The 51,589-nt window shown below is 64.9% G+C and carries 47 protein-coding genes, 1 pseudogene and 1 riboswitch (1 of these 49 running past the window's edge); of the genes and pseudogenes, 26 read left to right on the top strand and 22 right to left on the bottom strand.

Annotated features, from left to right (window positions below):
* Positions 1-512: the beginning of a class A beta-lactamase-related serine hydrolase gene (locus tag EXQ71_04435; GenBank protein ID MSO86754.1), read on the bottom strand. It extends 673 nt beyond the left edge of the window; only the first 512 of its 1,185 coding nucleotides appear in the window; its start codon is at positions 510-512; the stop codon falls past the left edge of the window.
* A gap of 11 nt (positions 513-523) precedes the next feature.
* On the opposite strand from EXQ71_04435, the gene EXQ71_04440 reads away from it, so the two are divergent.
* The 9 genes from EXQ71_04440 (at position 524) to EXQ71_04480 (ending at position 10,340) form a co-directional block, all read left to right on the top strand.
* Positions 524-1,420 (top strand): alpha/beta fold hydrolase, encoded by an 897-nt coding sequence (locus tag EXQ71_04440; protein ID MSO86755.1) that lies wholly within the window; start codon positions 524-526, stop codon positions 1,418-1,420.
* Complete coding sequence (locus EXQ71_04445; protein MSO86756.1) at positions 1,311-2,570, top strand: CoA transferase; 1,260 nt, start codon at positions 1,311-1,313, stop codon at positions 2,568-2,570. The genes EXQ71_04440 and EXQ71_04445 overlap by 110 nt, the downstream gene beginning before the upstream one ends.
* Before the next feature lie 75 nt (positions 2,571-2,645).
* Positions 2,646-3,815: an acyl-CoA dehydrogenase gene (locus tag EXQ71_04450; protein MSO86757.1), complete on the top strand. Its 1,170-nt coding sequence runs from the start codon at positions 2,646-2,648 to the stop codon at positions 3,813-3,815.
* Between the two features lie 10 nt (positions 3,816-3,825).
* A complete protein-coding gene (locus EXQ71_04455; protein MSO86758.1) occupies positions 3,826-4,962 on the top strand; it encodes an acyl-CoA dehydrogenase in 1,137 nt (378 codons plus the stop codon).
* A gap of 40 nt (positions 4,963-5,002) precedes the next feature.
* Positions 5,003-6,385, top strand: a complete 1,383-nt coding sequence (locus tag EXQ71_04460; protein MSO86759.1) for a hypothetical protein — start codon at positions 5,003-5,005, stop codon at positions 6,383-6,385.
* Positions 6,386-8,521, top strand: coding sequence for an ABC transporter permease (locus tag EXQ71_04465; protein ID MSO86760.1), 2,136 nt, complete (start codon positions 6,386-6,388; stop codon positions 8,519-8,521).
* Positions 8,518-9,234 (top strand): ABC transporter ATP-binding protein, encoded by a 717-nt coding sequence (locus EXQ71_04470; GenBank protein MSO86761.1) that lies wholly within the window; start codon positions 8,518-8,520, stop codon positions 9,232-9,234. The genes EXQ71_04465 and EXQ71_04470 overlap by 4 nt, the downstream gene beginning before the upstream one ends.
* A complete protein-coding gene (locus EXQ71_04475) occupies positions 9,227-9,940 on the top strand; it encodes an ABC transporter ATP-binding protein (protein ID MSO86762.1) in 714 nt (237 codons plus the stop codon). Before EXQ71_04470 ends, EXQ71_04475 begins: the two co-directional genes overlap by 8 nt.
* Before the next feature lie 34 nt (positions 9,941-9,974).
* A complete protein-coding gene (locus EXQ71_04480) occupies positions 9,975-10,340 on the top strand; it encodes a hypothetical protein (protein MSO86763.1) in 366 nt (121 codons plus the stop codon).
* Positions 10,341-10,388: 48 nt separating this feature from the next.
* On the opposite strand, the gene EXQ71_04485 is transcribed toward EXQ71_04480, so the two are convergent.
* The 3 genes from EXQ71_04485 to EXQ71_04495 form a co-directional block, all read right to left on the bottom strand.
* Entirely contained in the window at positions 10,389-11,834 is a 1,446-nt protein-coding gene (locus EXQ71_04485) for an aldehyde dehydrogenase (protein MSO86764.1), read from the bottom strand.
* Positions 11,835-11,866: 32 nt separating this feature from the next.
* Complete coding sequence (locus tag EXQ71_04490; GenBank protein ID MSO86765.1) at positions 11,867-13,504, bottom strand: acyl-CoA synthetase; 1,638 nt, start codon at positions 13,502-13,504, stop codon at positions 11,867-11,869.
* Between the two features lie 144 nt (positions 13,505-13,648).
* A complete protein-coding gene (locus EXQ71_04495) occupies positions 13,649-15,085 on the bottom strand; it encodes a wax ester/triacylglycerol synthase family O-acyltransferase (protein MSO86766.1) in 1,437 nt (478 codons plus the stop codon).
* Here EXQ71_04495 and EXQ71_04500 point away from each other — a divergent pair.
* The 3 genes from EXQ71_04500 to EXQ71_04510 are packed head-to-tail and all read left to right on the top strand — an operon-like array spanning position 15,003 to position 18,302.
* Positions 15,003-16,415 carry an alpha/beta hydrolase gene (locus tag EXQ71_04500; protein ID MSO86767.1) on the top strand — a complete coding sequence of 471 codons (1,413 nt, stop codon included), beginning with the start codon at positions 15,003-15,005 and terminating at the stop codon, positions 16,413-16,415. The genes EXQ71_04495 and EXQ71_04500 overlap by 83 nt on opposite strands.
* A 57-nt stretch (positions 16,416-16,472) precedes the next feature.
* Positions 16,473-17,705 carry an acyl-CoA dehydrogenase gene (locus EXQ71_04505; GenBank protein MSO86768.1) on the top strand — a complete coding sequence of 411 codons (1,233 nt, stop codon included), beginning with the start codon at positions 16,473-16,475 and terminating at the stop codon, positions 17,703-17,705.
* A gap of 3 nt (positions 17,706-17,708) precedes the next feature.
* Positions 17,709-18,302 carry a TetR/AcrR family transcriptional regulator gene (locus EXQ71_04510; GenBank protein MSO86769.1) on the top strand — a complete coding sequence of 198 codons (594 nt, stop codon included), beginning with the start codon at positions 17,709-17,711 and terminating at the stop codon, positions 18,300-18,302.
* A gap of 6 nt (positions 18,303-18,308) precedes the next feature.
* Here EXQ71_04510 and EXQ71_04515 read toward each other — a convergent pair whose 3' ends face one another.
* On the bottom strand, positions 18,309-19,856 hold the full coding sequence (locus EXQ71_04515) for an acyl-CoA synthetase (protein ID MSO86770.1): 1,548 nt from the start codon (positions 19,854-19,856) through the stop codon (positions 18,309-18,311).
* Positions 19,857-19,977: 121 nt separating this feature from the next.
* Here EXQ71_04515 and EXQ71_04520 point away from each other — a divergent pair, with 121 nt between their 5' ends.
* The 5 genes and pseudogenes from EXQ71_04520 to EXQ71_04540 all read left to right on the top strand — a co-directional run bounded on the left by EXQ71_04520 (position 19,978) and on the right by EXQ71_04540 (position 25,011).
* Positions 19,978-21,060, top strand: a complete 1,083-nt coding sequence (locus tag EXQ71_04520) for a Zn-dependent alcohol dehydrogenase (protein MSO86771.1) — start codon at positions 19,978-19,980, stop codon at positions 21,058-21,060.
* Positions 21,005-22,032: pseudogene (locus EXQ71_04525) on the top strand (DNA-binding protein). The gene EXQ71_04520 and the pseudogene EXQ71_04525 overlap by 56 nt, the downstream one beginning before the upstream one ends.
* Entirely contained in the window at positions 21,876-23,087 is a 1,212-nt protein-coding gene (locus EXQ71_04530) for a lipid-transfer protein (GenBank protein MSO86772.1), read from the top strand. The pseudogene EXQ71_04525 and the gene EXQ71_04530 overlap by 157 nt, the downstream one beginning before the upstream one ends.
* Positions 23,088-23,092: 5 nt before the next feature.
* Complete coding sequence (locus EXQ71_04535) at positions 23,093-24,253, top strand: thiolase domain-containing protein (GenBank protein ID MSO86773.1); 1,161 nt, start codon at positions 23,093-23,095, stop codon at positions 24,251-24,253.
* Positions 24,250-25,011 carry a glucose 1-dehydrogenase gene (locus tag EXQ71_04540; protein MSO86774.1) on the top strand — a complete coding sequence of 254 codons (762 nt, stop codon included), beginning with the start codon at positions 24,250-24,252 and terminating at the stop codon, positions 25,009-25,011. The genes EXQ71_04535 and EXQ71_04540 overlap by 4 nt, the downstream gene beginning before the upstream one ends.
* A 45-nt stretch (positions 25,012-25,056) precedes the next feature.
* Here the strand turns inward: EXQ71_04540 and EXQ71_04545 are convergent, their stop codons facing one another.
* Both EXQ71_04545 and EXQ71_04550 read right to left on the bottom strand, forming a co-directional pair.
* Positions 25,057-26,121 (bottom strand): (2Fe-2S)-binding protein, encoded by a 1,065-nt coding sequence (locus EXQ71_04545; GenBank protein MSO86775.1) that lies wholly within the window; start codon positions 26,119-26,121, stop codon positions 25,057-25,059.
* Positions 26,118-26,993 (bottom strand): amidohydrolase, encoded by an 876-nt coding sequence (locus EXQ71_04550; protein ID MSO86776.1) that lies wholly within the window; start codon positions 26,991-26,993, stop codon positions 26,118-26,120. Before EXQ71_04550 ends, EXQ71_04545 begins: the two co-directional genes overlap by 4 nt.
* 58 nt (positions 26,994-27,051) lie before the next feature.
* Here EXQ71_04550 and EXQ71_04555 point away from each other — a divergent pair, with 58 nt between their 5' ends.
* Positions 27,052-28,080: an LLM class F420-dependent oxidoreductase gene (locus EXQ71_04555; protein MSO86777.1), complete on the top strand. Its 1,029-nt coding sequence runs from the start codon at positions 27,052-27,054 to the stop codon at positions 28,078-28,080.
* Here EXQ71_04555 and EXQ71_04560 read toward each other — a convergent pair.
* Both EXQ71_04560 and gcvP read right to left on the bottom strand, forming a co-directional pair.
* The gene (locus EXQ71_04560; protein MSO86778.1) at positions 28,077-28,460 is read right to left on the bottom strand and encodes a hypothetical protein; all 384 of its coding nucleotides are present in this window, start codon (positions 28,458-28,460) and stop codon (positions 28,077-28,079) included. The two genes, EXQ71_04555 and EXQ71_04560, sit on opposite strands and share 4 nt — an antisense overlap.
* Before the next feature lie 57 nt (positions 28,461-28,517).
* Positions 28,518-31,355 (bottom strand): glycine dehydrogenase (aminomethyl-transferring), encoded by a 2,838-nt coding sequence (gcvP, locus tag EXQ71_04565; GenBank protein MSO86779.1) that lies wholly within the window; start codon positions 31,353-31,355, stop codon positions 28,518-28,520.
* Positions 31,356-31,422: 67 nt separating this feature from the next.
* A riboswitch (glycine riboswitch) is annotated at positions 31,423-31,529 on the bottom strand.
* 67 nt (positions 31,530-31,596) lie between these two features.
* On the opposite strand from gcvP, the gene EXQ71_04570 reads away from it, so the two are divergent.
* The 4 genes from EXQ71_04570 to EXQ71_04585 all read left to right on the top strand — a co-directional run bounded on the left by EXQ71_04570 (position 31,597) and on the right by EXQ71_04585 (position 34,485).
* Entirely contained in the window at positions 31,597-31,938 is a 342-nt protein-coding gene (locus EXQ71_04570; GenBank protein MSO86780.1) for a hypothetical protein, read from the top strand.
* Between the two features lie 140 nt (positions 31,939-32,078).
* A complete protein-coding gene (locus EXQ71_04575; protein MSO86781.1) occupies positions 32,079-32,843 on the top strand; it encodes a class II aldolase/adducin family protein in 765 nt (254 codons plus the stop codon).
* Positions 32,780-33,286, top strand: coding sequence for an ester cyclase (locus EXQ71_04580; GenBank protein MSO86782.1), 507 nt, complete (start codon positions 32,780-32,782; stop codon positions 33,284-33,286). The genes EXQ71_04575 and EXQ71_04580 overlap by 64 nt, the downstream gene beginning before the upstream one ends.
* Before the next feature lie 44 nt (positions 33,287-33,330).
* Complete coding sequence (locus tag EXQ71_04585; protein ID MSO86783.1) at positions 33,331-34,485, top strand: LLM class flavin-dependent oxidoreductase; 1,155 nt, start codon at positions 33,331-33,333, stop codon at positions 34,483-34,485.
* An 18-nt stretch (positions 34,486-34,503) separates the two neighbouring features.
* Here the strand turns inward: EXQ71_04585 and gcvT are convergent, their stop codons facing one another.
* The 9 genes from gcvT to EXQ71_04630 form a co-directional block, all read right to left on the bottom strand.
* A complete protein-coding gene (gene gcvT / locus EXQ71_04590) occupies positions 34,504-35,595 on the bottom strand; it encodes a glycine cleavage system aminomethyltransferase GcvT (GenBank protein MSO86784.1) in 1,092 nt (363 codons plus the stop codon).
* Entirely contained in the window at positions 35,570-36,040 is a 471-nt protein-coding gene (locus EXQ71_04595; GenBank protein ID MSO86785.1) for a MerR family transcriptional regulator, read from the bottom strand. Before EXQ71_04595 ends, gcvT begins: the two co-directional genes overlap by 26 nt.
* Before the next feature lie 169 nt (positions 36,041-36,209).
* A complete protein-coding gene (locus EXQ71_04600) occupies positions 36,210-37,109 on the bottom strand; it encodes a hypothetical protein (GenBank protein MSO86786.1) in 900 nt (299 codons plus the stop codon).
* Between the two features lie 76 nt (positions 37,110-37,185).
* Positions 37,186-37,656, bottom strand: coding sequence for a bifunctional nuclease family protein (locus tag EXQ71_04605; GenBank protein MSO86787.1), 471 nt, complete (start codon positions 37,654-37,656; stop codon positions 37,186-37,188).
* A 61-nt stretch (positions 37,657-37,717) separates the two neighbouring features.
* The gene (locus tag EXQ71_04610) at positions 37,718-38,605 is read right to left on the bottom strand and encodes a MerR family transcriptional regulator (GenBank protein MSO86788.1); all 888 of its coding nucleotides are present in this window, start codon (positions 38,603-38,605) and stop codon (positions 37,718-37,720) included.
* Positions 38,602-39,171, bottom strand: a complete 570-nt coding sequence (locus tag EXQ71_04615; protein ID MSO86789.1) for an FHA domain-containing protein — start codon at positions 39,169-39,171, stop codon at positions 38,602-38,604. Before EXQ71_04615 ends, EXQ71_04610 begins: the two co-directional genes overlap by 4 nt.
* Positions 39,084-39,464 (bottom strand): glycine cleavage system protein GcvH, encoded by a 381-nt coding sequence (gcvH, locus tag EXQ71_04620; GenBank protein MSO86790.1) that lies wholly within the window; start codon positions 39,462-39,464, stop codon positions 39,084-39,086. The genes EXQ71_04615 and gcvH overlap by 88 nt, the downstream gene beginning before the upstream one ends.
* A 43-nt stretch (positions 39,465-39,507) precedes the next feature.
* The gene (locus tag EXQ71_04625; protein MSO86791.1) at positions 39,508-42,147 is read right to left on the bottom strand and encodes a mannose-1-phosphate guanyltransferase; all 2,640 of its coding nucleotides are present in this window, start codon (positions 42,145-42,147) and stop codon (positions 39,508-39,510) included.
* Positions 41,991-42,623 carry a CDP-alcohol phosphatidyltransferase family protein gene (locus tag EXQ71_04630; protein MSO86792.1) on the bottom strand — a complete coding sequence of 211 codons (633 nt, stop codon included), beginning with the start codon at positions 42,621-42,623 and terminating at the stop codon, positions 41,991-41,993. The genes EXQ71_04625 and EXQ71_04630 overlap by 157 nt, the downstream gene beginning before the upstream one ends.
* A 14-nt stretch (positions 42,624-42,637) precedes the next feature.
* Here EXQ71_04630 and EXQ71_04635 point away from each other — a divergent pair, with 14 nt between their 5' ends.
* Entirely contained in the window at positions 42,638-43,450 is an 813-nt protein-coding gene (locus tag EXQ71_04635) for an SDR family oxidoreductase (protein ID MSO86793.1), read from the top strand.
* Entirely contained in the window at positions 43,447-43,875 is a 429-nt protein-coding gene (locus EXQ71_04640) for an HIT family protein (protein ID MSO86794.1), read from the top strand. The genes EXQ71_04635 and EXQ71_04640 overlap by 4 nt, the downstream gene beginning before the upstream one ends.
* A gap of 2 nt (positions 43,876-43,877) precedes the next feature.
* On the opposite strand, the gene EXQ71_04645 is transcribed toward EXQ71_04640, so the two are convergent.
* From EXQ71_04645 to EXQ71_04655, 3 genes are read right to left on the bottom strand one after another with little or no spacing between them, the layout of a single operon-like run.
* The gene (locus EXQ71_04645; protein MSO86795.1) at positions 43,878-44,609 is read right to left on the bottom strand and encodes an SOS response-associated peptidase; all 732 of its coding nucleotides are present in this window, start codon (positions 44,607-44,609) and stop codon (positions 43,878-43,880) included.
* A 24-nt stretch (positions 44,610-44,633) separates the two neighbouring features.
* Positions 44,634-45,434 (bottom strand): hypothetical protein, encoded by an 801-nt coding sequence (locus EXQ71_04650; GenBank protein MSO86796.1) that lies wholly within the window; start codon positions 45,432-45,434, stop codon positions 44,634-44,636.
* A 10-nt stretch (positions 45,435-45,444) separates the two neighbouring features.
* Positions 45,445-45,870, bottom strand: a complete 426-nt coding sequence (locus EXQ71_04655; GenBank protein ID MSO86797.1) for a PilZ domain-containing protein — start codon at positions 45,868-45,870, stop codon at positions 45,445-45,447.
* A 141-nt stretch (positions 45,871-46,011) separates the two neighbouring features.
* Between EXQ71_04655 and EXQ71_04660 the strand changes: the two genes are divergently transcribed.
* Complete coding sequence (locus tag EXQ71_04660) at positions 46,012-47,733, top strand: MBL fold metallo-hydrolase (protein MSO86798.1); 1,722 nt, start codon at positions 46,012-46,014, stop codon at positions 47,731-47,733.
* A gap of 8 nt (positions 47,734-47,741) precedes the next feature.
* Entirely contained in the window at positions 47,742-50,093 is a 2,352-nt protein-coding gene (locus tag EXQ71_04665) for an arylsulfatase (GenBank protein MSO86799.1), read from the top strand.
* 1,204 nt (positions 50,094-51,297) lie between these two features.
* Here EXQ71_04665 and EXQ71_04670 read toward each other — a convergent pair.
* Positions 51,298-51,589, bottom strand: a 292-nt coding sequence (locus EXQ71_04670) for an RCC1 repeat-containing protein (GenBank protein MSO86800.1), incomplete at its 5' end; no start/stop codon positions are given.

The following is a 51,589-nucleotide window of genomic DNA, read 5'->3' on the forward strand; positions in this document are numbered from 1 at the left end:
GCGCTAGTGGGGTGGTATTCGAACTGGGAGCCAACCGGCCAGTTGAGGCGCCACGTGGCAAAGGCCGATAGTCGGCCCTCGTGGCTCGCCCAGAGCGGGGGGCCGAGGGGGGCTTGGGGAAAGCCCGAGGTGTGTTGCAACACATGATCGACGGTGATCTCGTCTTTGCCGTGGGTCCCGAAGTCTGGAAGGACATCGGCGATTCGGGTGGCGGGGTCGAGCAGGCCCTCGCCCATGAGTTGCCATACCACCGACGCCACAAACGGCTTGGTGGCCGAGAACATCGTGAAGCGGGTATCGGCGGTGGCATCGCCAAAGGTTTCGTTCACCACCACCTCACCATGAAGGGCCAGCGCCAACTGGCAGGACGGCAGTAGCCCCTCATCTACCTCCTGGCGCGCTCGCGTGAGGAGGGCAGCTGCGGCAACAGGCTCAATGGTCGTCATGAGAATCAGGTTAGTGCGAAGCATCGTCCGGGGTTGAGTGTCACGATAGTGGGGCGGGGTTGCCATACATTGGGTAGGTGGCCGCCCCGCACCTTCTGCCTGAACCCCCTCTACCGCGCGGCGAACGCATCGAACTCCCCGGTCGTGGCTCCAGTTTTGTGCGGGTGGTCTCGGGCCCGCCCGGGGCACCCACGGTCGTGTTATTGCACGGCTGGATGGCCAGCGGTGGGCTCAACTGGTTCAACGCCTTCGAGGCACTATCGCAGCGTTACAACGTGGTTGCTCCTGATGCTCGTGGTCACGGGCGAGGGATTCGTTCCCGTCGGCGCTTCCGGCTGGCCGACTGCGCCGACGACGTGGCCGTGCTCATCGAGGAGTTGGATACCGGGCCCGTGATTGCGGTGGGCTATTCCATGGGGGGACCGATCGCCCAGTTGTTATGGCACCGGCATCCCGAGCATGTGCAGGGCATGGTGCTGTGCGCCACCGCCTATCGCTTCGTGGCGGGAGCCCGGGAGCGCTTCGTGTTCGCGTCATTGATGGGCACGGCGGCTGGGACTACCCGGGCCGGTGCGGTGTTGGCTCGATTGCCGGTGGCCTCGCTCCGCCGATGGGGTCCGCACGGCTCCGCAAGCCCGCCCAGCACGATGTCGTCGTGGGCGGCGGGCGAGATGGGCCGTCACGACATCGTCAAGATCATGGAAGCGGGTGCAGCCATTGGGAATTACAACGCCCATCGGTGGATCAGCGATATCGACGTGCCGACCACGGTGGTGGTCACCGAACGGGACCATGCCATCGACGCCCGTGAGCAGCGCAAGATGGCGGCGCTGATTCCCGGCGCGGTGGTCCAGGGTGTGGAGGATGGCCACGTGGTGTGCGCCAAGCGCGAGTTCGGACCGATCATGGTGCGGGCGGTGGATTCAGTCCACGATCGGATCGTGGCGGCGCGCTCCCGCGGCGCGGCTGGCTGAATACGTCACGGTGGGTCCGCTCCAAGGCATACGGGTGGTCGAGATTGCCGGGCTCGGTCCGGCCCCGTTCGCCTCGATGGTGCTCGCCGATCTCGGCGCCGAGGTGGTGCGCGTGGATCGAACCAACGCGGTGGGCGGAGATCCGAGAGCGGCCCGCTACGACATCTTGAGTCGGGGTCGACGATCAGTGGCGATTGATCTCAAGGCCGAGGGCGGCGCCGAGGTGATACTGCGCCTCATCGCCCAGGCCGACGTCCTCGTGGAGGGGTTCCGCCCCGGGGTGGCCGAGCGATTGGGCATCGGCCCGGAGGTATGCCTCGAGCGCAATCGGCGCCTTGTCTACGGCCGCATGACCGGATGGGGACAGGACGGCCCCCTCTCGGCCACCGCTGGTCACGATCTCACGTACTCAGCGGTGGCGGGAGCGTTGGCGCACATCGGGCGGGCCGGTCAGCTGCCCACACCCCCCTTGAGCCTGGTAGCCGATTTCGGTGGCGGCGGGATGTTGCTCGCCCTGGGCGTGGTTTCGGCCCTTCTTCACGCCCAGCGCACCGGGGAGGGACAGGTAGTAGATGCCGCCATGGTCGACGGCGTCGCGCTCTTGATGGCCCCGTTCTTTGGCGCCAACGCTATGGGTTACTGGTCTGACGAGCGGGGTACCAACCTGCTCGACTCGGGCGCACCGTTCTACGACGTCTACCGCTGTTCCGATGGGCTCGAACTGGCCGTCGGGGCCATCGAGCCCCCCTTCTTCGCCGCCTTGCTCGAGGTGCTGGATCTCGCCGCCGATGAGGTGCCCGATCAGAACGATCAGACCCAGTGGCCGCGCTTGCGCACGGTGCTGACCGAGGCCATCGGGAGTCGCTCGCGCCCGGAGTGGCTGCACCGCTCGGAGGGCCGCGACGCCTGCATCGCCCCGGTCTTGACGATGGGGGAGGCCCGGGAGCATCCGCATGTGGTGGCGCGGGGCACCATTGCCGCCCCCGATGGCGTTCCCCAGCCTGCGCCCGCCCCTCGGTTTTCTGCCACGCCGGCCGCCCTCGGTGCCCCTCCGGCGGTGCCGGGTCAGCACACCGATGCCGTGCTGGCCGACTGGGGGTTCAGTCCTGACGAGCGCGACCGTCTGCGGGCGAACGGGGTCGTTGCCTGAGCGATTATTGGCATCTGACGGTGTGTTAGAAAGAACTGGAACACGTTCTACTTCCCCGTCAGGAGGGCCACGACGATGTATGTCGCCTACACCGATGATCAAGAGACCTTGCGTCATGAACTCCGGGAATATTTCTCAGACCTCATGACGCCTGAGGTGACGGCGGAGTGTGCCGAGGGCGAGACGGGCGGTCCGGCGTGTCTCGCCGCCGTGCGCAAGATGGGGGCCGATGGTTGGCTCGGAATCGGCTGGCCGGTGGAGTACGGGGGGCAGGGCCGCACCGATGTGGAGCAGTTCATCTTCATCAACGAAGCCTGGCGAGCCGGTGCGCCCATACCGTTTCTGACGATTAACACGGTTGGTCGCACGATCATGGACTACGGCTCGGAAGCCCAGAAGCAGTTCTTCTTGCCCAAGATCCTTGCCGGTGAACTGCATTTCTCCATCGGCTACACCGAGCCCAACGCCGGAACCGACCTCGCTTCCCTCACCACCAAAGCCGTGAAGGACGGCGATGAGTGGGTCATCAACGGGCAGAAGATCTACACCTCGCTGGCTAGCTACGCCGACTACATCTGGTTGGCAGCCCGCACCGATCCCGATGTGAAGAAGCACGCCGGAATCACGATTTTCCTCGTCCCTACCTCGGACCCGGGTTTCTCGTACTCGAAGATCGAAACGATGGTGAACGCCAGCACGTATAACACCTTCTATGACGACGTCCGCGTGGGGGACGACGCCATCGTGGCGGATGTGAACAAGGGCTGGAACCTCATCGTGAACCAGCTGAACTACGAGCGGGTCTCCTTGGGTCCTCCCGGGACGGTGGAGCGGGTCTTTGACGAGGTTCGCCAGTGGGCGCAGGACACCAAACGGCCTGATGGGTCGAGGGTGGTGGATCAAGAGTGGGTCCAGATCAGCCTGGCCCGCGTGCACGCCAAGTTGGAGTTTGTGAAGCTCATCAACTGGAAGGTGGCCGCCGCCGGTGGCGCCAATCCCGCCGATGCAAGCGCCACCAAGGTCTTTGCCACGGAGTTCTACACAGAGGCCTACCGCCTGTTGATGGAGATTCTTGGCCCCACTGCGTATTTGAGCAGCGGCTCCAGTGCCGCCATGCTCGCCGGGCGCCTAGAGCGTGCCTTCCAAGGCTGTCTGATTCTCACCTTCGGAGGCGGCGTAAATGAGGTGCAGCGGGACCTGATCGCCCTATTCGGAGCGGGCCTGCCCCGCGTGCCGAGGCACTGAGGAGTTTCGGATGGACTTCACCTACAGCGACGAACAACAGGCGATTGCTGAGCTCAGCTATCGCATCCTGTCCGAGCAACTCCCCCCCGAGGTGCTACGCGACCTGGAACGAAGCGGCGAGTGGTTTGCCGACGACGTGTGGTTGGCCCTCGCCAAGGCCGACCTACTCGGCATCGCCCTGCCCGAGGCCGATGGGGGCGGCGGTTACGGCCTCATCGAGGCGTGTGTGATTGCCCAGCAAATCGGCCGCACCGTGGCGCCGGTGCCGTACCTGGCCACCATCGTGGCGGCGGCGATGCCCCTGGCGCACTTCGGCTCCGACGAGCAACGCAAGCGGTTCTTGCCCTCGGTCATCGATGGCTCGGTCACCCTGTCTTTCGCCCTGTATGAGCCCGAAGATGTGGACGTGCCTGTGCTCCCGGCGACCCGGGCGATGCCTGAGGGTTCGGGCTGGCGGCTCGACGGGGAGAAGTCGTTGGTGGTGGGGGCCAACCGTGCCGCCGTCATGCTCGTGCCGGCGCGCACCGGCGAGACCACCTCGGCGGTTTTTCTCGTGGACCCGCAGGCGGCGGGCGTATCTCTCCAGCGGGAGACGGCGGTCACGGGAGAACCCCAGTGGGGGGTTCAGCTCGACGGAGTACTGGTGGATGCTGACGACCGGCTCGGCGAAGCGGACCAGGGAAAGCAGATTGTCGACTGGACGTCCGCCCGCTGGGCGGCGGCCATTTGTGCCACCCAAACGGGTGTCTGTGAGGAGGCGCTGGCCATCACCGCCAAGTACGTGTCGGAGCGCGAGCAGTTTGGCAGCAAACTCGGCACCTTCCAGGCGGTGGGTCAGCGAGTAGCCGATGCCTACATCGACACCGAGGCCATCCGTCTCACCGCCATCCAAGCCATCTGGCGACTCTCTGAAGGTCTCGAGGCTGATGACGAGCTCATGACGGCAAAGTTCTGGGCCGCCGATGGAGGTCAGCGGGTGGTGCACGCCGCCCAGCACCTCCACGGGGGCATCGGAGTGGATCTCGACTACCCGATCCATCGCTACTTTCGCTGGGCCAAAGTGCTCGAACTTACCCTCGGTGGTGCCACGGCGTCGTTGCAACGCCTCGGCATGAATTTAGCGGCCCACCCGGTCGCTGGGTCCTGAGTAGTCTCCAGCGCGAGAATGTTGCGTTCCGTTCCGGCCAATGCCCGCATACTGCTCCCAGGGGGGATCACCCATGAGATACGTCCGAGGTTGTTCAGCGCTGGTAGCGCTCCTGTTGTTGGCTGGAGCCTGCGGGCGTAGCGACGATAACGCCAATCCAAACGACGCTGATCCCACCAGCACGACCGCCGGTGCCGATGGCGACACCCTGTTAGCCAATGGCGGGTTCGGCGATCTGGTGGCCATCTGTGAGAAGGGCGATGCCACCGGGGCCACCGCTCAGGGTGTGACCGACACCGAGATTCACGTCGGTACCGTCTCGGACAAGGGCGGCCCCGTGGCGGGCCTCAACGAGGAGATGTACGACACGTCGGTCGCCTTCGTGAAGTGGTGCAACGAGAAGGGCGGCATCAACGGACGCAAACTGGTACTCGACGACATCGACGCCAAACTGTTCGAATATGAGGCCGCCATCACTGCGGCCTGCGAAAAGGATTTTGCCGTGGTGGGCGGTGGGGCGGTATTCGACAATGACCCGAATGGCGTGCGGGTGGCGTGCGGGATGCCCAACATCCCTTCCTACGTGGTCTCGAAGGAGGCCCGGGGTGCGGAACTGCAGGTGCAGCCGGTGCCGAATCCGTTGGACCGTATTGGGGCGGGTCGCTATCATGCCGTGAAGCAGCAGTACCCCGATGCGCTCAGCCACTACGGGATCATGGCGAGCAATCTTCCGTCGGTCCTCCTGGTGCGCGACCAACTCCTTTCGGTGGCAAAAGACAATGGATTCAAGGTCGATTACAACGTGCTGTATGCCCCCACCGGTGAGACCGGCTGGGACAACTTCGCTCAGGAAATCAAGGCCAAGGGGATCAAGATCCTCGAGTACGTCGGCCAGCCTTCGGATGTGAAACTCCTCAACCAGGCCTTCAAGACCGCCGGGTATTACCCCGACGTGCTCATGCTGAGCACGAACTTCTACGACAAAAATTACGCCGCCGAGGCTGGTGCCTTCGCCGGAAATGTCTACATCCAGTCGGGCTACCACCCCTTTGAACTGGCTAAGGACAACAAGGCCACCCAGGACTTCCTCGACCTGATGAAGCAGTACAACCCCGATGGCAAGGTGGCCGTCCTGGGCACCCAGGGACTCTCGGCCTGGTTGCTCTTCGCCCGGGCCGCCAGCGCCTGTGGGTCTGAACTCACCACGACGTGTCTGATCAAGAACGCCGGGGCGACTCCATTATGGACCGGCGGCGGCCTGCATGCCCCTCAAACGCCGGGAAATACCGAGCCGTCGCCCTGCTTCTTGATCCTCAATCTGGACAAGGATGGGTTCAGCTACAACGAGAAGGCCACCGCTCCCACCGCCGGCGACAGCCTGTACAACTGCGATCCGAAGAACGTTGCGGACGTGAGTAGCTGAGTGGACCAATTCCTCAGCCTGACCGTGCTGGGGGTGTGCACGGCATCCATCTTTGCCCTGGCCGCCAGTGGGTTGGTGCTGACGTACACCACCACCGGGATTTTCAATTTTTCCCACGGTGCCATCGGCATGCTCGGAGCGTTCGCGTACTGGCAGATCCATGACGACTGGGGTTGGCCCACCCCGATCGCGCTGGTCCTGGTGCTTGGGGTGCTGGCCCCCCTCCTCGGGATGGGCATCGAGCGAGGCATCATGCGCTTTCTCACCGATGCCCCTGAGACGGTGCGCATCGTGGTCACCATCAGCCTGCTGGTGACGCTGTTGGGGGTGGGATTCTGGCTGTGGCCCGCGGAGGAACCCCATCCCGCCTCCCTGCTCTTCGGCGGCGAGAGTTTCACGCTGTTCAAGGTGGGGATCACCTACCACCGGGCGAGCGGGGTAATCCTGGGTATTTTAGTGGCCCTGGGCCTTCGGGTACTCCTTTATCGCACGCGGGTGGGCCTGGATATGCGGGCGGCGGTGGACAGTCGTTCCCTCGCCATGCTCAACGGGGCTCGGCCCGATCGGTCCGCTTCCCTGGCCTGGGCCATCGGCTGTTCCACGGCGGCCTTAGCGGGAATTCTGATCGCCCCGGCCCTCTCGCTCAACCACATCTCGCTTACGCTGCTCATCGTCAGTGCCTACGCGGCGGCCATGATCGGCCGCCTGCGTAGTCTGCCGATGACCTTTGTAGGGGCCTTGATCTTGGGTCTGGCCGACTCGTACGCCATCGGCTACATCCCCACGACTAACGCCTATTTCTCGGCCTTCCGGTTCGCCATTCCGGCACTGTTGCTGTTTATTGTGTTGCTGGTCCTGCCCAATCCGCAGTTGCGGAGCCGATCCATCCGGGCCTCCAAGGAAGCCATTCCGCGCACGCCGTGGAAAAACGCCTTCGCCATGGCGGCCGCCATTGTGATGGTGGCGGTGGTTCTGGCCAATGTGCTGGGCGACGCCGACTCCCTCCGGGTGGCCAAGATTTTTGGGATCGCCTTGATCGCGCTGTCCTTGGTGCCGCTCACCGGTTTTGGGGGCCAGATCTCGTTGTGCCAAATGAGTTTCGCAGGGATCGGTGCGATCGTGATGGCGCATCACGGCCAGGCGGGCCAACCGCTGGCCCTCGTGTTCGTGGCAATGATCTGCTGCGTGGTCGGCGGCCTCGTGGCCCTGCCCGCCCTGCGACTGTCGGGGATCTACCTGGCGCTGTGCACCGCCGCGTTCGCTCTCTTTCTTGATGTCTGGGTGTTCCGGCTGCCGGCGTTCGACCTCGGGCTATGGAACATCAAGTTCTTCGATCTTGGCATCATCGCCGTGAAGCCAGTGAACGTCCCCGGGGTCAACGATTCGTCGAACGCCGCGCAACTCGTGGTGCTTTCGGTGGTGTTCGCGCTGTTTTATCTCCTCGTGGTGGTGGTGCGGCACAGCAGATTTGGTGAGCGGCTGATGGCGATGAAGGACAGTCCGGCGGCCTGCGCCACGCTGGGACTGGATGTCACCCGGTTGAAGTTGGCCGTGTTCGGCCTCTCGGCGGCCATGGCCGGGGTGGGGGGCGCCCTGTTCGCCGGCACTCAGGGTTCGGTAAGTCCGGATCGCTTCTCACTGTTCGAAAGCCTGCCGCTTCTGCTCCTGGCGGTCGTGGGCGGCATCGGGACCGCCGCCGGTGCCCTGTTTGCTGGGCTCATCCTCGGCGGGCTACCCATCATCATTGGCATCTGGCCCGCCTTGGCCAGCCTGAATCGTCTCCTCCCGGGCACGATGGGCGTGGCCCTGGGTCGGAATCCCAACGGTGCTGTTCACGACATGAGTGCCCGCTACCGAGTGCTGTTGGGCGTGCCCAGCCTGCTGGCCGGCCTCGTGGCGGCCCTCACAGCGGCATCGGCTCTGGCGATGGCCGGTGTCATCTCCGGATGGGGGCTCACCTTCGCAGGGGTTTTGGCGCTAGCGGTGTTCCCCCCGGCCGCCGAGTTTGTGGTGGCCCGCCGCCGCCCCGACACCGCCGCCCCGGCGTTGGAGTGGGCTGGAATCGATGGTCCCTTCACCGGCGAGGATCTCGAGCGCGTGAATGAGGGGCTGCATCTCGAGGAGGTCTCGGTATGACCGCCCTGGAGGTGAAAGGTGTGAGCGTGAAATTCGGGGGCAGGATGGCGCTCACCGACGTCGACTTCAGCGCGACGGCCGGAACGGTTACCGGACTTATCGGTCCGAACGGTGCCGGGAAGACCACGTTGTTCAATGTCATCTGCGGCCTCCAGGCCCCCACGGCGGGTCAGGTCGCCATCGAGGGTGTCGACGTGACCCGTCTGCCGCCGTTCAAACGGGCCCGCCGGGGCCTAGCCCGCACCTTCCAGCGTCTCGAACTATTCGGACTCCTCACGGTGCGCGAGAACATCTACTTGGGGGCGTCGGTGGCGAAGCGGCCCCAGCCCGACGCGGTGGTGGCGGGTCTGATCGATCAGCTTGGCCTGTCGGCGGTAGGCGATGAGCGCACCGATCGACTCCCCACCGGTCAGGCCCGGGTGGTGGAGTTGGCTCGCGCCCTCGCCACCAGCCCTAAGGTGCTGCTGCTCGACGAACCCGCCAGCGGTCAGGATGAGCGGGAGACGGCGGCGTTTCGCATCGTTGTGCAGCAGGTGGCCGAGGGAGGGGTGGCGATCGTGCTGGTGGAGCACGACGTCCAACTGGTGATGGACGTGTGTAGCGCCATCCATGTGCTGGATTTGGGCAACGTCCTGGCCAGTGGGTCCCCGGCGGAGGTCCAGCAGGATCCGGCGGTTTTGGCCGCCTACCTCGGTTCGGTACCCCATGAGTGAGCTCCTGTTGGAGGTGCGAGGTCTTCGAGCGAGTTACGGCTCCATCGAGGTGCTCCACGGGATCGACCTAGAGGTGCCGGTGGGTTCCGTCGTGGCCGTACTGGGCCCCAACGGCGCCGGCAAAACAACGTTGCTGTCGGTGCTCGCCGGGCTCCATCCCGCCAGCGCCGGCGATGTGGTGCTGGGCGGTCGGCGGGTGAATGGAGCCCGGGCGGATTACCTTGCCCGGGCGGGGTTGTGTTTGGTCCCCGAGGGGCGAGGGATTTTTCCCAACCTCACGGTGCACGAACATCTGCGCATGGTCACCCATTCCGGACGGCCGCTGGCGGAGATCGAGGCGGAGACCTACGAGAGGTTCCCGCGCTTGTCCGAACGCCGGAGTCAGGTGGCCGGGACCCTGTCGGGAGGGGAGCAGCAGATGTTGGCCCTGGCCCGAGGACTCGCCGCTCGCCCGGGTCTGTTGATGCTCGACGAACTTTCGATGGGGCTCGCACCGCTCATCGTAGAAGAGCTTTATGCCCAGGTGGTTGCGATCGCCGCCACCGGCGTGTCGATCGTGGTGGTGGAGCAGTTTGCCAATGCCGTGCTCGGGGTGGCAGACATTGCGGCGGTGCTCGTTCATGGAAGTATCAAGACCGTGGGAACACCGGCTGAAGTCGAGGTCGAGCTCGGTACGGCCTACCTTGGGGCCACCATCTCATCATGACCATCTCTCCTCAACCTTCCGGAGTTCAGTGACCATGGACACCCAGCCCGACCGCATCGAGCAGTTCAAGGCCGACGTGGCCGAGATGAAAATCTCCGATCCGTCGGCGTCCCGGGACCAGATAGCCGCCCGGGTCGGGTTGGGGGCGATGGGGGTGGGCGTGGTCTTGCCGATCATCGCCTACGTGATGTCCCACGGCACCCAAAATGCTCTGGCCCAACGCGATGCCATCATCCTGGCTCTCGTGGGGGTGGCGCTGGCGGCGGTGGGCGCGGCGTTTTATCTGAAGGGCACGATGACGTCGTTCTTGCGCTTCTGGCTGGTGCGGGATCTCCATGAGCGCCGGGCCCAGACTGATCGCCTGTTGGCGGATCGCGAGCCACCTACCGCCAAGGGGTGAGCGGCCCCGACCGGATACCGGTCGGCACCGCTCACCGCGACGACGTCGTTACGTCTGGGGAACGATTGTCTTCTGCTCGATGTAGTGCTCGAGGCCTTCGCGACCGAACTCACGGCCGATGCCCGAGGCCTTGAAGCCCCCGAAGGGCGCCACGAAGTCCATCGTGTAGTGGTTCACGCCAAACGTGCCGGTGCGCACCCGACGGGCCACATCCATCCCCGCTCCGGTGGGATCGGCGGTCCAGACCGAGCCGGCCAAACCAAACTCGCTGTCGTTGGCAATGCGCACGGCATCGTCAACGTCATCGTAAGGAATAACCGTCAAGACGGGCCCGAAGATCTCCTCTTGGGCGATGCGCATCGAGTTGTCCACATCGGCGAACACGGTGGGCTGCACGTACCAGCCCTTGGTGATACCAGCGGGTCGACCGTTGCCACCCACCACGAGGCGAGCGCCCTCCTCCTGACCGAGGGCGATGTACTTCTCGACCCGCTCTTGCTGGCGCTCCGCCACCAGTGGGCCGATCTCGGTGGTGGGATCATCGGGGTCACCCACGGACATGGAGCGCACCGTTTCGGCGAGAGCATCCACCACCGCGGCGTAGTTCTTCCGGGAGGCGAGGATGCGGGTCTGAGCAACGCAGGCCTGGCCGTTGTTCATGAGGGAGGCGAACTTGAGGCCTTGCATGGTGAGGGAAATGTCGGCATCGTCGAGGATGACGGCGGCCGACTTGCCCCCCAGCTCGAGGCTCACTCGCTTCAGTTGTTCACCGCAGATCGACCCGATGATGCGTCCGGCGGCGGTGGACCCTGTGAAAGCGATCTTGTCCACACCGCGATGACGAACCAGGTGCTCGCCTACCTCTCGCCCGGCGGGAATCACACTCACAACACCTTCGGGGAAGCCAGCCTCATCGAGCAGTTCGGACATCAACATGGCATCGAGCGGCGTTTCGGGAGAGGGCTTGATAACGATGGTGGACCCGGAGAGCAACGCTGGGGCCAGTTTCGACATCGTGACAAACTGGGGCACGTTCCACGGCACGATGGCCCCCACCACACCCACGCCTTCGCCGCGCACGATCACGGGGGTGCCGAGCATGCCGGTGCGGGTTTCCTCCCACGGGTAGTTCTGGGCTTCGGTAATAAAACTGTTGAGCATCATCCACGCCGCAGGGGCCTGAGCCAGTTGCGAGAAACTGATCGGTGAGCCCATCTCGGTGGTGATGATCTGCGCCATCTCCATCATGCGAGCGGCGTAGAGGTCGCTGAAGCGCTGCACGGCGGCGATGCGTTCCTCAGTCGACAGGCGGGGCCAGTCGCCCTCGTCGAAGGCGGTGCGGGCAGCGGCCACGGCGTGGTCGATGTCGAGAGTGGTGCCTTCCGGTACCCGGCCCACGATCTCCTCACTGTGGGGCGAGATGACCTCGATCACGTCACTGCCCGTAGGCGCTACCCATGCGCCACCTATAAACAATTTTTCGTGGACCTGCATCGCTGCGCTCCTTAGTAGTGGATGGTGAATTGCTAGACGGCGATCTCGCTCTGTGCGACCTTGAGGGCCCAGGGATAATCTGGTTTGCCGCTCGGGGAGCGGACGATCTCGGGGACGTAATGGACCTCTTTGGGAATCTTGTACCCCGCAAGGTATCGGCGGCAATGGGTGGCGAGGTCATCAAGGCTGGGGTTCTGGCCGGGCCGGGCCTGGAGGACGACGGCCACTCGTTGACCCCACCGCTCATCGGGAACCCCGACCACGATGGCGTCGAACACGGCGGGGTGGGCCTTGAGGACACTCTCCACCTCTTCGGGGAAAATCTTCTCTCCCCCGGAGTTGATGCATTGAGAGCCGCGACCGAGGAGCGTGATCGTTCCGTCGGCCTCGAGGAGTGCCATATCCCCGGCGAGGGCGTAGCGCATCCCCGAGGGTCCGGTCACGAAGGTTTCCGCTGATTTCACCGGGTCCTTGTGGTACTCGACGGGCACGTTGCCCCGCCGGGCCAGACGGCCCTGTTGGCCGGTGCCGGCCAGGATTTCTTGGTAGTGCTCATCGAGGACCACCGCGTCGCGCGCAGCGGCCACAGTGGGTCCGCCGCCGCTGTTTTGGGTGTCGCCCTTGGCCACCGTGCGCATGCCGTTGGAGCCGGTCTCCGAGGAGCCGATGGCATCGATGATCATGAGGTTTGGGAACGCTTCGAGGTACTGATCCTTCACGGTGGGGGAGAAGATGGCGGCGGTGGACGCGAGGACGAACATCGATGAGAGGTCGAGGGTGCTCGGGCCGCCCATCTCGGTCAGCGCCTCGATCATGGGCCGAGCCATCGCATCGCCGGTGATAGCCACCGTGTTGATGCCCTCGCGTTCGATCGTGCGCCACACCTCGGTGGGGTCAAACCGCTTGAGCATCACGACGAAGTTGCCCTCAAAGGCAAATCGCAGGAATCCCCACTGGGCGGCACCGTGCATCAACGGGGGCAGGTTGAGGGAGCGCAGCGGGCTCTCCACCGAGGTGGCTTTTTCGGCCAGCGTCCACTCGCTGTCCACCCGCTCATTGCTGTAGGCGTCGATCCCACCGCCGAGGGCGAAGAACACATCCTCATGGCGCCACACCACCCCTTTGGGCATGCCGGTGGTTCCGCCGGTGTAGATGATGTATCGATCGTCGTCCGAGCGCGGCGCAAAATCACGGGTGGAGGAGCCCGACGCCATGGCGTCTTCGAAGGCAACCGACCCGAGAGCGGTGAGGACGGCGGAGGGGGCGGGACTGTCATCGTCGATGTGGATGAGATGTTCGAGGAGCGGCAGCGACTGGCGCACGGCCTGAATCCGAGGGGCAAAGCCCTGGTCGTAGATCACGGCCTTGAAGTCGGCGTTGTCGAAGAGGTACGCCAACTCATCCTCGACGTATCGGTAGTTCACATTCACCGGTACCGCCCGGATTTTGTAGGCCGCCAGGGCAGCCTCGATCCATTCGACGCTGTTGGAGCCGTACACGCCGATGTGGTCGCCGGGGCCAATGCCCTGGGCCATGAGGTGGTGGGCGAGTTGATTGGCTCGGCCCTCGAGTTGCGCGTAGGTACGCCGCTGTTCCCCCACAACCAAGACTTCTCGATCAGCCACCGAATCGACGGTGTGCTCAAAGAGATCAGCGATGTTGTACGCCATGGCCCCTCACGTTACGTCCGCGCGAGCGGACTCGCCCAAGTTGCGGCGGCCAGGGCCCGATTCGATGGACCGTCGGGGCTGCTGGGCGTGGTCAATGGAGGGGGCTGCTGGCCACCGGAGTGCGGCAAAACGGGTGGCCCAGGGTTAGGCGGAGCGCGCCCTGCGGGGTTTCGCGACCACCGGGCGGACTTCGATGGCGGCGAGAAGTTCGGCCATGGCCGCCTCCACGTGCGTGACGAGGGACCAGACATCAGGGACGAGTTCGCGGCACACCATGAAGCCGATGTCCACGTTGTCCATGTAGGACAGCACGGTGATGTTGAGACCGGCTCCTTCCATCACCGGCCCCATCGGCAGCGTGTATTCGAGTTGTGCCCCGGCGTAGTAGAGCGGAAACGGCGGTCCGGGAACGTTGGAGATCACCACGTTGTGGATGGGACGGTGGCGGTCGCTCAGATTCATTCCGGAATAGAGGCGAGCGGCGAGGGCGAAGGTGGTGGGGGCGGCATGCTCCGCCCAGTCCTGGAGCAGGTTGGCCCCAATGACGTTGTGGTCGGCCTTCGCCCCCTTAGTCGTGGCGTGGATGACCCGGAGGCGTTCGAGTGGATCGGCCACATCGGTGGCCAGGGTCGTGAACATGGCTGACACTTTGTTGTTGGTTTCTCCCGCTTCCTCGTCGCTGCGGACCGATACCGGGCACACCGCCACCAACGGTGCCTCGGGCAGGGCATCGTGGGCGAGGAGGTAGCGCCGCAGGGTGCCTCCCATGAGCCCGAGCACCACGTCGTTCACCGTGCAACCGGCGGCGTTTTTTATCCTCTTCACGTCATCGAGCTTCACCCGGGTGAAACTCATCCGCCGGTGGGGGGTGATCGACCGGTTCCACGGCGTAGGGGGCGCAGTGAGGGGTATGGCCCCCACCACGGTGTCGCTGTCGCGGTGGCGCGCCACCAGCGTGTTCAGGGTGCGGACAGTGGATCCCAGCAGCGGCAGGAGGCGCGCCTGGCGACGCACCCTCGAGGAGAGGGCATGGCTCATCATTTCAAGATCGGAGGGGATCGGCTCGGGCTGGCGCTCCTCGGGAGGGTCGAGTTGGCGGCCGCCGGGCTCCACATCGAACAGGTTGACCATCAATTCGGCGCCCGACACGCCGTCCACGGCGCAGTGGTGCATCTTGGTCACCACCCCGATGTTGCCATCGGCGAGATTCTCCACCACGTAGAGCTCCCACAGGGGTCGGCTGCGGTCGAGCGGTGTGCTGGCGATCTGTGCGGCGACCTCCGCCAACTCCTGATGCCCACCCGGAGCCGGCGCTCCGATCCGTCGAATGTGGTAATCCAGATCAAAGTCGGGGTCCTCCACCCAGATCGGGTGGTTGAACCGGAACGGGACCGTCACGATCCGACGGCGGAACGGCGGGACGAGGTGGAGGCGCGAGGCGATGAAGTCCTTGATCTTGGTGAACTCGTAGCCACCCGGCATCGTGGACGGGTCGAAGATGGCTGTCATAGCAACGTGCATGTGCATGCTCGGTGTTTCGAAGTACAAAAATGAGGCGTCCAGCCCGGAAAGTCGTTCCATTTCTCCAGTATTGACTACCGGGCCCGACTTCGCCCAGGGAACCCGGAACGGGCACAATGGGAAAATGATCTGGGCCTTCTTGGCGGTGAGCGTGTTGGGGCTTCTTCATGCCCTCAACGGACTGTTCCCTCGCAAAACGCTCACTCCCGTGGCCATGTGGAGCTTCATGGCGGCGTGGCTCACCAATGAACTGGTGTGGCATCACGTGTTCATGGGCCTGTTGTGGACGGCGTTGTTCGTGGCCCTCGGGGTGGTTGGATCGGTGCTCGGAGCAGTGGCGTTGGCGATGATGGCGATGACCGAAGTGCTGCTCGTTTACAGCGCCCGCATTGGTCATCGCACCGCAGCGGCGATGCAGGAGGCGTTGGCGCCCATCGGACCGCCCCCGGCGGGCCCGAAGTTCCCGATCCTCCACCTCATGTTTCCCTTCCTCGTGGGTCGCCGCCGGGGTCTCCGTAAGCAGCGCGACGTGCCCTTCGCGATGGCGGCGGGCCGCACGATCAAACTCGATGTAACCATTCCCTCGGCACCGGTACCCGGGGGAGGAACCCGACGACCGGCGCTCATTCAGATCCACGGTGGTGGGTGGGTCATCGGCGACAAACGGGAGCAGGGCCTTCCCCTCCTCACCCACATGGCGGCACAGGGCTGGGTCGGCTTCAACGTGAACTATCGGTTGAGCCCGGCGGCCACCTTTCCCGATCATCTCGTGGATCTGAAAGCGGCGTTGGTGTGGATCCGCCAACATGCTGATGAGTACGACATCGATCCGGACTTCATCTGCGTGACGGGCGGATCGGCCGGTGGGCATCTCACCGCCCTCATGGGGCTCACGGCGGGAAATCCTCGCTTCCAACCCGGGTTTGAGGACGCCGATACGTCCGTGGCCGCCGCCGTGCCGTTTTACGGGATCTACGACTTCACCCCCGGCGGCACGTTCGGATCCCATCCTGAGATGTACCATCGGTTCCTCGAACCCATTGTGATGAAGGCATTTGTGGCCGATGAGCCCCGGCGCTTCGAAGAGGCCTCGCCGGTGCACCATCTATCGGATTCGGCTCCGGCTTTCTTGGTGGTGCACGGCGATCACGACACGCTGGCGCCGGTCGAAGACGCCCGCATCTTTGTGGAGAGGCTCCGGGCTGTCTCAACGCAGCCGGTCCTCTATGCCGAACTCCCCGGAGCCGAGCACGCCTTTGAGGTATTCCCCTCCGAGCGCGCCGCACGGGCGGTGGAGGGGGTGGCCCAGTTCCTCTCTGATCGGTGGGAGCGCCGCCCCGCCCCGCAGGAGGCAGGGTTGCCCGCCGACGCGCCCGTCCTCGTGGAGTGATCACGGGTGATGCCCCCGATGGAGCCCACCGACTAGAACCTGTTCTAGTCTGAGAACGTGGATTTCGACGATACGGCCGAGGAAGCGGCGATTCGGGCCGAGGCGCGGCAGTGGTTGGAGACCGCCGCGATCCCCAAAGGCCACCCCGAGGATTTCTCGGCCGGGATGTGGTCGGCGGAGTATCCCGAGAGCGTCTATGTAGAGCGTTGCCGGGCTTGGCAGAGGGTGCTCCAGCAGGGCGGGTGGGCAGGGATTACCTGGCCCACCGAGTTCGGAGGTCGGGGCGGTCGCCCCATCGAAGCCGCCATCTTCAACCAAGAGCAGGCCCGCTTCGGGGTATCCAACGGCGTGTTCGCCATCGCCATCGGCATGGTCGGTCCGACCCTCCTCGCCCACGGGACCGACGAGCAGAAGCGTCGATTTCTCCCGCCGATGCTGCGCGGCGACGAGGTGTGGTGCCAACTCTTCAGCGAGCCCGAGGCCGGTTCCGACCTGGCCAACCTCACCACCCGAGCCACCCGCGACGGGGATGAGTGGGTGGTGACCGGGCAAAAGGTGTGGACCTCGGCGGCTCACCGGGCCGAGTGGGGAATCCTCTTGGCCCGGACCGACCCGGCGGCGCCCAAGCATCGCGGGATCACGTATTTCCTTGTGGCGATGACGTCCCCCGGGGTGGAGATCCGTCCCCTGCGGCAGATGACCGGAGACGCCCACTTCAGTGAGGTGTTTCTCGACGAAGTGCGCATTCCCGCCACTCAGGTGATCGGCGAGGTGGGGGAGGGGTGGTCGGTGGCGCGCACTACGCTCGCCAGTGAACGCAGTGCCATTGCCGGGGGATCCGGGGGGGCCGACCCGCCCGGGTTGATTGCCTTGGCCCAGCAGTGGGGTCGAGCGCAGGATCCACTCGTGCGCCAAATGGTGGCGGAGACGTACCTGCGGAGCGAGGTGTTGCGCTTCTTGCGCCTGCGGGCCCAGACGGCGCTGTCCCACAACGTGCGCCCCGGAGCGGAAAGTTCGGTGATGAAGCTGGCCTACGGGCGTTTCATGGTGCAGATGACCACCACCGCTCTGCACATCCAGGGCGCCACCGCCATGCTGTCCGACCCGGCGTTGTTGCCCCGCGGTGGGGTGTGGACCACCAAGTTTCTCCATTCGCCCTCGCTGCGGATTGCCGGCGGGTCGGATCAGATTCAGGGCAACATCATCGGCGAGAGGGTGCTGGGTCTTCCGGCGGAGGCCCGGGCCGACAAGGACACCCCGTTTCGTGATCTCCCCAAGGCTCGTCGGTAGGTTCTGGCCGTGGCGATTGCGTCGGAGGTGCTCACCAAGAGTCAGGCGGCCCGTCGCCAACGCGTGTTGCTGGCGGCCCTCGAACTGGGCGCTCAGGGGGGTTACGACGCCGTGCAGATGCGAGACGTGGCCGGGCTGGCCGAGGTGGCCCTCGGCACGATTTACCGGTACTTCCCCTCCAAAGACGCTCTGCTGGCGGCCGCCATGGTGGAGTGGATGGAAGATCTCGAACGTCGGGTAACCGCTCGCGCCCCGGAGGGCGACACCATCGCGGAGCGAGTGTATGACGTGCTGCGCCGAGCGGTGGCCACGATGGAGCGCCAGCCGAAACTGGCGGAAGCCGTGGTGAGGGCGCTGACCTCGGAGGATCGCGTTGCCGATGGTGCATCCGGGGCCACGAGTGAGGTGATGCAGCGGGTCATGCTGCGCGCCTTTCCGGCGGGAACCGACCGCGAGACCGAAGCCGACATCGCCCGAGTACTCGGCCACGTGTGGTTCTCCTGCCTGGTGGCCTGGATCAGCGGGGTGGGGGACCTGGTGTGGGTGGGCGAGGAACTAAACACCGCCTGCCACCTGCTCTGCGATCATCTCGGCTGAGAGGGATCAGATCGCTCGCTCCCGACCTTCCCAGTACGGATCGCGGAGTTGGCGCTTCAAGAGTTTCCCGGTTGGCTCCCGCGGGAGTTGGGCCATGAAGTCGATCGACCGCGGCCACTTGAATTTGGCGAGCCGTCCCTCGAGGTGCGCCATGATCGACGCCGCCAGTTCGTCGCCGGGCGCTTGCCCCGGCACCGGTTCGACGACCGCTTTGATCTGTTCGCCCATGTCGTCGTCGGGAATCCCGAAGACCGCCACGTCGCCCACCCCAGGGTGGGCGAGGATCTCGCCTTCAATTTCGGCGGGATAGATGTTTACGCCTCCGGCGATGATCATGTCGCTCTTGCGGTCGCAGAGGAACAGGAACCCGTCGGCGTTCAGGTAGCCGACATCGCCGACGGTGAAGAACCCCTCGGCGTCGTGGGTGTCGTCGGTCTTGGACTTGTCGCCCTTGTATTCGAAGTCCTGCCCGCCCATTTTCATCCAGATGGTTCCCGGGACGTCCGGACCCACCGGTAGGCGGTCGTCGTCGGTGATCTTCAGTTCCGAGATGGGCCACGGACTGCCCACCGTGCCTGGGTACTTCAGCCAGTCGGCCGGGGTGGCGGTGGTGCCCCCGCCTTCGGTGGCGCCGTAGTACTCCCAGATCACCGGACCCCACCAGTCGAGCATCTTTTGTTTCACATCGATAGGGCACGGGGCGGCGGCATGGATCGCCCAGCGCATCGAGGAAACGTCGTACTGGCTTTTTACGTCTTCGGGAAGCAAGAGCATCCGGTGGAACTGGGTGGGGACCATGTGGGTGTGGGTGACCGAGTGACGCTCAATTTGCTCGAGGGCGACGGCGGGATCCCATTTGTCCATGAAGACGACGCGGTGGCCGCTGTGGAGGGCATTCCCGGCGAAGGTAGTGACGGCGGTGTGGTAGTTGGGCGAGGTGCAAAGGTGTACCTGATCCTCGCGATGGGGGATCCCAAAGAGCGTAAAGAAGCCGGTGAACAATTCGGCCATGATGTCGGGGTCGGCATCATGGAGGTTGCGCTTCACCCCTTTGGGCCGTCCGGTAGTGCCCGAGGTGTAGTGCATGGCCGCCCCGGCCAGGCGGTCATCGGGGAGGGTGTCGGGTTGGCCGGCCAGGGCCAGTTCCGCATCCTGGAAGCCGTCGATGGATCCGTGGCCGAGACGGCTGCCGGCGGGGAGGCCGGCGGCGGTAGCCGCCGCCGCGATCACCTCGGCGTAGCGCTCGTGGGAGACGATGGCCTTGGCCCCGCAGTCCTCCAAGATGTAGGCGATCTCGGGCGGCGAGAGGCGGTAATTGATCGGCACGTAGTACCAGCCGGCCTGTAAGGCGGCGAGGTAGACCTCGATCGGGAGCACCCCGTTGGGCAGGATCGCCGCCACGGAATCGCCGGGTTCCAGGCCCAACGAGCGCAGGAGATGCACGTACTGGTTGGCCCGAGCCAAGAGGTCTCCGGCGGTGTGTTCGGTGCCGTCGGGATCGATCACGGCGACAAAGTTCGGCTCGGCCTGGGCGTACTTGTAAAAACCTGACATGGCGCGCTGTTCCCTCGGTTTCTCATTCGACGGAGACCCAGACTAGAACCTGTTGCAGTGTTGGCTGCAACCGGCACATTTCATCTGCCGCGATCGTGTGGCTTGCTCTTGAGGGGGATATATGCGTGCTGCGCTGCTCCGCAATATTGGCGATGCTAAACTTGAGGTTCGCGACGACCTTGGCCTGACGGCGGTGGGTCCGGGGGAAGTCAGGGTAAAGATCGAAGCCACGGGTGTGTGTCACTCCGATCTGTCCGTGATGAACGGCACGATCCCGCAGCCGGCGCCGTGCGTGCTCGGCCACGAGGGGGCGGGCATCGTCGCGGAGGTGGGCGAGGGCGTCACCACCGTTGCGGTGGGTGACCACGTGATCATCGCCTGGAGCCCTCCGTGTGGGGAGTGCGCCTACTGCGGTCCGCGTCATCAGCCCAACCTGTGCTTCAACATTCAGATGGTTATGGGCGGCACTCCGCACTTCACCCTCGATGGCGCCCCCGTGGCGGGGATGGCCGGGGCTGGCACCTTCGCCGAGGAGATGATCATCCCGCATCAGGGTGTGGTAAAGATCGACGACGACATCCCGTTGGAGATCGGCAGCCTCGTGGGGTGTGGCGTGATGACCGGTGTGGGTGCCGTGCTCAACACGGCCAAGGTCACGGCGGGGTCTTCGGTCGTGGTTTTCGGCTGCGGTGGGGTGGGCATCTCCTGCATCATGGGGGCCAAGGTGGCCGGTGCCTCGGTGATCGTGGCGGTGGATCTGAACGACGGGAAGCTCGAGGATGCGAAGCGCTTCGGCGCCACTCATTCGTGCAAGCCCGATGAACTCGACAGCCTGAAGGCCAGCCTCACCGGGGGGGAGGGATTCGACTACGCCTTCGAGGCCATTGGTTTGGCCAGCACCATGCGGGCGAGTTACGACAACGCCCGACGCGGCGGCACGGCCTGCATCGTGGGGGTGGGCAAACTTGACGAGTTCGTCAGCTTCTCTGCCTTCGAACTGTTCTTCTCGGAGAAGGTGCTCGTGGGCAGTTACTACGGATCCGCCGACGTCCGCACCGACTTCCACAAGCTCCTCGGCCTGTGGCGAGAAGGCTCACTCGATCTCGACGGCATGATCACCCGTCGCATCAAGCTCGACGAGATCAACGATGCCTTCGACGCCATGCAGCGCGGTGAAGTCATCCGCCAGGTCATCTCCTTCTAAGGTGAGCGACGATCCCGGTGTTCTCAGCGCCCCCCTCATCATCGAATACCCCTTTTCTCGTACCACTGGTCCTGTCATCGGCGCCTTTCTCACGGGGTTGCGAGAGAAGGTCCTCCTCGGGATCAAGGGATCCGACGGCCGCGTGATCGTGCCGCCCACCGAGTACGACAGTTTCACCGGTGAGGACCTCACCGAAATGGTGGAGGTGGGGCCGGGGGGCGAGGTGCTCACCTGGGCGTGGGTGCGAGAGCCCATGGCGAAACACCCGCAGTCGCATCCCTTCGCCTGGGCGCTGGTGAAGCCCGATGGCGCCGATGTTGGATTCCTTCAGGTTGTCGATGCCGGCTCCCCCGAGGCCATGGCGACCGGTATGCGGGTGCGGCCGCGTTGGGCGGCTGAACGAGAGGGTTCCATCCACGATCTTGCCTGCTGGGAGCCCGACGTCTGATGGCCGAGATCCAGATTCCCGCCGTGCTCGAGGGTAAGGAACTGGTGCGTTCGGTGCGCACCCCGGCCCGCATGGACTTCCTCTATACCGCCGGGGTGGCCACCACCCGATTCCTCACGGGCATCTCCGAGGGCAAGATCCTCGGAGAACGGGCGCCGGGGGGCAAGGTTTATGTGCCCTCCCGGGGCGCCGATCCACAACTCGGGGTGCCCACCACCGAACCGGTGGAACTGCCTCACGTGGGCACGCTCGTGAGCTTTTGTGTGGTGAACGTTGCCTTCTACGGCCAGGGGATGGAAATCCCGTACACCTCAGGGCTGATCCTGCTCGACGGATCAGACCTTCCCCTCATGCATCTCATTCAGGAATGCCCGGTGGAGGATGTGCGCATCGGCATGCGGGTGGAAGCAGTGTGGGTGGAAGCCCACGAGTTGGCCCCCAACCTCGAGAGCATTCGGTACTTCCGCCCCACCGGAGAGCCCGATGTGGTGGTTACCCAGCCCGGGGCGGGGGTGACGTGGTGATCGACGTGGCGGTTATTGCCTTCGCCCAGATGCCCAACGTTCGTGCCGAAACGGTGCGCAACGAGGTTGAGATGCTGATGCCGGTCATCGCTGACGTGCGGGCCAAGGCGGGCCTCACCCAGGCCGACATCGGCTTCACCTGTTCGGGCTCCACCGACTATCTCTCGGGCCAGGCGTTCAGCTTTGTGTCCACCCTCGACGGGGTGGCCCCGTGGCCTCCTATTCAGGAAAGCCACGTGGAGATGGACGGGGCCTGGGCGCTGTATGAGGCCTGGGTGAAACTGCAACTAGGCGACGTGGAGACGGCCCTCGTCTACTGCTACGGCAAGTCTGCCCCGGGCCCGCTGCATGAGGTGCTGTCGCGACAACTCGATCCGTACCACGTGGCTCCCTTGTGGCCCGATGCGATCAGCCTGGCGGCCCTGCAGGCCCGGATGCTGATGGAGGCGGGCAAGGCGACGGAAGCCGACTTTGCGGAGGTGGCCTCCCGCAGTAGGCGTAACGCCCTCACGAACCCCAATGCTCAACTGGCGTGGGATACGGCGGCGGCGGATCTGCTGGCGGAGCCGTGCCTCGTAGACCCTCTTCGCCGTAGCGACTGCCCACCGATCACCGATGGTGCCTGTGCGGTGATTCTCGCTTCGGGGGATCGGGCTCGTGCCCTGCGCCAACGACCGGCCTGGATTCGCGGCATCGACCATCGCATCGAGCCCATGGCGCTGGGGCTGCGCGATCTCACGGTGTCCCACTCCACTCGCACCGCGGCCGAGCGGGCCGGGGTGGGCAACGCTCCGGTGGACGTGGCGGAGTTGCATGCTCCCTTCGCCCCGCAGGAACTGATCCTGCGGGAGTCGCTGGGGTTATCCGATCACGCCAACGTGAACCCCTCCGGCGGCCCACTGGCCGCCAACCCGGTGATGGTGGCTGGCCTCACCCGTATTGGGGAGGTGGCGCAGCGCATCATGGATGGCACCGCCACTCGTGGGGTGGCCCACGCCACCTCGGGCCCCTGCCTCCAGCAGAATCTGGTCGCCGTGCTCGAAGGGGAGGACTGACCCGCATGCCCAAGGAACTTGTGGCCGTGGTGGGGGTGGGCCAGACGAAGCACCAGGCCACCCGCGGTGATGTATCCATGGCCGGCCTCGTGCGGGAGGCGGCCGCTCGAGCTCTGGCCGACGCCGAGATGACCTGGTCAGACATCGACGCCGTGGTGGTGGGCAAGGCCCCCGATTTCTTCGAGGGGGTGATGATGCCGGAGTTGTATCTGGCCGATGCCCTGGGGGCCACCGGCAAGCCGCTTTTCCGGGTGCACACCGCCGGGTCGGTGGGCGGGTCCACGGCGATCGTGGCGGCACAGTTGGTGCAGGCGGGTATCCACCAACGAGTGCTCACGGTGGCCTTCGAGAAACAGAGCGAGAGCGAGGCGATGTGGGCGTTGTCGATGCCCATTCCGTTCCAACCGCCGCTGCACGCCGGCGCGGGGGGTTACTTCGCGCCGCACATTCGCTCCTACATGGCTCGCTCGAATGCCCCGGACCACATCGGAATCCTCGTGGCCCTGAAGGATCGCCTCAATGCGCTCAAAAACCCCTACGCCCATCTTCACGAGCCCGACATAAGTTTCGACTCCATCAAGGACTCGATGATGCTGTGGGATCCGATCCGGTACGCCGAGACGTGTCCTAGTTCCGATGGGGCCTGCGCGATGGTGTTGGCCAGCGAAGCCGTGGCCGACCGGTCCACCAAGCCCGTGGCTTGGGTGAAGGGCACGGCCATGCGATCCGAACCCACAATGTCGGCCGATCGCGATCCGGTCTTGCCCCGGGGCGGGAGCGACTGCGCCGCTGACGTGTACAAGCAGGCGGGGATTACTGATCCTCGCCGCCAGGTGGACTGCGTGGAGATGTATGTGCCCTTCTCCTGGTTCGAGCCGATGTGGCTAGAGAACCTGCACTTCGCCCCGAGTGGCGAGGGCTGGAAATACGTTGAAGATGGCGTCACTGGTCTCAACGGAGACCTCCCGGTGAACATGTCCGGCGGGGTGCTGTCGTCGAATCCGATTGGGGCGTCGGGCATGCTGCGCTTCGCCGAGGTGGCGTTGCAGGTACGGGGGATGGCGGGTGACCATCAGGTCCCCGACGCCCGCACCGCCGTCGGCCATGCCTACGGTGGAGGTTCGCAGTTCTTTTCGATGTGGGTGGTCGGGGCCGATAAGCCATGACGGGCCGACTGGAAGGCAAGGTAGCGATCATCACCGGGGCGGCCCGGGGTCAGGGTGAGGCCGAGGCGCGTCACGCGGTGGCCGAAGGGGCGTCGGTGCTGCTCACCGATGTGTTGGACGCCGAGGGGGAGGCCGTGGCCGCCGACCTTGGCGCGGCGGCCGCCTACCGCCACCTCGACGTGACCTCGGAAGAGGAGTGGATCGCCGCGGTGGCCGACGCCGAGGAACGCTTCGGGCCGGTGACGGTGTTGGTGAACAACGCCGGGATCTTGGATTTCGGCTCCATCGAATACCAAGACGTCGAGAAGTTCCGTCGGGTGATCGATGTGAATCTCATGGGCACGATGATCGGCATGAAGTCGGTTACGCCGTCGATGCGTCGGGCGGGCGGCGGCTCCATCATCAACATTTCGAGTAACGGCGGGATCATGGGGCTGCCCGCCCTCGGTGCCTACGTATCGAGCAAGTGGGCTGTGCGCGGATTGTCCAAAACTGCCGCTATGGACCTCGGCAAGCGCGGCATCCGGGTGAACTCGTTGCATCCCGGTGGGGTGGATACGCCCATGACTCGCCTGCCGGGCCAGGAGCCCAATGAGACTTTGTTTGCCAAGAGCCTGCCGATGGGTCGTTTCGGCCACGTCGACGAGATCGCCAAGGTGGTGGTCTTCCTGGCCTCGGACGAAGCGAGTTATGTCACCGGCGCCGAATGGTCTGTCGACGGCGGCGCCACGGCGGGCGACCGCAGCCTCCTCGGCTAGCAGTTCGGCCCCCCGCCGGAGGTGGGGGGCCGTGGTGGCGGGCGGTCAGCCACCACCGAGGCGGGCACTGGCGGTGGCCTTGGCGGGGGCCTCGTCGGCGCGCTCGGGCCACCACGGCGGGGCGAATACCGTGCGTTCGTCGCTGATGCCCTCGGCATAGAACTGGGCGGCCCACTTGCGGAACTTCATGAACGGTCCGTCGTTGTCGGCCAGGGCCGGGCGCACCAAATGGGCCTTGTGTTCCCAGATCGGCTTGTCTTCCAGGAACTGCTTGTTCACTTCGCGCACGAAGGCCTGACCCACGTTTTGGGTGGTCTCTTCGTCGCCCATTGTCTTGAAACGGAAGTTGAAGCGGGTGATGCAGCGGTTGGCGGTGATGGGGGTGGTGGCGGCCAGGCTCACGGTGTCCACGATCCCGCCGAATCGCACGATGGCCAGCCCCGGACCCACCTGCTCAGAGTCGATGCGGCCCTCCATCACCCCTCGGGGAGTCACGAACTTCTGGACCGACTTCATTATGGTGCCCGGGAAACCGGTCTCGTAACTCACCAACTCCGGTACATCCGCGGTGTTGTGGACAAAGCGGAAATGGGCAGAGTCCACGCCGTTTTCGGCCATTTCCTGCCAGGGCGCCTCCACGGTGTGTTCGGTGCGAATGACGGTGGACCACTCCGGATCACCGTGAAACTCCGAGAGGGGGGGAATCTCCCACATCGGCTCCACCGCGGCATCGGGGTGATACCAGACGAGGCTCACACCGTTCACTTCGATCACCGGGAAGGTGCGCAGCGTGTCCCTCTTGTTCACGCGTTCGGAGTAGGGGATGGTGGTGTTGGTGCCGGTGGCGTCGAAGGTCCATCCGTGGAAGGGGCACCTGATCTCGCATCCCTCCACCGAGCCACCGTGGCCGAGATGAGCCCCGAGGTGGGGGCAGAACGGATCCTGCACGTGGAGCTCCCCGGTTTCATCTCGCCAGGCCACCAAGTGCCTATCGAAGTAGAAGATGGCGCGGGGTAGGGCGAGAGGAAAGTCTTCGGGGTAGCCGATGCAGAACCATCCGAAGGGAACCGGGAACGGGGAACGCGCGGGGGTTTCCACGGCGAGGGTCATGACGTCTCCAGGTTGAATACCCGCACGGCGTTGTGGCGGAGGAACTTCGGCCACACGTCATCCTTGAGCGGCACGTGGGGAAGTTCGGAGAAGATGCGCTCGAGGGATAGGCCCATGGGGAAGTACCCGGCGTACATCACCTTGTCGGCACCGCGACTGTTGGCGAAGTCGATGATGGTCGGCGGGTAGTAGCGAGGGGCGAAGGCCGAGGTGGAGTAGTAGAGATTCGGCCATTTGAGCATCAACTTCACCGCCAGGGCGTCCCAAGGTTCGGCGCCGTGGCGCATCACGATCTTGAGTTCGGGGAAGAACCAGCACACCTCATCAAGCAACTCGGTTTTCTGGCAGAGCATGGGCACCCGCGGTCCGGGCACGCCGGTGGTGATGCAGATGGGGATGTCGAGTTCGATGCACTTGGCGTAGATCGGGTAGAAGCGCTTGTCGTTGATGGGGACCTGCGGGGTCATGCCGGCGGGGAACGCACTGGCCGCTTTGATGCCGAGAGTTTCGTAGGCCTTGACGAGATCGCGTACGGCCTGCATCCCAAGGTTGGGGTTCACCTCATAGGAGGCAAAGAACCGGTCCGGGTGTTCGGTGACCGCCCGGGTGGAAGAGGCTCGGGCAAAACTTACGCCGAGCATCGCCCGGTCGATCCCGAAGTGGTCCATCTCGCCGAGGACCACCGCCACGGGATCGGCGTCGGCATCCATGTCTTGGGGGACGTCTTTGAACATGTATTGCGCCGGGAACTCCATGGCCTTGGATTCGTCGTCCATCAGGCCGGCACGCAGAAACCCGTACCACTCCTTTTTGGAACCTTCGGGAATGCCCAGCATCAGGTCGATGACGCCAACGTCGGAAGGAAAACCCATACCCATCAGACTAGAACAGGTTCTAGTCTGATGGGTATCCGGACTACGGTGGTGTCCTATGGACCTCGGACTGATCATCGGATATTGGCCCTCCTCCGGCCCCCCGCCCGACGCCGCCGAGCAGGTCGCCGCGGCCGAGCGACTCGGCTTCAAGAGTGTCTGGATGTCCGAGGCCTACGGCTCGGATTGTTTCACGCCCTTGGCCTGGTGGGGGAGTGCCACCGAGCGCGTGGAGTTGGGCACGGCCATCACCCAGATCTCTGCTCGCACGCCGGCATCCACGGCCATGACCGCCATCACCATGGATCACCTCACCGGAGGCCGATTCATTCTGGGGTTGGGAGTGAGCGGCCCGCAGGTGGTGGAGGGGTGGTACGCCCAGGAGTACGCCAAGCCCTTGGCCCGCACCCGGGAGTACGTCGAGATCATTCGGGCCATCCTCAAGCGCGATAAGCCCGTTGAGTACGTGGGCGACCACTACCAGATGCCGCTGGTAGGGGGTACCGGTTTCGGTAAGCCCCTCAAGTCGATTGTGCGCCCGCTGCGTACCGACATTCCGATTTATCTGGGTGCGGAAGGTCCGAAGAACGTTGCGCTGGCGGCCGAGATTTGTGACGGGTGGCTTCCGATGTTCTTCTCGCCGAAGGCCGATGGGTTCTACCGGGAGGCACTGGCGGAGGGATTCGCCCGGCCCGGGGCCCGGCAGGGCGCGGAGACCTTCGAGGTGGCCTGTGTGGTGCCCACCATCTTGGGTGACGACGTGGAAGCCTGCGCCGATCTCCTGCGCCCCACCCTGGCGCTCTATGTGGGCGGCATGGGGGCCAAGGACCGCAACTTCCACCGCGATGTGTTCGTCCGCCTCGGCTACGAGGCCGAGTGCGACAAGATCCAGGAGGCCTACCTCGACGGCCGCAAGGCCGAAGCCGCCGGTTACGTGCCCACGGCCATGGTGGAAGATGTTTATCTGATCGGCCCCAAGGAGAAGGTACGGGACGACCTGGAGGCCTGGAACGAAAGCTGCGTCACGCAGTTGCTCGTGAGCGGGCCCCCGTTCATGTTGGAGGAGATCGCCGAACTGGTCCTCTAGTTTTGGTCTTGGTACACCCGGCGGGCCCAGCGGATCATGGGGATTTGGAGCGGCAGGCGGGCCCAGGCGGCGCCGGCTGAGTTGAAGGGCGCGGGCGCGTCAGCGATACCTCCGCTGATGGCGGACTGGAGGTTCGCCGGGTACACCCCGATGAAGGTCAGCAAGCACACGATAGCCCCCAGTTTCCGGGTGCTCCGGTTGGCCACCAAGAGGGCACCGGCTACCTCGATGCCCCCGCTCACCAAGGTGACGGTGCGCTTGGACCCCGGCATCCAGTCCGGCACGATGACATCGAAGAATTCGGGTCGTACGAAGTGCATCACGCCCGCCGTGCCCAGAAACGCCGCTAGTCCCAGTGCTCGTTGCTCATCAGAGGCCATTGGCACAGGATAGGCGGCGGGGATGGGGTCCCCAACCGGCCCACGGGCCCGATGGTGTCAGGTCTCATACGCCTCGGGTGGGGGACACGCACAGATGAGGTTGCGGTCGCCATGGCCGCCGTCGATGCGGCTCACCGGCGGCCAATACTTCCCGTGGCGAAGGGAGGGAAGCGGGTAGGCCGCTTGCTCCCGACTGTAGGGACGGTCCCACTCCGCCACGAGAATGTCCGCTGCCGTGTGGGGGGCCTGGGCCAAGGCACTGGTGGCGTGGGGCACTTCACCTCGTTCGATGGCGGCGATCTCTTCCCGGATGGTGAGCATGGCCTCAATGAAACGGTCGAGTTCGGGCAGCGACTCGGATTCGGTGGGTTCCACCATGAACGTGCCCGCCACGGGGAAACTCATGGTGGGGGCGTGGAACCCGAAGTCGATGAGCCGTTTGGCTATGTCGTCCACGGTGACCCCGGTGGCCGCCGTGATGGGGCGGAGGTCGAGGATGCACTCATGGGCCACCCGCTGGTGGTCGCCGGTGTAGAGCACGGGGTACGCAGCATTGAGGCGATCCGCCACATAGTTGGCGTTCAAGATCGCCAACTCGGTGGCCTGACGGAGCCCGTCGGGTCCCATGAGCGCAATGAAGGCCCACGAGACCGGCAGGATCGATGCCGACCCATAGGGCGCGCCGGAGATGGCCCCGGGGCCCGTCGCCGGGCCCGCTTCGGCCAGGAGGGGGTGGTTGGGTAGGAACGGGGCCAGGTGGGCTCGCACCGCCACCGGGCCCACCCCGGGTCCGCCGCCACCGTGGGGGATGCAGAAGGTTTTGTGGAGATTCAGATGGCTCACGTCACCGCCGAACCAGCCTGGTCGGGCTACCCCAACGAGGGCGTTGAGGTTGGCGCCGTCGATGTACACCTGTCCGCCGTGACGGTGCACCAGGTCGCAGAGGTCGGTGATCCGTTCCTCGAACACGCCGTGGGTGGAGGGGTAGGTGACCATGAGCGCGGCGAGGTCGCTGGCGTGCTCCTCCACCTTGGCCTCGAGGTCGGCGACATCAACATTGCCGTCGTCGTCGCAGGCCACTACGACCACTCGCATCCCTGCCATTACTGCCGAGGCGGCGTTGGTGCCGTGGGCTGAGGAGGGAATGAGGCAGACGTTGCGGGCGGCTTCCCCGCGGGAGGCGTGGTAGCCACGGATGGCGAGGAGACCGGCCAACTCGCCCTGCGATCCGGCATTGGGTTGGATCGACACCTTGTCGTAACCGGTGATTTCCGCCAGCCACGCCTCGAGGGTGGTGATGAGTTCTCGATACCCCCGGGCTTGGTCGGTGGGGGAGAAGGGGTGGATGTTTCCGAACTCGGGCCAGGTGACTGCCGCCATCTCGGTGGTGGCGTTGAGTTTCATCGTGCAGGAGCCCAACGGGATCATGGAGCGGTCGAGAGCGATGTCCAGGTCCGACAGCGAACGCAGGTATCGCAGCATGTCGGTCTCGGAGCGGTACGTCGAGAACACCGGGTGGGTGAGGAACGCCGTGGTCCGCGCCAGGGCGGCGGGGATGGCACCATCGGCGTGGGCCGGTATCACCAGATGCAGGGCGGCAGCCAGGGCGGCCAGCACCTCTTCGCCGGTGGTCTCATCGAGGGAGATTCCGATGGTGTCGTCGTCGAGGCGGCGAAGGTTGAGCCCGTGAGCCAGGGCCGCCGCCAGCAGGTCGTCGGCCCGCGACGGGCACCGGAGGGTGAGCGTGTCGAAGAAGGCATCGGCGGTGAGTTCGAATCCGGCGGCGCGCAGACCCGCCGCCAGGCGAGCGGTGCGGTGGTGGACCTGCTCGGCGATGTGTCGCAGGCCTTCGGGCCCGTGGTACACCGCGAACATGGCGGCCGTCACGGCGAGCAACACCTGAGCGGTGCAGATGTTCGAGGTGGCCTTCTCTCGACGGATGTGCTGTTCGCGGGTTTGCAGCGCGAGGCGATGGGCGGGCCGACCGGCGGCGTCGACCGACACCCCCACCAGGCGGCCGGGCATGGAGCGGCGCAGGGCGTCGCGGGTAGCGAGGAACCCGGCATGGGGTCCGCCGTAGCCGAGGGGCACACCGAAGCGTTGGGTGGAGCCGATACACACATCGGCCCCCTGCTCACCCGGTGGCGTGAGCACCGTGCAGGCCAGCAGGTCGGTGGCGACGGCCACCAGGCCTCCGCCGGCATGAACGGCGGCGATAGTGGGGGAGAGGTCGCGTACCTCCCCGTGGGTGCCGGGGTGTTGGAGCAGGGCCCCGAACACATCGGTGGCATCGAGGGTGGCGCAGTTGGCTACGACGAGTTGGATGCCGATTGGTTCCGCCCGGGCGGCGAGCACCGAAATGGTTTGGGGATGCGTCTGGTTGTCGACGAAGAATTTGGTGGAGAGATGCTTGGTGGAACGCCGAATCAGGGTCATGGCCTCGGCGGCGGCGGTGGATTCATCGAGCATCGAGGCGTTGGCGATGTCCATGCCGGTGAGATCGGTGACCATGGTTTGGAAGTTGAGGAGGGCCTCTAGTCGGCCCTGGCTGATCTCGGGCTGATACGGCGTATAGGCCGTGTACCACGCGGGGTTCTCCAGCACGTTCCGCAGAATGACAGCGGGGGTGTGGGTGCCGTAGTAGCCCGCCCCGATGAGCGATGTGATCACGGTGTTCTGACGAGCCAATCGCCCCAGCGCGGCGAGCACCTCGGGCTCGGAGCGGGCGGCGGGCAAGGACAACGGTTGGTCGTTGCGGATGGTCTTGGGTACCGCTTGGTCGATGAGTTCACCGAGGGTGGTAACGCCGAGGGTAGCGAGCATGTGCTCGACTTCGGCCGGGCGAGGGCCGATGTGTCGATCGGCAAAGGTGATGGCTGGTTGAGGGTTCAACAACGGCTCCGAGGGTGTGGGGCGGGTGGGGTTGGTCCCCCGCTGTCACCCTGGGGGGCTTCAGCGTCGCCTCCCCCGTGCGGTCCTGGAGCCTGAGAGGTTACGGGGCGTTTGCACCTTCGGCGCCCGATCACCCGCCCTGGGGGGCACGCATCGGGACTCTCCCACACGGGTTCGTCAGCCCGCCCACCTTACCTGGGCAAGAACCCGCGGGAGCGACCGCTGATGACTATGGTTTACGTCAGTGACAGTATCCTCCCCTACCCAACCTTGCCGCTGGTGCGGCCGGGCCTTCCCTAAAACCAGCGGCCCCGGGCGTCCTCGGCTGTTTTGTGCGCCGGCGTGTCGCCAACGGGATTACATCAGCCGGTTACGGGCGCAGGAAGCCGGATTGGCCGAATCCGAATTGGTGATCACGCGACGGGAATTGGAAGAACTGCGAGACAAGTTGTTTGTACTGGAGTGCGCGATAGAGGATGTTCGGCGAGACCTCGGCGACGGCGGCGAGGCGCTCGAGGCGCTCGAGTGGGTGATCGACGCGGCCCTGCCGCTGTTGGGGGTTCCCCTCGGAGAAGGCACAACTTGACGTAACGGTTATTATGGGCGTTTAGGGGAAGCGGGGGTAAGAACTGGTGATCGGCCCCGCACGGCCCCGCCGCCGGGGCTAACCCTCGCTCGCCAGGCGACGTAGACTGTGCCGGTCCCGTGCTTCCCGGAGGTAACCCTGTGATCCGTCCCGACCGGCCCCACGCCCTTCCCGAGTTTGCCTCCCCCGATGACGAACGCACCCACATCAAACAGCGGATGGCGGCGGCGTTCCGATTGTTTGATCGCTTCGGCTTCAACGAGGGGGTGGCCGGTCACCTCACCGCTCGCGACCCCGAGCGCACCGACTGCTTCTGGGTGAACCCCTTCGGGCTGTCCTTCGGCCTGGTGCGGGCCTCCGACCTGATCTTGGTGAACCATCAGGGTGAGGTAGTGGAGGGGGATTGGCCGGTGAACGTGGCCGCCTTTGCCATTCATTCCCAGGTGCACGCCGCCCGACCCGATGTGCAGGCGGCCGCCCACACCCACAGCAAGGGCGGCCGGGCGTGGTCCACCCTCGGGCGCCTCCTCGACCCCATCACCCAGGACTCCTGCACCTTCTTTGAGGCCCACGGCCTGTTCGACGACTACACCGGAGTGGTCATTGATGTGGAGGAGGGCAAGCGCATTGCGCATGCCCTCGGCGACCATAAGGCAGCCATTCTTCGCAATCATGGGATTCTCACGGTGGGACGCTCGGTGGATGAGGCAGCCTGGCTGTTCATCACGATGGAGCGGTCGTGTGAGGTGCAGTTGATGGCCGAGGCCGCCGGCGTGCCGGTGAAGATCGATCCCGAGTTGGCCCGCCACACGAGAGAACAGGTGGGCAGTCCGTTCGCCGGTTGGTTCAGTTTCCAGCCGCTCTACGACAAGATCGTGGCGGACCAGCCCGACCTTCTCGACTGAGCCCGGCGGGTCTCGACGTGTCTGTGAGCCCGATTGGATCCAAGCTTCGTGATCACCGAGCCGCGGTGGTGACGGAGTTGCTGGCGGCCCTCAACCAGCAGGACGTGGAGGCGGCCTTGGCCTGTTTTACCCATCCGCGCTACGAACTGGTGGGCAACCAGCGGGTGTTCGATGGGGCCGATCAGGTTCGGCGTTATCACGAGACCACCTTTGCCACCTTCCCCGACCTGGCTTTCGAGATGATCGATAGCCACCACTCCGAGGGGTCGATGGTGGTCGAGATGTGGATGCGGGGATCCCACCTGGGCTCTCGGGCCCAGTTCCCTGCCACTGGCCGGCGCTTCCGTTGCCGGGTAGCTGCCGTGTTCCAGTTCCAGGAGGCGGATCTTATCGGCGCCCGCTACTACTACGACACGGGAACCATCGCCCGACAACTGGCCTGATCCACCCCGCCGGAGCCCGGTTCGCGCTGCCCTAGGCTGGGCCCATGGATTGGCCTCTTTCCTTCGGTGTGTTCCTGGCCCCGTTTCACCCGGTGGGGCAAAATCCCACCCTGGCCCTTGAGCGCGACCTCGACCTAGTGGTCCACCTCGATGCCCTGGGTTTTGATGAAGTCTGGATTGGCGAGCACCACTCGGCGGGCTACGAAATCATCGCCAGCCCGGAGGTGTTCATTGCGGCGGCCGCCCAACGCACCCAACACATTCGTCTCGGCACCGGTGTGAGCTCGCTCCCCTACCACCAGCCCCTGATGCTGGCCGACCGAATGGTGCTACTCGACCACCTCACCCGCGGTCGGGTGATGTTCGGGGTGGGGCCGGGTGCGTTGCCATCGGACGCATTCATGATGGGGATCGACGTGAGCCGACAGCGGGACATGATGGAAGAGGCCTTCGAGGTGATCCTGGCCCTCCTGGAGGGGGCGGCCCCGGTAACCCACGAAAGCAGTTGGTTCACGTTGCGTGATGCGCGCCTCCAGTTGCGGCCCTACTCGCAGCCCTGTTTCGAGATCGCTGTGGCGGCGCAGATCTCGCCGTCGGGCCCCCGGTTGGCCGGCAAGCACGGCGTGTCGCTGCTGTCGCTCGGGGCCACCAATCAGGGCGGGTTTGATGTGCTGGGCTCTCATTGGAACGTGATGGAGGAGCGCAGCGCGGAGTTCGGTACGGTCGTTGATCGGCAAAAGTGGCGTCTCGTTGGTCCGATGCATATTGCCGACAGCAAAGAGCAGGCCTACCACGACGTGACGTTCGGACTCCCCCAGTGGGTGGATTATTTTCAGCGGGTCGCCGCTCTACCATTAGGCCCGGACACCACCGATGTGGAGGAGATGGCGAATGCCATGAACGCCTCGGGGTTTGCGGTGATCGGCACGGTGGAGGATGCCAAAGCCCAGATCGCCCGACTGGTCGAGCAGTCGGGTGGCTTCGGCACCTTTCTCAACATGGCGCATGAGTGGGCCGACCGTGAGGCCACCTGGCACAGTTACGAATTGTTGGCCCGTTACGTCTTCCCAGAGTTCCAGGGGTCGGCTGTGTCAGCTGAGGCGAGCCGGGATTGGGCGGCGGAGCGTCGTCCCGAGTTCATGTCGGCGGCCACCGCCGCCGTGATGGAGGCGATTCAGTCGCATCATGCTTCCGAGTGACCGGTCGTCGAGGTGGGGCTAGGGCCGAGGGATGAAGGGCGTTGCTACCACCCGGGCGGGCATCTGGGCCCCGCGCCCGTCGATGACGACCTCGGTACCGACCGCCAGATCCGGCGGAAGGAAGGCCAGGGCGATCCCGTGCCCAAGCATCGGGGAGAAGTTGCCGCTGGTCACCACCCCCACCGATGCCTCGTCCACCAGCACGGACTGATCAGCTCTCGGTGGCCGCCGGCCCTCCACCGCTAGTCCTCTGAGGTGCCGGGCGACGCCGCGCTCTCGCTCGGCCAGCAGGGCGTCGCGTCCGCAGAAGCCACCCTCTTTATCCCAGGCCACCACCCAACCCAGGCCGGCCTGCAGGGTGGTGATGCCGGAGCCGAGTTCGTGACCGTGGAGGGGAAGAGCCGCCTCGAGCCGCAGCGTGTCCCGTGCGCCCAACCCGGCCGGCACGACGCCGGCGGCCAGCAAGCCATCCCAGACGATGTGCGCTTCCGCCGCCGGCACGGCCAACTCGACGCCGTCTTCCCCGGTGTAGCCGGTGCCGGCCACGACGCAGGTGACCCCCGCCACCGGGGCCGTCCCCACGCGAAAGCGGCCGATGGCCGCCGCGTCGGGGGCAATGGTGGCCAGGCGGGACCGGGCCCCCGGGCCCTGCACGGCGATGATGGCGCGAGACGCGGTCACGTCGTCGCCGCCGATCGCGCCCACGACGTCATGGGTGTTGGACGCATTGGGCATCACGTCGAAGATGTCTTCGGCCGTCCACCACACGATGATGTCGTCGAGGACTGAGGCATCGGCCTCGTTGAGGAGATGGGTGTATTGGGCGCGGCCGGGGGTGATCTTTGTGAGGTCGTTGGTAAACGCCGCCTGGAGGCGGGCGAAGGCATCTCGGCCCTCGACTCGCACCGTGCCGAGATGACTCACGTCGAAGGCCACCGCGTCGGCGCGACAGGCCCGGTGTTCTGCGAGGGTGCCCTCGCCATAGGACAAGGGCATGTCCCACCCGCCGAAGGGCACCATCTTGGCCCCCAGAGCTCGATGCGCGGCATCGAGGGGAGAGGTTCGCGGATCCACCGATACGAACCTATCGGGCGATTGAGGTGACGCCATCCTCGGGGGCCGGGGGGTTGGTGAGGGGGCGCAGTTCCAAGATGGCGGCATCAACCTGCTCCACCACGCCGTCGAGGGCGAGAAGGTTGAGTACCCCCTGGCCCTGATACTTATTGACGACGTCAATCAGGTTCTCGCCGGGGCGCACGAGCACGACGCTGTCCCCCGCAATCACCAATTGAGCGGCCGATAAGTCGTCGCCCAGGTCACGCAAATATTGAAAGGCGGAACGCACCCGATCGAGGCGCTGTCCGGCATCGATCAGGGTCTTGATCATGCGCAACTCGATGAGGTCCTTGTAGGAGTATCGCCGCCGCGAACCACTCCCCTTGGCATCGGCGAGCGACGGCCGGATCAGGTCGGTGCGGGCCCAGTAATCGAGTTGGCGGTAGGTGATGCCAACAATGTCGGCGGTCTCTCGACCGCTAAATCCCTCTGTGCTCATGACAGGCGTCCCTCGCTGGTAGCGGGCCCTAATGGGTGGGTTCGGGCGGGTAACACCAGTGGAGTTACACTGATGTGGTTGTGCCCGAGCACACTACGAGTAGGGCGTCGAGTCGTCAACGGGCAATGCTGTCGCGCCTCACCCTCGCCTCCCCTGTGGCCCGCCTCCGCTAGGGGATGCGGTAGTGGTGGAGCGACTGGCCGGTCCCTTCACTGATGGTGGCGTAGCCGTTCCCGTCGGCATCGAACGCGATCGCTTCGCCCTGGACCTCAGGCGGGGTCGGGCCGTTGCAGGCGATGCCGGCCATGGCCTCGGTGACGCTTTGGCCGTCGGTTCGGGCGAAGATCCGGGTTCCGCCGTACACCCGCAGGGCGATCTCGCGGCCGCTCTGGGAAATCGAGGCCCCGGTCACGGCAGAGAGGGCACCGCTTCCGACGTTGATCTCCCCCGCTTTCTCCAGGGTGGTGAGGCTGCCAGCGGCGGGAATTCCAGACGTCCGGTATACGCCGATCACGCCCCCGCCGAGTTTCTTTTCAACGATGACGAGGTCGCCCGTGGTGGGGTCCACCAGGAGCGCCTCCGCGTTGTGGGCGCCATCGGGATATCGGAGTCGGAGAATTTCCACTCCCCCCAAGGCGATCGCAGGCCCCGGGGTGACGACGGGTTCCGGCACGCGGTACACCAAAATCTCGATCCTCGCCGACGAGTTGTCTCCGATGTCGGCGGCGTAGAGATAGGTGGTGTTAGCCAAGGGACCACGCCCAATGGCGAGGTCCTCCCAATCCACCGCCATCGCCCCGGTCAGCTGGTACTGCCGAGTGACCTCGCCTTGGTTGTTGAGAGCAAACAGCCGGGCGCTATCGCCCGAGTCGTTGTGCACCCACCATTGTGAGGGGTTGACGCGGCCGGCGACGATGCCGGAGATTTCCACCAGGGCTGGGTCGGTGACGGGGCCAGTGGAACTAGCGACGAGGCCCGGCCTACTGCAGCGCAGGAAGACCTCGTGGGACGAGGGGCCGCAGCCGGTAAGCAGGAGTGCAGCCACCAACACGCTCCCAGTAAGAGACATCCGGCCGACCATGGCGCCAGGGTACCTGTTGCGCCCACCTTCGCGCCGCAGCCTGGCTTAGGGGGCGTTCCTCCGGTTAGGAGTCGAAGTCTTCTGGCTTGACCTGTTCGATGAAGTTCTTGAATTCATCAACGATCCCTTCGGGCACAGCCCGTCCGACCTGCCGGCCGGCGGTGTTGAGGACGCTTTCCTCGGCAAAGACCGGGGCACCGAAACGCAGGGCGAGGGCGACGGCATCAGACGGACGGGCCGAGACTGATTGCACGTCTCCGGCATGGGCCAGGATGACCTCGGCAAGAAAGGTGCTGTCCCGGAGCTCGGTGACCACGACGCGCTCGATGCGCGCACCGAGTCGGTCGAGCAGGTCTTTCATGAGGTCATGGGTCATCGGGCGAGGGGTAGCCACTTCCTCGAGGGCGAAGGCAATGGCCGCCGCCTCCGGGCCCCCGATGAAGATTGGCAGAATCCGATGATCGCCGGTCGACTCACGCAGCAGAAGGCAGGGGATGTTCGGAGGCTTCTCCAGCTCGATGCCCACTAGTTCCATCTTGACTGCCACCCGGGCAGCCTATCCAAGTGAAACGTCGGGTGCGCTCCGAACGGCGAGATTATCGAGGTTCGGTGTAATCCCGCAGGGCGATTCGCAAGAGAGCCGAGCGCATCTGGTCTCCGAGGCCGGCCAGTTCCCCAAGGTTGGCTGCGGCCTGCTCCCGCGCCGTGGGGTTCCGCTGCTTGAGTAGTGGCATAAGGATTTGCTCCATGAAACCCGCCTCCCGCTCGGCGGACACCTTGTACATCCGCAGATGGCGGGCCTCGATGCCAAAGCGCATGAAACCGGCGGCCGTATGGGCTACCACCAGCGCATCTCCGTCGTAGAAGGTTTCCCCAGCCACGGACCGTCCGGTCAGCAGGCCGAACCCCGCCAGGTTAGTGAGGTCATCCGGACTGAGGCCGGACGCCGCGGAGAGTTCCTCCCGCGTGAAACTTGCGCTGGTGGCGCCCCCGTCGAGTGGGTTGATCGAGGGGCGGGCGGGCAGTTCGGGCATGGCGGGCGCAGGGCGAGCGCGAGCGCGAGCGGGCTCGGGCTCGCGTCGACGGGAGGGCGGAGGCAGTTTGGGGGCGGGGTCGTGGCTCGCCACGGTGGCGGTCGGCGCGGGGGTGACCTCCTCGAAAAGGGAAGGCGGGTCGCTGGGGATCACCGCCACTGGCTCATCGGGTGGTACTACCTGTCCGGCTGCGGTGGCTTCCTCGAGGCGGTCCTTCATCACCTTCAGGGGAAGGAAGTGGTCGCGCTGGTGGCGCAGGATCCAACGCAGGCGCTCGATGTCGCCATCGTAAAATTTCCGATAACCCGACGGGGTGCGTTCAGGATCAAGCAGACCCTGGCTCTCGAGAAAACGGATCTTGGAGATGGTGACGTCGGGGAAATCGTCCTGGAGCAGGTTGAGTACCTCGCCGATGGACAGGTGCGAACGTTCGGGCGCGGTGTGGGTCATGGGAGGCCAACCAGGAAGAGCAATTTGAAGGTGCCGATTTGGATCTCATCCCCGTGGGTCAACGGAGCCAACTCAACCCGCTGGCGGTTGAGGTAGGTGCCGTTGAGCGACCCGGAATCAGCCACTTCGTACCCGTCGTCCACTCGACGCACTTCCGCGTGCCGACGAGACACGGTGATGTCGTCGAGGAAGATCACGCTTTCGGGGTGGCGGCCGGCGGTGACGAGCGGTTCATCAAGGGCGAAGCGGGAACCCGAGTTAGGTCCCCGAGTGACCACTAGGAGCCCGAGGCCAGCGGGAATGTTGGCCAGTTCGACCTCCAACTCCTCAACTGATCCTTCTATCGGGACCAACACCGAGACGGTGGTGTCGTGCTCCTGGCCGGGGAGGGTGAGGCCCGCGCCGCAGGACGAACAGAACCTTCCGGTCAACGGGTTCGGGTGCCCGCAGTGGGGACAAGTCGTCTCGGCCACGATGCCTAGCCCTCGACCAGGTCGCGATAGTCGGCGGCGCTGAGGAGGGAGTTGAGTTGCGAGGCATCGGTGAAGTCGATCACAAAGATCCATCCTTCGCCGTAGGGGTCTTCGTTCAGCCGTTCCGGCGCGTCGCCCAGATCGGTATTGACCTCACTGATCGTTCCGGACAGTGGCGCATAGATGTCGGAGACGGACTTGGTGGATTCGACCTCACTGATCGATGCTCCCCCGGTCACCGCGGTGCCCACATCGGGAAGGTCAACGAAGACCACATCGCCCAGAGCGTCCTGGGCGTAATCAGTGATACCCACCCTGGCTCGAGTGCCGTCGATGCGAATCCACTCGTGGTCGGGCGAATACTGGAGGTCGTCCGGGATGTGCATGCCCCCAGGCTATCGGAACCCTCGATGCCGTGTTGAGGGTTCGCTAACGGAGCAACTGACGGATGCGTCGCGCGTACTCCCCCGCCAGGGCATTCGCGTCGGATTCGGTATCGGCTTCGGCCCAGACATGAGTCAGCGGTTCCTCCGGGTCGGGTAGAGCGAGCGCCCAACCCTGGTCGTGTCGCACCTTTACGCCATCGATGAGTTGCACCTCACGGTCTTTGCTCATCTCCACCAGAGACCGCATCACCATCCCTTTCTGGTCCCAGGGGGTAACGACCGCCTCGTGGGCGAGGTGAGGCTGGGGAAGGCTCGCCACGATGGTCGAAAGGCGCCTACCACTTCGGGCCAGCAACTCGAGCACCTTCACCAGGCTGGCGGCCGCGTCGAAGGCGGGGAGGAAGTCCGGGACGATGAAGCCACCGTCGGTACTGGCGGCGAAGCCAACCCCCGACTCGGCTGCGGCTTGCATCAAGGCGGGGGTGGAAACCTTGGTGCGTCGCACCGCCACGCCGTGGGATGCCGCGATGGCTTCGGCATGGCGGGTTACGGTGACCGGCAGGGCGATGATCTCCCCCGCCAGGTGACCGCTCACCAGGGTGAGCAACGCCAGCAGCGCTTGCTCATGGGTGAGTACCCGGCCGGAATCATCGATCAAGGTGAGATGTTCGCCATCGGGGTCCAGCACGGCACCGAGATGGGCGCCGGAGGCCCGTACCACGGCGGCCACTTCCTGCGCATGGACGTGTCGGTCGAAATTCACAGCCCCGAGAGTGGATGCGTAGGGGTTCACCCCGAGGATGTCGGCCCCCAGTTTGGCCAGCATGTTGGGCATCACGAAGGAGGTAGAGCCGTAGGCGTAATCCACCACTATCTTGAACCTCGCGTCCCGGATGGCGCTGATATCCACGGTGGCTTCCAGGGCGGCGGTGTATTGCTCCAGGGAACGGGGCGGAAACCCGATGTCGCCGATCTCGGTGGGAAACACCCGGCGGAAGTCCTCCCGACCGAAGAGACGCTCCACTTTGCGTTGCTGGTCTTCCGAGAGGTCGGCGCCGTTGGCATCAAAGAAACGGATCACACAGGATTGGGGATCGCCCTCCACGAGGCGGATCGATAGGCCACCGGCGTGTTCCGGCCGGCGCACGATGAAGCGGGTGACCGGTACCGACGCCACCTCCAGGTCGAGCACGTTGACCCCCGCCGCGTTGACGCCAGCCATCATGGCGCGCTTGAGCATGCGGGCGGTGCGGCTGGAATCGCGTGATGTGACGATGGTGGCGTGCTTCTTTAGGGAGGTGGCGTAGGCCATAGCGGCACGGGTGGCCAACTCGGGGGTGATGTCGACGTTGGCGAGGCCGGCTACCCCCACTCGACCGAAGAGCGACCGCGACCCGCGCGACTCCCACACAATCGAGGAATTGATAACGGCCCCTTGTTCAACTGTTTTAAAGGGGTACACCTTCACTCCGGATCCGAGTACGGCATGTTCCCCTACGAAGCATTCGTCGCCGAGTACCACACCCTCCTCGGCCCGCACGCCGCCCCGCAGATCACAGGAACGGCCGATGATCGCACCGCGCAGCCGCACCCCCTCCCCTAGGTAGGAGTTGTCGTGCACGATCGCCCGCTCGAGGTCGGTGTTGGCCCGCACCCGCACGTTGGTGCCCAGCACGGTGTAGGGACCGAGGCGCACACCTGCTTCGATGCGGCAGTTCTCCCCGATGACGGCGGGTCCTACCACGGTTGCTTGGGGGTGGATCTCGGCTCCTTCGCCCACATGGACGCCGTCGCCCATCTTGAAACCGGGGATGTTCACCGCTACGTGACCGTCGAGGATGTCCTTGTGGGCGGAGAGGTAACTCTCCAAGGTGCCGACGTCTTCCCAATAGCCCTCGCCGATGGCGCCATAGAGGGGGCGGCCATCGGCGAGGAGGGCCGGGAATACCTCCGAGGAGAAGTCCACCGGGCGGTCCGCATCGATGTAATCGAAGATCCCGGGCTCGAGTACAAAAATGCCGGTATTGATGGTGTCACTGAACACCTGCCCCCACGACGGCTTTTCGAGAAATTGCTCGATGGATCCGTCAGGTCGCGTGATGACGATGCCAAATTCGAGCGGGTTCGTGACGCGTGCGAGGCCAATGGTGGCGAAAGCATTGGTGCGCTCGTGTTCCGCCACCATCGTCGACAGATCAATATCGGTGAGCACGTCGCCGGAGATCACCAAAAACCGCTCGGTCAACTGATCCATGGCATTGCGGACCGACCCGGCCGTACCCAAGGGCGTGTCCTCGGTGGCGTAGACCATCTTCACTCCGAAGTCGGAGCCGTCACCGAAGTAGGTGCGGATGTGGTTGGCCATGAAGGCCACCGTTACCACGATCTCGTCGAAACCGTGCCGTTGGAGAAGGGTCACGACGTGTTCCATCATCGGGGCATTGACCAGCGAGATCATGGGTTTGGGGGCGTTGGAGGTGAGGGGACGCAGTCGGGTTCCCTCCCCCCCCGCCATGATCACGGCCTTCATGAGGGCGAGGATACCTGGGGTGTTGAGGGGACCGATCGCCCCTCTCGCAGAGCTCGACGCGCCAGGGGCACGTACAACGCAGCGGCCAACCAGGACAGGCCGAGGCCGGGAAGGCCGATGAGCCAGGCCGCCGTGGTGGCCTGGGCGGCCCATTGGACCGAACTGGCCCCGGCGAGAAAGAGGGGAAAGGCGACCATGAGGCAGAGGGTGCCGGCCTTTCCGAACCAGGTCACGTCGATGCGGGTGGCACCGAGGGCCGCCAGGGTGATGGTGGCCACCGCTACGAGTACCTCGCGCACCAATACGGCAGTGGCAAACCACCCGGCCACGCTTCCGTCGATCCAGATGGCGGTTACCCCCACGAAGAAAAGAACGCGGTCGGCCACCGGATCGAGCACTTTTCCCAGGTTGGAGATCTGGTGAAACCGACGGGCGATGTACCCGTCGAGAAAGTCGGTGGCTCCCAGTGTGAGCAGAAGGAGCGCGGCGCCTAGCCGGTTCTCTTGGTCGAAGAGGAGCCACCAGAAGACGGGTAGCAGACACAGGCGCACCCCGGTGATCACGTTGGGAAGGGTGAAGATCCGATCGCCGCCGTCGGCGCTGGGGGTGGTGGCCTGCTCGTGGCGCATTCCCCCACCCTAGGATGCCCACCATGGTGAACGGCGCTGCACTGAAGGGCCAGGTTGCTTTGGTGACCGGGGCGGGGTCGGGGTTGGGGGCGGCCATCGCCCACGACCTAGCCCAGCAAGGAGCCCACGTCGTGGTCAATGACGTGCGGGCCGACGCGGCGGCGGCGGTGGCCAAGGAATTGGCGAGTGAGGTGGCCGTGTTCGATGTGTCCGATTCGGCGGCCTTCGACGCCGCGGTAGACAACACGGTGTCTCAGCACGGCCGCCTGGATGTGTTGGTCAATAACGCTGGCATCGTGGTGGATCGCCCGGAGGTGATCGAACGGCTCATCGCCGCGGAGGTGGCGGCGATGAATGGTGAAGAGGTACCGCCGGTACGGGTCTTGTCCAGTCTCACCGACGAGCAGTTCGACCGAATGTTGAAGACCCACGTGTATGGCACCTTCTACGGAATGCGAGCCGCATTGCGCCACATGGAGGAGGCACGCGCTGGGGCGATCGTGAATCTGTGCAGCGTGTACGCCTATCGCGGATCGGTGGCGGGCCCGGAGTACGCGGCCGCCAAGCACGCCATCGCGGGAATGACCAAATCGGTGGGGGCGGAGGTGGCGTCACTGGGTATACGCGTGAACGCAGTGGCACCCGGCTTCATCGACACCCCCTTCTTAGACCCGTTGGTCGATGCGAGACCCTTCCTGCTGGCTCGTATCCCGGCGGGACGCTTTGGTCGGGCTGAGGAAATAGCCAAGGTGGTCCGGTATCTCGTTTGTGACGCCACCTACTCCTTCGGTGAGGTCGTTCCGGCGAGTGGCGGGTGGCTCGCGTGAGCACCATTTTCACCAGAGTCATCGACGGCGAGATCCCGGGTCGGTTCGTTTGGCGTGATGAGACAACGGTGGCGTTTTTGCCGGTTGCCCTCCTCGCCCCGGGCCACACGCTGGTGGTACCGATCGCCCCCGTGGACCATTGGATCGACCTCGCTCCTGAAGCGAACGCTCACCTGTGGCGGGTAGCCCAGACGATCAGTCGCGCTCTCGACAAGATCTACCGGCCGCTAAAAGTTGGAGTGCTGGTGGTGGGTGAAGAAGTGCCCCATACCCATGTGCATCTCGTTCCCTTCACCGACCTAGCCCAGATGAGCTTCGCCAACGTGGACTCGAGCCCTGCAGCCGAGGTCCTCGATCGGCAAGCCGAGGCATTACGAGTGGGACTGCGGGCGGCGGGCCACGGTGAATTCGTTCCGAGCCCTTGAGCTCACTGCACTTCCTCGGTCACCGGCGCAATCAACGACGGACCATCGTGGCGGGCGTTGTTTACCTCGGGGGACACGGCGTGGATGGCGATGACCTCGGGAGCGGCCGGTACGAGGAGGTCGCCAAGCACTTCGAGGTCTGTGTTTTCCCGGTTCAGCCACTCATCCCAGGCTGACGGCGGCAGGATCACTGGCATGCGGGCATGGATCCGGCCCATCGGGGCGTTGGGCGTGGTGGTGATGATCACACAACTCTGTGGAGGGCTTCCCTCCGCACCAGCACTGTCCTGAAGGTCCCACAGTCCGGCGAAGGCGTAGGAGTCGCCGGCGGGGTGATGAATGAAGAACGGCTGCTTCCGACCCCGCTTCGGATCGACCGGGTTGATTCGCCACTCATAGAAACCATCGGCGGGGATGAGGCAACGACGTGACGCCAAGGATGCTCTGAAACTCGGCTTTTCGGCCAACGTCTCCGCCCGCGCGTTGATCAGGAGGGGCGGGGTTTTCCCCGCCTTCCCCCAGCGCGGGGTCAAGCCCCACCGGAAGACCTCGATTCGCGGTGCCCCGTCCTGGGACACGACGGCGTACACATCCTGGGTGGGTGCAACATTGTAGGAGAGGGGTAGGTGCGCGACGGGCGCGGTGGCCAAGAAGGAGGCCGCGATCTGTTCTGGCGGGGTGGCGGAGACATACCGGCCGCACATCGCTCGAAATCTACCCCCCAAAGCGGCCATTCTCTAGGGGCGCGGTGGCACCGGTCAGCTGTGGGGTCGGTAGTCGGTTACGGGTTCCGTCGACCGCAGGCGATGGTAGGCATCGGCGGGTGCTTCGCCGGGGGCGAGGGTGACAGCCCGAACGATGGTGGCACTGGGGATGAGGGCGTGGTCGCTGAGCCGGGCCAGGAGCGACGTAATGCCGTCACCGCCCCCGGCGGGCAAGAAGACTCGTACGGCAGTGCTTGATGCGAGAAGTCGGTCGGTGTCTCGCATCTTGCGTTCGACAGCCATGGCGAGGGCGGTGGCCTGGGCCGTCCGGTCGGATTGGTCGGATAGCTCCAAGGAGAGAACGGCATCCCCGGTGACCGCCGCGTTCAGGGCGTCATAGAACGAATGCGAATCCCCCACGTTGGTGGGTTTGGAACCCCACGCTATGCGGGTGGGACGTTTGCGCCGCTCCCGGTTAGTGGTCCGCATCTCGGCGCGTCGGTCAAGGCTCGTGATGGCGTTCTCGAGGGCGGTGATGTCGGGCTTGAAGATGACCAGTGGGCTCACCGAGTAGCGGGCGAGCAGGCTGGAGTCGGCCTGTTGGGAGAAGACGATCGGCGTGACGCCCGCAGCAATGGCCGTAGCGATGATGTCGAAGTCGCTGTTGAAGTCGGAGGCGAAGTCCATGATCACTCCGGTGGGGTGGAGGGCGTTGATGGCACTCACGGCGGTGCCGGCGGTATGGGTGACGACGAGGACCTCGTGGCCTAGGTCGTTCAATAGGCGCTCAATAATTTTCGTGTACAGCCGATCGGCATCGCATATCACCCAAGTCCTGTCGGTGAATGTTGCCAACGGTTTCCTCCTAGTGCGCCACGTCGGGGCGGGGCTCGGGGGTCCAGCGCCAGGTCTCGGCGATGTGGCCGTGTTCGCCGGCCAACACGCGTCTCAGGGCCTCGCGGAGTTGGTGGTCGATCTCTAGAAAATGGAGCCCGTAGCACCAGGTGCCCGGTTGCCCAGCCGTTACGTGGCGCACTTCGGCAGTTCCGTGGCCACCGCCGATGGAGATACCTACCCGCGCTCCAATGGGGAGGACCTGGGGATCGTCTACGTTGACCTTGGCTCCACTGTGGGAGAGGTTCACGACCTCAGCCGTAATTTCGGCATCGGGAGAGGCAGGACTGATGGTGCGAGCCCCTCGGCCCGGGGGACGCCACCCGAGGGTGATGCGGGCCACGGCCACGCGTGGCCCGGCGCGACGTTCCCGCTCGGAGGCCTCGTTTATCCCCATGGTCCATCATCGTCGCCGACGACGCTCCTCCCCACGGCTGACCTCCTAGACGAACTGAATTTCCGAGGGTACACAACAACCTTCTTGCCCCGGGTGTACCTGCCCCGGGGCGGGGCCTGCACCACGACTACGGTGAATCCTATGGCTTTACCTCGCCGCATTAGTCGATCCTTCGAGCCCGATGATACTCACACGGTGACGTTGCCTGACGGACAGCGCGCCCATGCCGACCACGTGGCGCAGTCGCGGGTGCTTGAGCGCAGTTTTTATGAGGTGCGTCCCGGCGTCTGGTGTTTGGTGGGCAATGGCCTGTCGAACCAGACCTTCATCGAGGCGCCCGAGGGCATCATCGCCATCGATACGGGTGAATCGGTACAGGAGATGCAGGAGGCACTGCGCGAATTGCGGGCCCGCACCGGCCAACCGGTGGTGGCTGTTCTCTACACCCATTTTCATTACGTCAATGGGACCCAGGCGATCCTGGAAGCGAGCGAGGCTGAGTCGGTCCCGATCTATGGTCACGAACGTATCCCCACGAATCGCTCACGGGCGGGAGCGGAGATAGCGCCCACCTATGGCCGGGGGCTCGTGGAGCAGTTCGCTGTGCTTCTCCCCCCCGATGGGCCTGACGGAGTGGTGAACGTAGGGTTGGGCCACTTTTACCGCAACCCCGCTCACGCACCGTTTAGCCCGGGGTATCTCCCGCCCACCCACGGCTTCTCGACAGCCCACACCATCATGGTGGCGGGTATGGAAGTGGAGGTTACCCCCGCTCCGTCGGATGCGGATGACTCGGTGACGTACTGGTTCCCATCCATCGGGGTGGCCGTCAACAACCTGGTGTGGCCCACCTTGTTCAATGTGTTTGCGATTCGCGGCGAGGAATACCGGGATCCTCAGGTGATGCTGGCGGGGCTGGACCACCTGCTGTCTCTCGGCGCTTCCTACTTGGTGGGCACTCACGGGCCGCCGATCAGTGGTGCCGAGACCATTTTGGCGCGCGTCACCCGCTATCGCGACTCCATACAATTCCTCTGGGATCAGACCGTTCGGCTCACCAATAAAGGTCTCACTAGCACCGAGTTGGCTCAGGCGATCCGACTGCCTGACGGGTACGACGAGGACCATCTCACCAGCGAGCGTTACGGCGTGGCCGAACATCACGTGCGCCAGATTCGTACCGGATTATTCGGCTTCTTTGATGGCGACGAGGCGAATCTGTTTCCGCTGGCCACGGCCGAGCGAGCCGGCCGGCTTATCGAAGGGTTCGGAGGTCGCGACGAGGTGCGGCGCCAGGTGGAGCAGGCCCTGGCGGCCAATGACCTGCGATGGGCACTTGAGCTGGGGTCGTGGCTGGTGCGTAGCGAGGCGGCCGAACTGCCCGATCAACTCCTCCTCGCCGAGGCGTTGCGACGGGTGGGTCAGCGTTCCTCGGCGGCCAACATCCGAAGCTGGTGTCTTACCCGGGCGCGGCGCCTCGAGGGCACCGTGAACATGGATCGCCTCTACACCCATCGTTTCCGGCGAGCGCAGACCCTCGCGGGACCCATTGCCGCATCGGTGCATGCCCTGCGGGTGGTATTGGATCCCCTAGCCGCCGAGGGACTCGACGTTCATCTCGGCTGGCGCTTCTCCTCGGGCGAGACGGCGGGCCTGCATGTACGCAATGGGATCGCCTGTCCCACCGAGGGGGATAAGGCCACCATTTGGATGGAGTGTTCGGCGGAAACTTGGGCCGATCTCCTCGCCGGCTCCGCGGCATTGTCGGAGGCCATCGGCGACGGGTCGCTTCTCGTGGAGGGCGATGGCTCGGTGCTCAGCGTCACGCTGGGTTGTTTCGAGGTGGAGGGACTGCGCACATGACCGACGGCATGAGAGGCTCTGGTCAAGGCGGGCGCGCCGTGCCCCGCCCAACGCCCGCGTTCGAGGGGAAGATTGAGCGACTGATCACCGACTCGGAACCGGTCCCACTCCGAGTGCCCTCGGCGCCGTCGGATGCTCCCAACGTGGTACTCATCATGCTCGACGATGTTGGTTTCGGCTCCTGCGGCACCTTCGGCGGGCCCGTGCCCATGCCAGCGCTCGAGCGCGTGGTGGCTGGTGGCCTGCGTTACAACCAGTTTCACACCACGGCGCTGTGCTCGCCGTCGCGAGCGGCACTGCTCACGGGGCGGAACCATCATGCTGCCCACATGGGCGGTATTACCGAGATTGCTAACTCTTTTCCGGGCTACGACAGCGCCATTCCACCTGAGGCAGCCACCATCGCGCAGGTGTTGCGACTCAACGGTTACAGCACGGGGTGTTTCGGTAAGTGGCATCTCACCCCGTCGTGGGAGCAGGGTCCGGCGGGCCCGTTCGATCGTTGGCCTAGCGGCATGGGCTTCGATCGCTTCTACGGCATCATCGGAGCAGAGGCATCACAGTGGGAGCCCCCGGTCTACGACCAGACCACCCCCATCTCGCCCCACCTCGGGCGGCCCGACTATCACCTCAGTGAGGATCTTGCCGATCAGGCCATCTCTTGGATCCAACGCCAGCAGACGTCTGCGCCCGACCGCCCGTTCTTCTGCTACTTCTCCCCACCGGCCGTCCATGCGCCGCACCACGTCGGGGTCGAATGGTCGGATCGCTTCGCCGGCCAGTTCGACGAGGGATGGGATGCGTTACGGGCTGCTATTTATCAGCGTCAACTTGCTCTCGGGGTGATTCCGGCGGGCACCGCGCTCACGGAGCGGCCTGTGGAGATTCCGGCGTGGGAGGACTACCCCGAGCGATTCCGGCCCGTGGCGGCCCGGTTGATGGAGGTATTCGCCGGGTTCTTGGCCCACACCGACGCCCAGGTGGGGCGGGTTCTCGATGCGGTGGACCAACTGGGGCTTACCGAAAACACCCTCGTGTTCTATCTAACCGGTGACAATGGCGCGTCGGCGGAAGGAACCGTGCATGGAGCATGGAGCGCTCCGTCGTTCCAGAACGGTGTTCCTGAGGATCCCGAGTGGCTTCTGGCCCACATGGACGACTTCGGCACCGATCGGTGCGAGAACCATTTCAACGTGGGTTGGGCCTGGGCTCTCGACTCCCCGTTTCAGTGGATGAAGCAGGTGGCTTCGCACTTCGGCGGCACGCGTAATGGGTTGGCCGTGTCTTGGCCAAAGCGTATGACCGATGAGGGTGGGCTGCGCCCACAGTTCCACCATGTGGTGGACATCGCCCCCACGATTTACGAGGCGGCCGGCATCACCGCCCCCTCGCACGTGAACGGAATCGAGCAAATGGAGATACACGGAACCTCTATGCTCTACACCTTCCCCGACGCCGCCGCCCCGAGCACCCGGCATTCGCAATACTTCGAGATTCTCGGCAACCGAGGCATGTATCACGACGGGTGGATGGCGTCGTGCTTCCATGGTCGATTGCCCTGGGTCCGACTGCAGGGCTACGACTTCGATGGTGCCCATGAGCAGTGGGAGCTGTATCACGTGGTGGAAGATTTCTCGCAGGCAGTGAACCTAGCGGAGGAGTTCCCAGAGAAACTCGCTGAGTTGCAGGCGTTGTTTCATGAGCAGGCCTTGGAGAACGGCGTGTATCCGCTGCGGGATGTCGGATCTCCCATGGGCGGAGACTTTGCGGTACCAAGTTTGCTGCGAGGTGTGACCCGCATGACATACACGACCGCCCACGTTCGGATGCCGGAGACTTCCGTGTTGAACCTCAAGAACTGTTCGTTTCAGATCACGGCGAAAATCGTCACCACCGCACCCATTGAGCACGGCGTGTTGGCGTGCCAGGGAGGCGCTATGGCGGGCTGGTCGCTATACCTCGACGACCAGGGCCACCCGATCTACCACTACAACTGCTTCGGTCATGATCAGACTGCGGTGCGGGCATCGCTGCCGCTCTCCCCTGGCCTTCATCACATCGTGGTGGACTTCGCCTCGGATGGTGGTTTCGGACAGGGCGGAAACCTGATGCTCTCGGTGGACGGAGAGGCCGTGGCCTTCGGGCGGATGGAACGCTCGGTGCCGATTGTGTTTTCGATGAGTGGTGAAACCTTCGATGTGGGTGTCGACACCGGATCCCCGGTGGGCCCGTATCCCCCGCAAAATCCCTGTTCGGCCGAGATCATCGGTATCACCCTGGCCCGTCTCGCGGCCCCTGCCCCTGAAGTGCTTGAGGCCATGCGGGTGGGCGAGTTTCGAGCAAGCCTTAGTACGCAATAGCCAGGGTGAGTCCATCAAACCACCGGGGCGGGCCGGGTCATTAGAAGGATCCCCCGCTGGGATGGTTCCCTCGGCTAATTTTATCGCGTGCGCCTGTGGTTGCGATCAACCCGAAACAAGTGGTTCGCGTTTCACCGCGTCGTGGACCTCAGTGATGGCAGGGTTCGAACGCCGGCCGAGTGCGAAGCGAGTCGGGCCGCAGAGGCCCTCTCCCGGAAGGCCCTGGCCGCTTCGGCAGATGGGCGAGTAGCCGCCCGGGCGGCCTACGATTTGGCTTATTCGGGTGGTAATCATCGGGATCTCGATGCGGTGGGCCACCCCCGCGAGTAGCGGCCCGGGCTGAAGGGTCGTTTGGCCCATGCATCACCGAGGTAAGGCATGACACTGTGACGGTGGGGGTCTCGTCGCCGGCGGATGTGGTGGGGCCCCCATTGCGCGGGTTGCGACGGTGGCCCGCCCAGGGCCCTGGCTCCCTCCGATAGCAACTGCTGGGGCGACAACTTCATCGGGGAGTTGGGGAACGGCACCAACACCAACTCGAATGTTCCGGTGGCGGTGTCCGGGATCTGACGGGCTGGGGGTTGGCTGGTGTTTGCGCCGCCTGCCGGTGGTCGAGTCATCCTTTTTCTCGGATGTGCTGGACGATGCGAAGCCCAGAGCAAGACCGGCAACCCCGATCACGATCACCGCCCAAAGAGGTACTCGCTTCTTCCACCAGGACAGGGGCTCAGACACCACGGGCGGCGGAGACGGATCGCCCGGCGGGTCCACAGCTGGTGGCTGCGGTGGATACCACTTGTCATCGCTTGCCTGCCACCAGTCAGGCCCACCACTCTGGTCGCTCATACGTGCTCCCCCTCGTAGACGGGGCCACGTTAGCCGAACACTGGACGCCTAAACGTGGCCGCCACGATGCACGCTAAGGCGATCCGTGGCGACCAGTGGGGCAACCGGCCAGGCGATGTAGACGGCTATCACTCGGCGGCGTCGTTCGTCCATGTCGGTAGCAGACCATTCGGCATAAGAGTCGAAGCGGTCGGTGACGCCCAGGTGCAGCCATTGCTTTTGCATCGCAGCATCGTGGCCGGCGGTCAGAGCGTCGTGAGCCTGGCCCCGGTCGAACGTTTCGTAGGCAGCGAGGTACCGGCTTCCGGTTTCGCTGGTGGCACCGGCGGCCTGGCCGGCGGTGGCGAGGCTCGACGACCTATGTTGACCCGATCACCGCCACCGGAACATACGAGTCGGTGTTGGTGCCGTTCCCTAACTCCCCGTAGTCGTTGTTGCCCCAGCATTTGATGGTTCCTCCGGTGAGCAACGCACACGAATGGTAGAGGCCGGCGGCGACGGCGATGGCGTCAGTAATCCCGGTCACTCCCACCGGAACATTCGAGTCGGTGTTGGTGCCGTTCCCTAACTGCAGGCCCCAGCATTGGATGGTTCCTCCGGTGAGCAACGCACACGTAGTGCCGCCAAGGCCGTCGTTGCCGGCGGCGACG

The organism is Acidimicrobiia bacterium (assembly GCA_009694375.1).
Taxonomy (GTDB): domain Bacteria; phylum Actinomycetota; class Acidimicrobiia; order Acidimicrobiales; family VFJN01; genus VFJN01.

Bases quoted from the DNA above. Each gene is read 5' to 3' on its own strand.
- EXQ71_04445 (MSO86756.1), top strand. From the start codon at position 1,311: ATGGCCACGTGGTGTGCGCCAAGCGCGAGTTCGGACCGATCATGGTGC.
- EXQ71_04450 (MSO86757.1), top strand. From the start codon at position 2,646: ATGTATGTCGCCTACACCGATGATCAAGAGACCTTGCGTCATGAACTC.
- EXQ71_04455 (MSO86758.1), top strand. From the start codon at position 3,826: ATGGACTTCACCTACAGCGACGAACAACAGGCGATTGCTGAGCTCAGC.
- EXQ71_04460 (MSO86759.1), top strand. From the start codon at position 5,003: ATGCCCGCATACTGCTCCCAGGGGGGATCACCCATGAGATACGTCCGA.
- EXQ71_04470 (MSO86761.1), top strand. From the start codon at position 8,518: ATGACCGCCCTGGAGGTGAAAGGTGTGAGCGTGAAATTCGGGGGCAGG.
- EXQ71_04475 (MSO86762.1), top strand. From the start codon at position 9,227: ATGAGTGAGCTCCTGTTGGAGGTGCGAGGTCTTCGAGCGAGTTACGGC.
- EXQ71_04480 (MSO86763.1), top strand. From the start codon at position 9,975: ATGGACACCCAGCCCGACCGCATCGAGCAGTTCAAGGCCGACGTGGCC.
- EXQ71_04485 (MSO86764.1), bottom strand. From the start codon at position 11,834: ATGCAGGTCCACGAAAAATTGTTTATAGGTGGCGCATGGGTAGCGCCT.
- EXQ71_04490 (MSO86765.1), bottom strand. From the start codon at position 13,504: ATGGCGTACAACATCGCTGATCTCTTTGAGCACACCGTCGATTCGGTG.
- EXQ71_04500 (MSO86767.1), top strand. From the start codon at position 15,003: ATGGCTGTCATAGCAACGTGCATGTGCATGCTCGGTGTTTCGAAGTAC.
- EXQ71_04495 (MSO86766.1), bottom strand. From the start codon at position 15,085: ATGGAACGACTTTCCGGGCTGGACGCCTCATTTTTGTACTTCGAAACA.
- EXQ71_04515 (MSO86770.1), bottom strand. From the start codon at position 19,856: ATGTCAGGTTTTTACAAGTACGCCCAGGCCGAGCCGAACTTTGTCGCC.
- EXQ71_04520 (MSO86771.1), top strand. From the start codon at position 19,978: ATGCGTGCTGCGCTGCTCCGCAATATTGGCGATGCTAAACTTGAGGTT.
- EXQ71_04530 (MSO86772.1), top strand. From the start codon at position 21,876: ATGCCCGGTGGAGGATGTGCGCATCGGCATGCGGGTGGAAGCAGTGTG.
- EXQ71_04535 (MSO86773.1), top strand. From the start codon at position 23,093: ATGCCCAAGGAACTTGTGGCCGTGGTGGGGGTGGGCCAGACGAAGCAC.
- EXQ71_04540 (MSO86774.1), top strand. From the start codon at position 24,250: ATGACGGGCCGACTGGAAGGCAAGGTAGCGATCATCACCGGGGCGGCC.
- EXQ71_04545 (MSO86775.1), bottom strand. From the start codon at position 26,121: ATGACCCTCGCCGTGGAAACCCCCGCGCGTTCCCCGTTCCCGGTTCCC.
- EXQ71_04550 (MSO86776.1), bottom strand. From the start codon at position 26,993: ATGGGTTTTCCTTCCGACGTTGGCGTCATCGACCTGATGCTGGGCATT.
- EXQ71_04555 (MSO86777.1), top strand. From the start codon at position 27,052: ATGGACCTCGGACTGATCATCGGATATTGGCCCTCCTCCGGCCCCCCG.
- EXQ71_04560 (MSO86778.1), bottom strand. From the start codon at position 28,460: ATGGCCTCTGATGAGCAACGAGCACTGGGACTAGCGGCGTTTCTGGGC.
- EXQ71_04585 (MSO86783.1), top strand. From the start codon at position 33,331: ATGGATTGGCCTCTTTCCTTCGGTGTGTTCCTGGCCCCGTTTCACCCG.
- gcvT (MSO86784.1), bottom strand. From the start codon at position 35,595: ATGGCGTCACCTCAATCGCCCGATAGGTTCGTATCGGTGGATCCGCGA.
- EXQ71_04595 (MSO86785.1), bottom strand. From the start codon at position 36,040: ATGAGCACAGAGGGATTTAGCGGTCGAGAGACCGCCGACATTGTTGGC.
- EXQ71_04600 (MSO86786.1), bottom strand. From the start codon at position 37,109: ATGTCTCTTACTGGGAGCGTGTTGGTGGCTGCACTCCTGCTTACCGGC.
- EXQ71_04605 (MSO86787.1), bottom strand. From the start codon at position 37,656: ATGGAACTAGTGGGCATCGAGCTGGAGAAGCCTCCGAACATCCCCTGC.
- EXQ71_04610 (MSO86788.1), bottom strand. From the start codon at position 38,605: ATGACCCACACCGCGCCCGAACGTTCGCACCTGTCCATCGGCGAGGTA.
- EXQ71_04615 (MSO86789.1), bottom strand. From the start codon at position 39,171: ATGGATCTTTGTGATCGACTTCACCGATGCCTCGCAACTCAACTCCCT.
- gcvH (MSO86790.1), bottom strand. From the start codon at position 39,464: ATGCACATCCCGGACGACCTCCAGTATTCGCCCGACCACGAGTGGATT.
- EXQ71_04625 (MSO86791.1), bottom strand. From the start codon at position 42,147: ATGGGCCGCCCAGGCCACCACGGCGGCCTGGCTCATCGGCCTTCCCGG.
- EXQ71_04630 (MSO86792.1), bottom strand. From the start codon at position 42,623: ATGCGCCACGAGCAGGCCACCACCCCCAGCGCCGACGGCGGCGATCGG.
- EXQ71_04635 (MSO86793.1), top strand. From the start codon at position 42,638: ATGCCCACCATGGTGAACGGCGCTGCACTGAAGGGCCAGGTTGCTTTG.
- EXQ71_04645 (MSO86795.1), bottom strand. From the start codon at position 44,609: ATGGCCGCTTTGGGGGGTAGATTTCGAGCGATGTGCGGCCGGTATGTC.
- EXQ71_04655 (MSO86797.1), bottom strand. From the start codon at position 45,870: ATGGGGATAAACGAGGCCTCCGAGCGGGAACGTCGCGCCGGGCCACGC.
- EXQ71_04660 (MSO86798.1), top strand. From the start codon at position 46,012: ATGGCTTTACCTCGCCGCATTAGTCGATCCTTCGAGCCCGATGATACT.
- EXQ71_04665 (MSO86799.1), top strand. From the start codon at position 47,742: ATGAGAGGCTCTGGTCAAGGCGGGCGCGCCGTGCCCCGCCCAACGCCC.